The sequence below is a fragment of the Rhizobium sp. OAE497 genome, from assembly GCF_040546565.1.
Taxonomy (GTDB): domain Bacteria; phylum Pseudomonadota; class Alphaproteobacteria; order Rhizobiales; family Rhizobiaceae; genus Rhizobium.
Genome location: NZ_JBEPOA010000001.1, coordinates 1,667,349 through 1,722,839, shown reverse-complemented (window position 1 = coordinate 1,722,839; position 55,491 = coordinate 1,667,349). Strand labels below are relative to the sequence as shown.

Annotated in this window: 54 protein-coding genes, 6 tRNA genes and 2 pseudogenes (1 of these 62 cut by a window edge); 28 read left to right on the top strand and 34 right to left on the bottom strand. The window is 60.5% G+C overall.

Features of this window, described 5'->3' with window-relative positions:
• From bamA to ABIE40_RS08895, 10 genes and pseudogenes are all read right to left on the bottom strand, one after another.
• A complete protein-coding gene (gene bamA / locus ABIE40_RS08940; RefSeq protein WP_199629337.1) occupies positions 1-2,340 on the bottom strand; it encodes an outer membrane protein assembly factor BamA in 2,340 nt (779 codons plus the stop codon).
• Positions 2,341-2,537: 197 nt separating this feature from the next.
• Positions 2,538-3,671: an RIP metalloprotease RseP gene (gene rseP, locus ABIE40_RS08935; protein WP_112711735.1), complete on the bottom strand. Its 1,134-nt coding sequence runs from the start codon at positions 3,669-3,671 to the stop codon at positions 2,538-2,540.
• 28 nt (positions 3,672-3,699) lie between these two features.
• A complete protein-coding gene (locus ABIE40_RS08930; protein WP_199629338.1) occupies positions 3,700-4,536 on the bottom strand; it encodes a phosphatidate cytidylyltransferase in 837 nt (278 codons plus the stop codon).
• Positions 4,536-5,279 carry an isoprenyl transferase gene (locus tag ABIE40_RS08925; RefSeq protein ID WP_112711731.1) on the bottom strand — a complete coding sequence of 248 codons (744 nt, stop codon included), beginning with the start codon at positions 5,277-5,279 and terminating at the stop codon, positions 4,536-4,538. The genes ABIE40_RS08930 and ABIE40_RS08925 overlap by 1 nt, the downstream gene beginning before the upstream one ends.
• Before the next feature lie 36 nt (positions 5,280-5,315).
• Entirely contained in the window at positions 5,316-5,876 is a 561-nt protein-coding gene (frr, locus tag ABIE40_RS08920; protein ID WP_112711729.1) for a ribosome recycling factor, read from the bottom strand.
• A gap of 55 nt (positions 5,877-5,931) precedes the next feature.
• Complete coding sequence (pyrH, locus tag ABIE40_RS08915) at positions 5,932-6,654, bottom strand: UMP kinase (protein WP_112711727.1); 723 nt, start codon at positions 6,652-6,654, stop codon at positions 5,932-5,934.
• A gap of 95 nt (positions 6,655-6,749) precedes the next feature.
• A pseudogene (gene tsf, locus ABIE40_RS08910) lies at positions 6,750-7,677 on the bottom strand (translation elongation factor Ts).
• Positions 7,678-7,920: 243 nt separating this feature from the next.
• On the bottom strand, positions 7,921-8,685 hold the full coding sequence (rpsB, locus tag ABIE40_RS08905) for a 30S ribosomal protein S2 (RefSeq protein ID WP_112711723.1): 765 nt from the start codon (positions 8,683-8,685) through the stop codon (positions 7,921-7,923).
• A 206-nt stretch (positions 8,686-8,891) separates the two neighbouring features.
• A complete protein-coding gene (locus tag ABIE40_RS08900; RefSeq protein ID WP_502944780.1) occupies positions 8,892-9,602 on the bottom strand; it encodes a pentapeptide repeat-containing protein in 711 nt (236 codons plus the stop codon).
• A 48-nt stretch (positions 9,603-9,650) separates the two neighbouring features.
• Positions 9,651-10,490, bottom strand: coding sequence for a cell envelope integrity EipB family protein (locus tag ABIE40_RS08895; protein ID WP_199629339.1), 840 nt, complete (start codon positions 10,488-10,490; stop codon positions 9,651-9,653).
• 136 nt (positions 10,491-10,626) lie between these two features.
• Here ABIE40_RS08895 and ABIE40_RS08890 point away from each other — a divergent pair, with 136 nt between their 5' ends.
• From ABIE40_RS08890 to ABIE40_RS08870, 5 genes are all read left to right on the top strand, one after another.
• Positions 10,627-11,094 (top strand): RidA family protein, encoded by a 468-nt coding sequence (locus tag ABIE40_RS08890; protein ID WP_199629340.1) that lies wholly within the window; start codon positions 10,627-10,629, stop codon positions 11,092-11,094.
• 1 nt (position 11,095) lies between these two features.
• The gene (locus tag ABIE40_RS08885; RefSeq protein ID WP_199629341.1) at positions 11,096-11,815 is read left to right on the top strand and encodes a glycerophosphodiester phosphodiesterase; all 720 of its coding nucleotides are present in this window, start codon (positions 11,096-11,098) and stop codon (positions 11,813-11,815) included.
• Between the two features lie 78 nt (positions 11,816-11,893).
• A complete protein-coding gene (locus tag ABIE40_RS08880; protein WP_199629342.1) occupies positions 11,894-13,084 on the top strand; it encodes a GNAT family N-acetyltransferase in 1,191 nt (396 codons plus the stop codon).
• A gap of 51 nt (positions 13,085-13,135) precedes the next feature.
• Positions 13,136-13,564, top strand: a complete 429-nt coding sequence (locus ABIE40_RS08875; protein WP_199629343.1) for an HIT family protein — start codon at positions 13,136-13,138, stop codon at positions 13,562-13,564.
• Positions 13,565-13,590: 26 nt separating this feature from the next.
• A complete protein-coding gene (locus ABIE40_RS08870; protein ID WP_130278399.1) occupies positions 13,591-13,881 on the top strand; it encodes a Dabb family protein in 291 nt (96 codons plus the stop codon).
• Between the two features lie 72 nt (positions 13,882-13,953).
• Here ABIE40_RS08870 and clpA read toward each other — a convergent pair whose 3' ends face one another.
• The 7 genes from clpA to ABIE40_RS08835 form a co-directional block, all read right to left on the bottom strand.
• On the bottom strand, positions 13,954-16,446 hold the full coding sequence (gene clpA, locus ABIE40_RS08865) for an ATP-dependent Clp protease ATP-binding subunit ClpA (protein ID WP_112711709.1): 2,493 nt from the start codon (positions 16,444-16,446) through the stop codon (positions 13,954-13,956).
• Between the two features lie 10 nt (positions 16,447-16,456).
• Positions 16,457-16,810 (bottom strand): ATP-dependent Clp protease adapter ClpS, encoded by a 354-nt coding sequence (clpS, locus tag ABIE40_RS08860; RefSeq protein ID WP_112388172.1) that lies wholly within the window; start codon positions 16,808-16,810, stop codon positions 16,457-16,459.
• A gap of 259 nt (positions 16,811-17,069) precedes the next feature.
• A complete protein-coding gene (locus ABIE40_RS08855; RefSeq protein ID WP_112711707.1) occupies positions 17,070-17,441 on the bottom strand; it encodes a phasin family protein in 372 nt (123 codons plus the stop codon).
• 231 nt (positions 17,442-17,672) lie between these two features.
• Complete coding sequence (locus ABIE40_RS08850; protein ID WP_199629344.1) at positions 17,673-18,116, bottom strand: DUF3597 domain-containing protein; 444 nt, start codon at positions 18,114-18,116, stop codon at positions 17,673-17,675.
• A gap of 148 nt (positions 18,117-18,264) precedes the next feature.
• Positions 18,265-18,468 (bottom strand): DUF3126 family protein, encoded by a 204-nt coding sequence (locus ABIE40_RS08845; RefSeq protein WP_112388095.1) that lies wholly within the window; start codon positions 18,466-18,468, stop codon positions 18,265-18,267.
• 138 nt (positions 18,469-18,606) lie between these two features.
• Positions 18,607-19,440 carry a serine O-acetyltransferase gene (gene cysE, locus ABIE40_RS08840; RefSeq protein WP_112711703.1) on the bottom strand — a complete coding sequence of 278 codons (834 nt, stop codon included), beginning with the start codon at positions 19,438-19,440 and terminating at the stop codon, positions 18,607-18,609.
• A 132-nt stretch (positions 19,441-19,572) separates the two neighbouring features.
• Positions 19,573-20,352, bottom strand: coding sequence for an alpha/beta fold hydrolase (locus tag ABIE40_RS08835; RefSeq protein ID WP_199629345.1), 780 nt, complete (start codon positions 20,350-20,352; stop codon positions 19,573-19,575).
• Positions 20,353-20,510: 158 nt separating this feature from the next.
• Here ABIE40_RS08835 and ABIE40_RS08830 point away from each other — a divergent pair, with 158 nt between their 5' ends.
• Both ABIE40_RS08830 and ABIE40_RS08825 read left to right on the top strand, forming a co-directional pair.
• Complete coding sequence (locus ABIE40_RS08830) at positions 20,511-20,756, top strand: zinc-finger domain-containing protein (protein ID WP_112711699.1); 246 nt, start codon at positions 20,511-20,513, stop codon at positions 20,754-20,756.
• Between the two features lie 26 nt (positions 20,757-20,782).
• Positions 20,783-21,916, top strand: coding sequence for an FAD-dependent monooxygenase (locus ABIE40_RS08825; RefSeq protein ID WP_199629346.1), 1,134 nt, complete (start codon positions 20,783-20,785; stop codon positions 21,914-21,916).
• Here the strand turns inward: ABIE40_RS08825 and ABIE40_RS08820 are convergent, their stop codons facing one another.
• Positions 21,917-23,107 (bottom strand): cystathionine beta-lyase, encoded by a 1,191-nt coding sequence (locus ABIE40_RS08820; RefSeq protein WP_199629347.1) that lies wholly within the window; start codon positions 23,105-23,107, stop codon positions 21,917-21,919. It abuts the gene before it with no gap.
• 369 nt (positions 23,108-23,476) lie between these two features.
• Between ABIE40_RS08820 and ABIE40_RS08815 the strand changes: the two genes are divergently transcribed.
• The 4 genes from ABIE40_RS08815 to ABIE40_RS08800 all read left to right on the top strand — a co-directional run bounded on the left by ABIE40_RS08815 (position 23,477) and on the right by ABIE40_RS08800 (position 27,740).
• Positions 23,477-24,502 (top strand): amino acid ABC transporter substrate-binding protein, encoded by a 1,026-nt coding sequence (locus ABIE40_RS08815; RefSeq protein ID WP_112711693.1) that lies wholly within the window; start codon positions 23,477-23,479, stop codon positions 24,500-24,502.
• A 93-nt stretch (positions 24,503-24,595) separates the two neighbouring features.
• Positions 24,596-25,798 (top strand): amino acid ABC transporter permease, encoded by a 1,203-nt coding sequence (locus ABIE40_RS08810; RefSeq protein WP_112711691.1) that lies wholly within the window; start codon positions 24,596-24,598, stop codon positions 25,796-25,798.
• 1 nt (position 25,799) lies between these two features.
• Positions 25,800-26,954, top strand: coding sequence for an amino acid ABC transporter permease (locus tag ABIE40_RS08805; RefSeq protein WP_199629348.1), 1,155 nt, complete (start codon positions 25,800-25,802; stop codon positions 26,952-26,954).
• 18 nt (positions 26,955-26,972) lie between these two features.
• Positions 26,973-27,740: an amino acid ABC transporter ATP-binding protein gene (locus tag ABIE40_RS08800; RefSeq protein ID WP_112711687.1), complete on the top strand. Its 768-nt coding sequence runs from the start codon at positions 26,973-26,975 to the stop codon at positions 27,738-27,740.
• Positions 27,741-27,809: 69 nt separating this feature from the next.
• On the opposite strand, the gene ABIE40_RS08795 is transcribed toward ABIE40_RS08800, so the two are convergent.
• Complete coding sequence (locus ABIE40_RS08795; RefSeq protein ID WP_199629349.1) at positions 27,810-28,529, bottom strand: hypothetical protein; 720 nt, start codon at positions 28,527-28,529, stop codon at positions 27,810-27,812.
• A 312-nt stretch (positions 28,530-28,841) separates the two neighbouring features.
• Here ABIE40_RS08795 and ABIE40_RS08790 point away from each other — a divergent pair, with 312 nt between their 5' ends.
• The 4 genes from ABIE40_RS08790 to ABIE40_RS08775 all read left to right on the top strand — a co-directional run bounded on the left by ABIE40_RS08790 (position 28,842) and on the right by ABIE40_RS08775 (position 30,342).
• Positions 28,842-29,129, top strand: a complete 288-nt coding sequence (locus ABIE40_RS08790; RefSeq protein ID WP_130278404.1) for a hypothetical protein — start codon at positions 28,842-28,844, stop codon at positions 29,127-29,129.
• A gap of 9 nt (positions 29,130-29,138) precedes the next feature.
• Complete coding sequence (locus ABIE40_RS08785) at positions 29,139-29,738, top strand: Pr6Pr family membrane protein (RefSeq protein WP_199629350.1); 600 nt, start codon at positions 29,139-29,141, stop codon at positions 29,736-29,738.
• 65 nt (positions 29,739-29,803) lie between these two features.
• On the top strand, positions 29,804-30,133 hold the full coding sequence (locus ABIE40_RS08780) for a hypothetical protein (RefSeq protein WP_112711679.1): 330 nt from the start codon (positions 29,804-29,806) through the stop codon (positions 30,131-30,133).
• Positions 30,134-30,265: 132 nt separating this feature from the next.
• Positions 30,266-30,342, top strand: a tRNA-Thr gene (locus ABIE40_RS08775).
• 147 nt (positions 30,343-30,489) lie between these two features.
• Here ABIE40_RS08775 and ABIE40_RS08770 read toward each other — a convergent pair.
• From ABIE40_RS08770 to ABIE40_RS08760, 3 genes are all read right to left on the bottom strand, one after another.
• Positions 30,490-30,566: transfer RNA gene (locus ABIE40_RS08770), tRNA-Arg, on the bottom strand.
• Between the two features lie 44 nt (positions 30,567-30,610).
• Entirely contained in the window at positions 30,611-30,916 is a 306-nt protein-coding gene (locus tag ABIE40_RS08765; protein WP_112711677.1) for an ETC complex I subunit, read from the bottom strand.
• Between the two features lie 169 nt (positions 30,917-31,085).
• Positions 31,086-32,735: a phosphoethanolamine transferase gene (locus ABIE40_RS08760; RefSeq protein ID WP_199629351.1), complete on the bottom strand. Its 1,650-nt coding sequence runs from the start codon at positions 32,733-32,735 to the stop codon at positions 31,086-31,088.
• A 184-nt stretch (positions 32,736-32,919) separates the two neighbouring features.
• Here ABIE40_RS08760 and ABIE40_RS08755 point away from each other — a divergent pair.
• Together ABIE40_RS08755 and ABIE40_RS08750 are read left to right on the top strand one after the other, a co-directional pair.
• Positions 32,920-32,996, top strand: a tRNA-Pro gene (locus ABIE40_RS08755).
• Positions 32,997-33,052: 56 nt separating this feature from the next.
• Positions 33,053-33,262 carry a hypothetical protein gene (locus ABIE40_RS08750; protein WP_130278408.1) on the top strand — a complete coding sequence of 70 codons (210 nt, stop codon included), beginning with the start codon at positions 33,053-33,055 and terminating at the stop codon, positions 33,260-33,262.
• A gap of 15 nt (positions 33,263-33,277) precedes the next feature.
• Here ABIE40_RS08750 and ABIE40_RS08745 read toward each other — a convergent pair whose 3' ends face one another.
• On the bottom strand, positions 33,278-33,778 hold the full coding sequence (locus tag ABIE40_RS08745; protein ID WP_502944779.1) for a DUF192 domain-containing protein: 501 nt from the start codon (positions 33,776-33,778) through the stop codon (positions 33,278-33,280).
• Positions 33,778-34,356, bottom strand: coding sequence for a cold-shock protein (locus ABIE40_RS08740; RefSeq protein WP_112711631.1), 579 nt, complete (start codon positions 34,354-34,356; stop codon positions 33,778-33,780). The genes ABIE40_RS08745 and ABIE40_RS08740 overlap by 1 nt, the downstream gene beginning before the upstream one ends.
• Positions 34,357-34,551: 195 nt before the next feature.
• Here ABIE40_RS08740 and gloA point away from each other — a divergent pair, with 195 nt between their 5' ends.
• The 4 genes from gloA to ABIE40_RS08720 all read left to right on the top strand — a co-directional run bounded on the left by gloA (position 34,552) and on the right by ABIE40_RS08720 (position 36,654).
• Positions 34,552-34,992 carry a lactoylglutathione lyase gene (gene gloA, locus ABIE40_RS08735; RefSeq protein WP_130278410.1) on the top strand — a complete coding sequence of 147 codons (441 nt, stop codon included), beginning with the start codon at positions 34,552-34,554 and terminating at the stop codon, positions 34,990-34,992.
• A gap of 154 nt (positions 34,993-35,146) precedes the next feature.
• Positions 35,147-36,238, top strand: coding sequence for a YcbK family protein (locus tag ABIE40_RS08730; RefSeq protein WP_199629352.1), 1,092 nt, complete (start codon positions 35,147-35,149; stop codon positions 36,236-36,238).
• 196 nt (positions 36,239-36,434) lie between these two features.
• A tRNA-Glu gene (locus ABIE40_RS08725) sits at positions 36,435-36,509 on the top strand.
• Between the two features lie 82 nt (positions 36,510-36,591).
• Positions 36,592-36,654, top strand: a tRNA-Glu gene (locus ABIE40_RS08720).
• Between the two features lie 974 nt (positions 36,655-37,628).
• Here the strand turns inward: ABIE40_RS08720 and istB are convergent.
• The 5 genes and pseudogenes from istB to ABIE40_RS08695 all read right to left on the bottom strand — a co-directional run bounded on the left by istB (position 37,629) and on the right by ABIE40_RS08695 (position 42,483).
• Positions 37,629-38,441: an IS21-like element helper ATPase IstB gene (istB, locus tag ABIE40_RS08715; protein ID WP_199629353.1), complete on the bottom strand. Its 813-nt coding sequence runs from the start codon at positions 38,439-38,441 to the stop codon at positions 37,629-37,631.
• Positions 38,431-39,958, bottom strand: a pseudogene (gene istA / locus ABIE40_RS08710) (IS21 family transposase). Before istA ends, istB begins: the two are co-directional and overlap by 11 nt.
• 106 nt (positions 39,959-40,064) lie before the next feature.
• Positions 40,065-41,279 carry an ATP-binding protein gene (locus tag ABIE40_RS08705; RefSeq protein WP_199629354.1) on the bottom strand — a complete coding sequence of 405 codons (1,215 nt, stop codon included), beginning with the start codon at positions 41,277-41,279 and terminating at the stop codon, positions 40,065-40,067.
• A complete protein-coding gene (locus ABIE40_RS08700; RefSeq protein WP_199629355.1) occupies positions 41,266-41,580 on the bottom strand; it encodes a DUF6634 family protein in 315 nt (104 codons plus the stop codon). The genes ABIE40_RS08705 and ABIE40_RS08700 overlap by 14 nt, the downstream gene beginning before the upstream one ends.
• A 735-nt stretch (positions 41,581-42,315) precedes the next feature.
• On the bottom strand, positions 42,316-42,483 hold the full coding sequence (locus tag ABIE40_RS08695; protein WP_165402600.1) for a hypothetical protein: 168 nt from the start codon (positions 42,481-42,483) through the stop codon (positions 42,316-42,318).
• A 253-nt stretch (positions 42,484-42,736) separates the two neighbouring features.
• Between ABIE40_RS08695 and ABIE40_RS08690 the strand changes: the two genes are divergently transcribed.
• Positions 42,737-42,811 (top strand) — tRNA-Glu (locus tag ABIE40_RS08690).
• Between the two features lie 127 nt (positions 42,812-42,938).
• Here the strand turns inward: ABIE40_RS08690 and ABIE40_RS08685 are convergent.
• The gene (locus ABIE40_RS08685; RefSeq protein WP_165402601.1) at positions 42,939-43,820 is read right to left on the bottom strand and encodes a capsular polysaccharide synthesis protein; all 882 of its coding nucleotides are present in this window, start codon (positions 43,818-43,820) and stop codon (positions 42,939-42,941) included.
• Positions 43,821-44,095: 275 nt separating this feature from the next.
• On the opposite strand from ABIE40_RS08685, the gene ABIE40_RS08680 reads away from it, so the two are divergent.
• From ABIE40_RS08680 to rfbA, 5 genes are read left to right on the top strand one after another with little or no spacing between them, the layout of a single operon-like run.
• Positions 44,096-46,072 (top strand): glycosyltransferase family protein, encoded by a 1,977-nt coding sequence (locus ABIE40_RS08680; protein WP_199629356.1) that lies wholly within the window; start codon positions 44,096-44,098, stop codon positions 46,070-46,072.
• 9 nt (positions 46,073-46,081) lie between these two features.
• Positions 46,082-46,648: a dTDP-4-dehydrorhamnose 3,5-epimerase gene (rfbC, locus tag ABIE40_RS08675; RefSeq protein WP_199629357.1), complete on the top strand. Its 567-nt coding sequence runs from the start codon at positions 46,082-46,084 to the stop codon at positions 46,646-46,648.
• Between the two features lie 20 nt (positions 46,649-46,668).
• Positions 46,669-47,724 (top strand): dTDP-glucose 4,6-dehydratase, encoded by a 1,056-nt coding sequence (rfbB, locus tag ABIE40_RS08670; RefSeq protein WP_199629358.1) that lies wholly within the window; start codon positions 46,669-46,671, stop codon positions 47,722-47,724.
• Between the two features lie 2 nt (positions 47,725-47,726).
• Positions 47,727-48,614 carry a dTDP-4-dehydrorhamnose reductase gene (gene rfbD, locus ABIE40_RS08665; RefSeq protein ID WP_199629359.1) on the top strand — a complete coding sequence of 296 codons (888 nt, stop codon included), beginning with the start codon at positions 47,727-47,729 and terminating at the stop codon, positions 48,612-48,614.
• A 10-nt stretch (positions 48,615-48,624) separates the two neighbouring features.
• Complete coding sequence (rfbA, locus tag ABIE40_RS08660; protein WP_130278417.1) at positions 48,625-49,494, top strand: glucose-1-phosphate thymidylyltransferase RfbA; 870 nt, start codon at positions 48,625-48,627, stop codon at positions 49,492-49,494.
• 1 nt (position 49,495) lies between these two features.
• On the opposite strand, the gene recJ is transcribed toward rfbA, so the two are convergent.
• The 4 genes from recJ to ABIE40_RS08640 all read right to left on the bottom strand — a co-directional run bounded on the left by recJ (position 49,496) and on the right by ABIE40_RS08640 (position 54,654).
• Entirely contained in the window at positions 49,496-51,301 is a 1,806-nt protein-coding gene (recJ, locus tag ABIE40_RS08655; protein ID WP_199629360.1) for a single-stranded-DNA-specific exonuclease RecJ, read from the bottom strand.
• 108 nt (positions 51,302-51,409) lie between these two features.
• On the bottom strand, positions 51,410-52,732 hold the full coding sequence (locus ABIE40_RS08650; RefSeq protein ID WP_199629361.1) for a homoserine dehydrogenase: 1,323 nt from the start codon (positions 52,730-52,732) through the stop codon (positions 51,410-51,412).
• Between the two features lie 64 nt (positions 52,733-52,796).
• Complete coding sequence (locus ABIE40_RS08645; RefSeq protein ID WP_112388164.1) at positions 52,797-54,014, bottom strand: LL-diaminopimelate aminotransferase; 1,218 nt, start codon at positions 54,012-54,014, stop codon at positions 52,797-52,799.
• Between the two features lie 223 nt (positions 54,015-54,237).
• The gene (locus tag ABIE40_RS08640; protein ID WP_199629362.1) at positions 54,238-54,654 is read right to left on the bottom strand and encodes a hypothetical protein; all 417 of its coding nucleotides are present in this window, start codon (positions 54,652-54,654) and stop codon (positions 54,238-54,240) included.
• A gap of 107 nt (positions 54,655-54,761) precedes the next feature.
• Between ABIE40_RS08640 and phaC the strand changes: the two genes are divergently transcribed.
• Positions 54,762-55,491, top strand: partial view of a class I poly(R)-hydroxyalkanoic acid synthase gene (gene phaC / locus ABIE40_RS08635; protein WP_354541070.1) — the beginning only. 1,148 nt of this gene lie beyond the right edge of the window; the window shows 730 of its 1,878 coding nt (coding positions 1-730); it begins with the start codon at positions 54,762-54,764; its stop codon lies off the right edge, out of view.

The window sequence follows — 55,491 nt, the reverse complement described above, 5'->3', positions numbered from 1 at the left end:
TCAGAATTGGTTGTTGATGCCAAACTTGAAGTACTGCGTCTTGTCGTAGTCCTTCTTGACGACCGGGATCGCGTAATCGACGCGGAGAGCGCCGAAGGGCGACTGCCAGATCAGGCCAAGACCAACCGACGCACGCAGGGCTGCATCGTCACCGTTGACATACTCGCCGCCGGTCGGCTGCACGTCGTTGCCGAACAGCGTACCAGCGTCGGCGAAGACAGCGCCACGCAGACCGAAGTCACGCGGGAAGCCCGGCATCGGGAAGGATGCTTCCGCCGAAACGGTGAAGTAGGTCGTGCCGCCGAGCGGATCATCCGGACCGCCGCCAACGCGAGGACCGATACCCTTGTTCTCGAAGCCGCGGATATCGTTGTTACCCAGCGTGAACTGATCGAAGATGTTCAGATCCTTGCCGAGGCCGACAACATAACCAGCACCAGCGGACAGCGAACCGATGATGTCGGCGTCGTCAGCGAGCAGGTGATAGTAGCGGGCCTTACCGTAGACCTTGTAGAACTGCGAATCGCCACCGAGGCCGGCGATTTCATTGGTCAGCGTGGCGTAGATACCTTCACGCGGCAACGTCATGTCGTCGAGCGTGTTGTAAGTGAAGGTCTGCGAGACCGACGACTTGATCCACGGGCCGTTGTTGACGAGATCCTGGTAAGGCGTCGACAGGCTGCTCAGCGAACCGCTCGGATCGTAGTCCATACGCTTGAAGTTATAACGGAAGGTCGAAGCCAGATCTTCGGTGATCGGCGCGGTCGCGCGGAGCACGACGCTGTCTTCCGTATAGTCGTAGTTATCGTTGCTCGAGGTTTCGCTGTGGTTCAGGTCAAAACCGGTCGCCAGACGATAGCCGAGGAAGTAGGGCTCGGTGAAGCTCAGACCGTAGCTCTGCGATCCTTCGAGACCACCACCGGCCGTAACCTTGATGTACTGGCCGCGGCCGAGGAAGTTCTTCTCTTCGATCGAAGCTTCGAGGATGAGGCCGTCGCCACCAGCAGCGTAGCCGGCGCCAATACCGAACGAACCGGTCGACTGATCCTGGACGTCGACGACAACGACGACGCGGTCCGGAGCGCTGCCCGGCTGCGTGCTGATGTTGACCGACGAGAAGAAGCCGAGAGCTTCCAGGCGCCGCTTCGCCTTGGTGATCATCTGCTGATTGAATGCGTCGCCTTCAGAGACGTCGAATTCGCGGCGGATGACGTAGTCACGCGTGCGGCTGTTGCCGCGGATTTCGATGCGCTCGATGTAAGCGCGCTCGCCCTGGTCGACGAGGTATTCGACGCCGATCGTGTTGTTGCCGAGGTCGCGGTTGCCGCGCGGCGTGACACGGGCGAACGGATAACCTGCCGAAGCAACCTGATCGGAGATCGCTTCCATGGACTGCTGAACGCTCTTGGCGCTGTAGACTTCGCCTTCATGCGTCTTGACGAGACCCTGAAGCTGCTCGCCGCTGACGCCATCGACGGTCGACTGAACGGTGACCGCGCCGAAGTTGTAGCGCGGGCCTTCTTCGATATTGAAGGTCAACGTGTACTTGTTCGTGGTTTCGTCGAACTGGGCGTCGGACGAGACGATCTTGAAGTCGGCATAGCCGCGGTTGAAGTAGAACTGGCGCAGCGCTTCTTCGTCGGCGCGCAGCTTGTCTTCGTTGTAAACGTCCTTGCGCGTCAAGAACGACAGGAAGTTCGAGCGCTTCGTCTGAATGACGGCAGCGAGGCGGCCGGCACTGTAGGCATTGTTGCCTACGAAATTGATGGCGGCGATCTTGGTGCGATCACCTTCGTCGATCACGAAGGCAAGGTTCACGCGGCCTTCGCCGAGCGGAACGACCTGCGTCGTGACGTTGACTTCGCTACGGCCGGTGGCGGCGTAGGCTTCCTTGATGGCGGCGATGTCGGCCTGGATCTGCGCATCGTTGTACGGGCCAGAGGCGTGCGTACCAACGACGGACGCCAGCTTGTCGTCCTTGACCTTGCGGTTGCCGTTGAAGACGACCTGGTTGACCAGCTGCGCTTCCTGGACCTGCACGACGAGCGTACCGCCGGAGACGGAGATCTTCACGTCGGAGAAGTAACCGGTGCCGTAGAGCTGCTTCACCGAGTCATCGATATCGGTGTTCGAGAAGCTCTTGCCCGGCTGAATGGTGAGGTTGGAACGCACGGCCTCCGCACCGACGCGGCTTGCCCCGCGTACATCGATGCGCTGAATGACTGCGGCTTCAGCCGCACTCGCAGAGACGATTGTAATGACACCTGCGCCCGAAGCCACAACACTTGCAGACAGCGCAACCGCCGATACTGCGTTCAAAAATCTTGAACCAGCCTTCATTTCACCCATTACCTTTTTTCTCGTCCCCGTCGCCGGGATAACCCCGATTCCGGCCACGTGTGTCGTTTTACCCGCTTTTGACATACAAGCAAGGTAGCAAGTTAATTTCTGTTTACTTCATTTCGAAGCGTGACCCATTCGCCACTACAGCTTTGAAACATCGTAAATAAACGGTAATTTTCCCTCGCCAGACGCCCTTATCCAATGAGCGCGCTTATGTCATTCCAAGTAGCAAAAACCATTAGCGAGAGCACCATAGCCAGACCAATGCGAAATGCAATTTCCTGAGCCGATGACCCCAAAGGTTTTCCCCTCACGGCTTCAATCGCATAGAACATCAGATGCCCGCCATCAAGTACCGGGACGGGCATGAGGTTAAGCAATCCAATAGAGACCGACAATACCGCTGCCAGTTGCAGCACCGCGGCAACACCAAGCGTCGCCATCTGACCGGATGCCTGCGCAACGCGGATCGGTCCGCCGAGCTGGTCCGGCTTCATATATCCGGCAAAGAGATTGCCGATATATTTGAAGGTGCCAGTGACGATATGCCAGGTCTGGACCGTGCCTTCCTGGAGCGCCTGGACCGGCGTGTAGGTCTGGATCCGGAAATGGCCGACTTCCTGGTTGGTGACGATGCCGATCAGACCGATCTCGATCTTGTTGCCGAACTGGTCGGTCATGTCGGTGCGCTTCGGCACCATCGGCAGATCCATCTTCTCGCCGTTGCGTTCGATGCTGACGACGATCTTCTGCTCGGGACGGATGCTGACATAGCGGCGGACATCGTCGAACGTCTCGACCTTTCCGCCGTCGATCGCGATCAGCAGGTCGCCCGGAAGAATGCCGGCCTCCGCCGCAGCGCTCTCGGGCTTAACCTCAGCGACGACAGGATCAGCGACAGAGCGGCCGTAGATCGAAAACAAAACAGTGAAGATGGCGATTGCCAGAATGAAATTGGCAATCGGACCGGCCGCTACCGTCGCCGCCCGCTTCCAGAGCTTGGCGCCGGCAAACGAGCGCGCCCGATCCTCGTCGGACATTGCGTCGAGAACACTGGTATCCGGCTTGCTCGATGCATCCTCGTCGCCGAAGAATCGCACATAGCCGCCGAGCGGGATGGCGGAAATTTTCCAGCGCGTGCCGTGGCGGTCGCTGAATCCGATGATTTCGGGACCGAAGCCGACGGAAAAGGCCAGAATGCGGATGCCGCTCCAGCGGCCAACGAGATAGTGGCCCATCTCATGCACGAAAACGAGCAGTGAGAGCACCAATACAAAGGGGATAATATATCCCGTCAGGAAGCCGAATATACCGGTCAAGCCTTCCATAAGTTTCTTCCGCCGCCTTTCGCCGCTTTCAAAGTCCGAACAGTGCCGCACCGAGCGGCGCTGCTGCTCCGCCCTTTATTAAGGAAAAACCTGTCGCAAGCAAGAAAGCCGCAAAGCAGGCAAAAATCAGACCGTCGACGCGGTCCATGACCCCGCCATGTCCGGGAATCAGATGGCTCGAATCCTTCACGCCGAAACGGCGCTTGATGAAGGATTCGAAGAGATCGCCCGCCTGGCTGCAGACCGACAGGATGAAGGCGACCGCCGCGGCGACGACCCAATCGGCGCCCGGCACGAAGATGTAGGCGATCAGGCTGCCTGCAATCACCGCCGAGACGGCACCGCCCATGGCGCCCGATTGTGTCTTTCCGGGAGAGATCTTCGGCGCCAGCTTCGGGCCGCCGATGGCGCGGCCGACGAAATAGGCGAGAATATCGGTCGCCCAGACGACGGCGAAGACGAAGAGCATGGCATGAAGGCCGGAAAGGTCGGCGCCGCGGATTTCGGCGAGCGCGATCCCCGTCAGCCCGGCATAGACAACGCCTGCCGGAAACCAGCGGCTGACGCCACGCAAGACGACGAAACCGATCGCGACCAGAAAGAGTGCCAGGAGAGCCCCGAGCGCCCAGTCGAAGCGCTCCAGCAGGATTGCGAGGGCTATGGCGCCCTGCCAGGCCCAACCGACGACATTGGCCGCCGGCTGCTCGCGCTGCAGGCCTGTGATCGCCGACCACTCGTAATAGATCAGCAGCCCGATCAGCGACGACAGCGCGCGAAACGCCAGACCTCCGTACCAAGTCGCCGCGAGAACGATCGCGGCCAGAATGATTCCTGAGATGATACGGAGCTTCAGTTCCTGCTGCATCAAGTACCCACTGCTGCGGCCTGCGACGACAAACCACCGAAACGGCGGTCGCGGGCGGCGAATTTTTCGAGGGCGGAATAGAAGAGTTCGCGCCCGAAGTCCGGCCAGTATTCCGGCACGAAGATGAATTCGGAATAGGCGGCCTGCCAGAGCAGGAAGTTCGACAGTCGCTCCTCGCCGCTGGTGCGGATGATGAGGTCGGGGTCGGGAATGCCAGCCGTATCCAGCCGGGCATTGATCAGCGCCGGTGTCACGTCCTGCGCCCGCAGCACGCCGGCCTCGACGTCCTTGGCCAGGCTCACCATGGCCCGGGCGATCTCGTCGCGCGAGCCATAGTTGAAGGCGATCACGAGCGTCAGCGCAGTGTTGTTGCGCGTCGTCTCCTCAGCTTCCAGCAGCAGATCGAGAATATCGCTGCGCAGCGTGTAGCGATCACCGATGATCCGGATGCGGACATTTTCGGAATGCAGTTCGGCAAGATCGCGGCGGATGAACGCCTTGAGCAGGCCCATCAGATCCGACACTTCGGCTTCGGGCCGGCGCCAGTTCTCCGAAGAGAATGCGAACAGCGTCAGATACTTGACGCCAGCGTCGCCGGCAGCGCGCACGGTTTCGCGTACGGCTTCGACACCCTTGCGGTGGCCCATGGCGCGCGGCAGGCCGCGCTGCTTGGCCCAACGGCCGTTGCCATCCATGATGATGGCAACGTGTTCTGGCATGCTTGCGAATGCTGGTTTCGACATTTCCCGTCCGGTTTCTTGGGGGCGCAGGCGAAAGCCTTAGACCTGCATGATTTCCTTTTCCTTATCCGCAAGCAAGCGATCGATTTCGGAAATCGTCTCATCCGTCATCTTCTGCACACGATCGGACTGGGCGCGGCTTTCATCCTGGCCAATGACACCGTCCTTTTCGGCTTTCTTAAGGCCGTCCATGCCGTCACGGCGAACATGGCGAATCGCCACCTTGCTCTTTTCGGCGTAGTCGTGGGCAACCTTGACCAGCGACTTGCGGCGCTCTTCGTTGAGTTCCGGCAGCGGAATGCGCAGATTCTGGCCATCGACGATCGGGTTCAGGCCGAGGCTCGATTCGCGGATGGCGCGCTCGGTGGCGGAAACCATCGACTTGTCCCAGACCGATACCGACAACATGCGCGGCTCCGGCACGGTGATGTTGGCGACTTGGTTGAGCGGCACGCGCGAACCGTAGGCTTCGACCGTCACCGGATCCAGAATGTTGGCCGAGGCACGGCCGGTGCGCAGCGATGCGATATCGCTCTTGAATGCGGAAACCGCGCCATCCATGCGGCGCTTGATTTCCTTGATGTCGATGCCTTCACTCATAGCAATGCTCCCGTCTCAGTCGCAATCGCGCCGTCTCACGCGGCGCAGTCTATCGTCAGTTGTCGGATACGATGGTCTTGAGGCCACCGCCCGTCAAGATTTCAGCAAAACCACCCTTCTCGTGGATCGAGAAGACGATGATCGGAATGGAGTTTTCGCGGGCAAGCGCAACGGCTGCGACGTCCATGACGGCGAGGCCCTTGTCGAGCACTTCCTTGTGCGTCAGCCGGTCGAAGCGCGTCGCGTCCGGAACCTTCTTCGGATCGGCCGAATAGATGCCGTCGACCTGAGTGCCCTTGAAGATCGCCTCGGCGCCCATTTCGGCGGCGCGCAGCGCAGCAGCGGAGTCGGTCGTGAAGAAGGGATTGCCGGTACCGCCGGCGAAGATCACCACGCGGCCAAGCGACAGGTGGTAGAGCGTCGCGCGCTGGGAGAAGCTCTCACAGATCTCCGGCATGGCGATGGCCGACAGGACGACCGTATCGATATTCAGCTTGCGCAGCGAGGTTGCGAGCGCCAGCGCGTTGATGACGGTTGCGAGCATCCCCATGTGGTCGCCGGTGACGCGGTCGCCGCCCTTGGAAGCGACTGCAACGCCGCGGAAAATGTTGCCGCCGCCGACGACGACGCCGACTTCGACGCCCATCTGGCGGGCTTCAGCGATATCGGACGCAATGCGGTCCGCCACCGCTACGTCGATACCGAAGCCCTGGCTGCCCATGAGGGCTTCGCCGGAAGCCTTGAGTAGAACACGTTTGTAGACAGGCTCTCGCGACATCTTGGCTCCTCGTTAATCACCGCTGACTGCCGGATACACGAAGGGCACCGCGTTGTCACGCGATGCCCTTGCGTTTTCACATGTATGAGGCGCTATCAGCCCTTGGCGACAGCAGCAACTTCAGCAGCGAAGTCGCTCTCTTCCTTCTCGACGCCTTCGCCGAGGAGGAGGCGTGCCATGCCGACGACTTCGATCTTCGCGCCGGCTTCCTTTTCAGCTTCCTTGACAGCAGCGCCGACCGTCAGGTCGGGGTTGATGACGAAAGCCTGCGAGAGCAGAGCGACTTCTTCGAAGAACTTGCGCATACGGCCTTCAACCATCTTTTCGATGATGGCTTCCGGCTTGCCGGATTCGCGGGCCTGCTCGATGAAGACGTTGCGTTCGCGCTCGGCAACGGCAGCGTCGACTTCTTCAGCGCGGATCGCGAGCGGGTTGGTCGCAGCGATGTGCATGGCAACCTGGCGGCCGATCGAGGTCAGGACAGCCTTGTCGCCTTCCGACTTCAGAGCGACGAGAACGCCGAGCTTGCCGATGCCGTCGCCAGCAGCGTTGTGGATGTAGGTCGCAACAACGCCGTGCTCAACTTCGAGCTTGGCAGCGCGACGGAGCGTCATGTTTTCGCCGATGGTTGCGATCGCGTCCTTGATAGTGTCGGCGACCGGCTTGCCGGATGCCGGGGTAGGTCGCAGCGGCGATGGCTTCAACCGAACCGTCGGTGCCGAGAGCAACGTTGGCGATGCCGCGGACGAGGTCCTGGAAGGCGTCGTTACGGGCAACGAAGTCGGTTTCGGAGTTCAGCTCAACGACAACAGCCTTGTGGCCGGCGCCAGCGATGGCAACCAGACCTTCGGCAGCAGCGCGGCCGGCCTTCTTGTCGGCCTTCGAGATGCCCTTGGCACGGAGCCAGTCGATCGCTGCTTCGATGTCGCCGTTGGTTTCCAGCAGCGCCTTCTTGCAGTCCATCATGCCTGCGCCGGACTTCTCGCGCAGTTCCTTTACCAGTGCAGCCGTAATCTCGGTCATAAGCTTCCTCTTTGTCGGTTCAAACGGTGGCCCGCGAAACGCGGTGCTGCACCGGATTGAGGCACGAAATGTACCTGTATGTATGACAGCGTGATGAATGACGCGTCATATCGAAACTGTGGCGGCAAGGGGCAGATCGCCCTCGCCTGAAATGGTCAAGGCCGCCGAACTTCTGAGAGTCGCGAGCGGCCTTCCCCAATCTCTGGAAAGCATGACGGGCGATACTGCCCGCCTGCTTCTTTATCAGGCGCCGGTTTCGTCGAGCGCCGGCTCAACCGGTGCGTCGATCGCTGCACCGAGATCGCGGCCCGATGCGCCCTGCTGACGAGCGATGCCGTCGATGGCAGCGCGTGCGATCAGGTCGCAGTAGAGAGCGATGGCGCGCGAAGCGTCGTCGTTACCCGGGATCGGATAGTCGATCAGGTCCGGATCGCAGTTCGAGTCGATGATGGCAACGACCGGAATGCCGAGGCGCTTGGCTTCGTCGATCGCGATCTTTTCCTTGTTGGTGTCGATGATGAACATCAGGTCCGGCGTGCCGCCCATGTCCTTGATACCACCGAGGGCCTTGTCGAGCTTTTCGCGCTCGCGCTCAAGGTTCAGGCGTTCCTTCTTGGAGTAGCCGGAGCCTTCCGAGCTCAGGATCTCGTCGAGCTTGCGCAGGCGCTGGATCGAGTTGGAGATCGTCTTCCAGTTGGTCATCATGCCGCCGAGCCAACGCGAGTTGACGTAGTACTGAGCGGAACGCTTGGCCGAGTCAGCGATGAGCTCGGAAGCCTGACGCTTGGTGCCGACGAACAGAACGCGGCCGCCACGGGCAACGGTGTCGGACACGACCTGGAGGGCGCGCGACAGCATCGGAACCGTCTGAGCGAGGTCGATGATGTGAATGTTGTTACGATCGCCGAAAATGTACGGCTTCATCTTCGGGTTCCAGCGGTGCGTCTGGTGGCCGAAGTGGACGCCTGCTTCAAGAAGCTGGCGCATAGAAAAATCGGGCAATGCCATGCCTAGTCATCCTTTTCCGGTTGAACCCCCGCAAGACGAACAGCATCCTTTCGAGATGCCACCGGGCGGAACAATCCGGATTTCTCCCGGACCATCCCATGCCTTGCGTGTGGAATGCGGGTGCCCTTACAGTCGATTCACTGCAAATGCAAGGCTTGCGCGGAAAAAAACTGCCTGATTGCAGGGATCCGCGGGCGCCGCCAGCGTCAATTGTCGGTTTCAGCCGGGCACGGCCAACCGGCCGGCGCCTTGAGGCCCGACGGCAGCTTCGTCGAGGCGTCGCCGCAGGCCAACTCGATCTGGGTCTGCTCCAGTCCCTGCGCCGAAGACAGATCGACGCCTTCGATGCGCGTCAGATACATGAAGGCACGGTCGAAGCTGACCTGACCGCCAAAGGTCGCGCCGACCATGTTGGCGCGCGACAAGTTCGCGAGCGAAAACTTGGATTCGCTGAGCGTCGCCTTGCTGAAATTGGTACGGCCGAGCTCGGCCTTCTCGAAGCTGGAGCCCGAAAGCTGTGCGCCGGTGAAGTCGGCGCGCTGCAGCTCAGCAGCAACGAAGGAGGCCTTCTGCGCCGAGGCATTCTGGAAAACCGAGCGGTAGGCTTCGATCTTGTCGAACTTGGCGCCGTCAGCCTTGGCACCCTCGAGCCAGGCGCGCACCAGCGTCGCCTTCTCGAAATTCGCCGAAGTGAGATTGGCGCCTTTCAGGCTGGTCTGCGACAGGTCGGCATCCGAGAGATTGGCGCCCTCGAAGTCGCTCGACTCCAGCATCAGGTTCTTCTTGTTGCAATTGCTCCAATCGACGCCGGAATAAGGCGTATCGCTGCAATCGGCCGCCAGCGCGGGCAGCGCGGCGCAGACGGCACCGAGCGCGATCAAGGATGTCGCAAGCAATTTTACCGGCATGTGTGCCATGCCAACCTCCCGGAAGAAGACCTGCCGATTCGATGCGGCTTCAAGAGGTTACTTGCAGGTCTCGGGCTTCTTGTCGAGCATTTCAAGCTTGGCGAGCTTCCCCGTCAGAACGAAGTCGCCATAGTCCATCGTCAGATCACGGGTGATGCCGTTCTCATAGAGCTTGAACGACATGCGGTAGACTGGCAAGGCGTCGGTCTTGCTGTTCTCGTTGAAGTAGGAAATCGTCACCGGCCAGAAAGCGGTCTTGGCGAAGGCCCCGGCATTGCCGGCATCAGCCTCATCGCCGGCCTTGGGGCTGACGAGCTTGCCGACAACGGTCGTGGTCGCCAGGGCCTTGTCGCCATCGTCGGAACCGTCGAAGACGCGGGCTTCGAAGAAGCGCTTGCCCGACTTGGCGTTCTCGATCACGTCGAGCATGTGCTCGGTGGGGAAACGGCTCTCGGCGAGCTGCAGCTCTTTCGCCTGCGGGCTCGTCAAATCGACGGTGACGCCATCGGCCTTGTCGCTCGCTTCGCCGTTCACTTCCTTGTCGAGCTGATCGTCCGTGAAGGACTTCGTCTCGAAGGTGAACTTGCGGTCCTTGATATTCTCGAAGGTCTTGGTCTGCTGGTCGCTGACGCGGGTGTTGTCGCCGGTATCGATCTGCGTCACGAAACGGAAATTGGTTGTGAAGCCTTCACAGTAATTGCCGTTGAATTCGTAGACCATGCGGCCCGACATGCCGGCGATGCCCGAGCGTTCCGAGGCGTCCTTGAGCTCCAGATCGTAAATTGCCCGATGCGCGACAAGGCCAGAAGCGATCGCCGCTCCGGCAGCGGGCGCCGCAGCCCATGCATTTACGGAAACGCTTGCAAGCAGCAGAGCGGCAAGACTCGATCGGAACATCCATTATCTCCTGTTGGACTCGGCCGCGATGTTATAAGAACGCTTTCGGCCAAATCGAGGCTGGAAGCTGTCATACGCAATATTCTAGTCTTGATGCATAATTTTTGAAGCATTGACAATGAAAGTGGAGGCGAAAATGTCCGACCAGATTGCCGCAAAACTCAAGGAAATGGGGATAACTCTGCCGGAAGCGGCTGCTCCTGCGGCGAACTATGTTCCCTATGTGATCAGCGGCGGACTTCTCTACATCTCGGGCCAGCTGCCGCTCGAAGGCGGCAAGGTCGCCGTCAGCGGCCATCTCGGCAAGAATGTCGACGTTGCTGCCGGCCAGCGTGCTGCCGAACTCTGCGCCATCAACATCCTGGCGCAGGCCAATGCCGCGCTCGGCGGCAATCTCGGCCGCATCACGCGCGTCATCAAGCTGAACGGCTTCGTCGCTTCCGCGCCTGAATTCGTCGAGCAGCACCTCGTCATCAACGGCGCGTCCAACCTGATCGCCAACGTTCTCGGCGAAGCCGGCAAGCATGCGCGCGCCGCCGTCGGCATGGCCGCCCTGCCGTTCAACGCCGCCGTCGAAATCGATGCCATCATGGAAATCGCATAACATGACCTCCGCAGCCTGGATCAAGGAACTCCCGGTCGCCCATCGCGGCTACCACGACACCAACAAGCTCGTGTGGGAAAACACGCTTACGGCGTTTTCGCGCGCTGTCGAAGCCGGTTTTGCGATCGAATGCGACCTGCACTACGCCTCCGATGGCGTGCCGATCATCTTCCACGACGAGAACCTCGAGCGCCTCTGCAACATGCCGGGCGATATCCGCGCCCGGACCTCGCAGGAACTGGGCCTGCTCTCGGTCGGTGGCACTGCCGACAAGATCCCTACGCTGAAGCAGCTGCTCGATCTCGTCCAGGGCAAGGTGCCGCTGGTGCTCGAACTCAAGGGCCGTGAGGCCGATGACGAAGGCTTTGCCGAAACAGTGCTTGAAGTGCTCGAAGGATACCAGGGCAAGGTGGCGCTGATGAGCTTCGATCACTGGCTGCTGCGCGACCTGAAGGCGCTGAACGCACCCTACCCGGTCGGCCTGACTGCGGGTGGCAACAAGCCGGAGGAATTCGAGGTACACGAGAAGGCGATGGCACTCGGCCTCGACTTCATCTCCTATTTCTTCGCCGACCTGCCGAACCCGTTCATCTCGGGCCAGCGCGCCAAGGGCATTCCGGTGATCACCTGGACGGTCCGCGACGAGAAGGCCCGCAAGCATACCTTCGAAAACGCCGATCAGATGACCTTCGAGGGATTTGATCCGCGCGTTTCGGTTTGATGCTCGCTTTTTGGACAAGATCGTGCGCAGACTGAAAGGGAGCCACACTCCTCCCCCGAAGGCTTCGTCTTTTGCTCCATGACTGATGAAATCTCGATCCGCGTCGAACGGTCTTTTACCGCCATTTCCCCGGAGAGCTGGTCACGGCTCTCCGGAACATCGAAAGCGGCGGACACCGTTCCCTACAATCCATTCCTCTCCCACGCGTTCCTGTCTTCTCTTGAAGAATCAGGCTCGGCGACGGCCGATACCGGCTGGCTCGGGCATCATCTTCTGCTGGAGACTGACAAGGGAGAGCTGATCGGCGCCCTGCCCGGCTATCTGAAGAACCACAGCCAGGGCGAGTATGTCTTCGATCACGGCTGGGCCGACGCCTTCGAGCGCGCCGGCGGGCACTATTATCCGAAGCTGCAATGCTCGATCCCCTTCACGCCCGCGACCGGGCCGCGCCTCCTCGTCGCCGAAGGTTTCGAGCGGCGGCCGATCCAGAGTGCGATTGCCGAAAGCCTCAAGGAAGTGGTGCGCCGCCTCGGCGTCTCCTCGGCGCATGTGACCTTCGTTCCCGAAGACGAGATCTCGGTTTTCGAGACGGACGGCTATCTGCATCGCACCGACCAGCAGTTCCATTTCATCAATGACGGCTATGCCGATCACGACGCTTTCCTTGAGACGCTGGCATCGCGCAAGCGCAAGGCGCTGAAGAAGGAGCGGCGCGCGGCGCTTGGGAACGGCATCAGAATCGACTGGCTGACCGGCGCCGATCTGACGGAGCGAATCTGGGACCAGTTCTTTTCTTTCTACATGGATACCGGCAGCCGCAAATGGGGCCGCCCTTATCTCACCCGGAAATTCTACTCGCTGATCGGCGAACGCATGCCCGACGATATCCTGCTGGTGATGGCGAAGCGTGACGGGCGCTATGTGGCGGGCGCCATCAATTTCATCGGCGGCGATACGCTTTACGGCCGCCACTGGGGCTGTATCGAGGATCACCCCTACCTGCATTTCGAGGTCTGCTATCACCAGGCGATCGACTTTGCGCTTGCCAAGGGCCTGAAGCGCGTCGAGGCCGGGGCACAGGGCGAGCACAAACTTGCCCGCGGCTACCTGCCGGTCACGACGCATTCGGCGCATTATGTCGCTCATGCGGGGCTTCGCCGGGCAATTTCGGATTATCTCGAGCGTGAGCGGGAGGATGTCGAGCATATGAACGAGATCCTCACCGACCACAGCCCCTTCCGCAAAGGTGAACGGCAGCAGGAGGATTGACGCCCTCGCCTCCGCCGCGCTACCCGATCAGCACACATGAGGAGATTTTCGATGACCAGCGCCGCCTATGACGACAACAACATTTTCGCCAAGATCCTGCGCGGCGAAATCCCCTCGCATCGCGTCTACGAAGACGAGCAGACCGTTGCCTTCATGGACGTGATGCCGCAGGCGCCGGGCCATGTGCTCGTCGTTCCCAAGGCGCCTTCGCGCAACCTCCTCGATGCCGATCCGGCAGCGCTTTCGTATTCGATCACCGTTGTCCAGAAGATCGCCAATGCCGTGCAGGATGCCTTCGACGCCGACGGCGTCTTCGTCTGCCAGTTCAACGAGCCGGCGGCCGGCCAGACGGTGTTCCACCTGCACTTTCACGTCATCCCGCGCCACGAGGGCGTGGCGCTGAAGCCGCATTCCGGCAAGATGGAAGACGGCGCCGTGCTTGCCGCCAATGCCGAGAAGATCAAGGCCGAGCTCGGCTGAGCCAGCAATCGTCGGGAGGACTATCGATGATCCGTCATACCGTGGCGTTCCGCCTCAAGCATTCCGCCGGTTCGCCTGAAGAGAAGGCGTTTCTCAGCGCCGCACTCGATCTGGCGCAGATCCCGAGCGTACGCAACTTCGAGCAACTCCGTCAGACCAGCCCGAAGAACGCCTTCGCGTTCGGCTTTTCCATGGAGTTCGAAAACCAGGCCGGCTACGACGCCTATAATGTGCATCCCGCCCATGTCGCCTTCGTGCGGGACCGGTGGGTGCCCGAGGTCGAGGATTTCCTCGAAATCGACTACCAGCCTCTCTGAGGCCGGCGACCACTTGAAAGCAAAAAAGGCCGCATTGCTGCGGCCTTTTCGTTATTCACCTGCCGGTGACATTCAGTTCTTGCGCGGCACTTTCGGTACGGCGCTGCCCTTCTTGGGCGCGGACTTGACTTCGGGCTCGGCCGAGGCTTTGGCCTTCTTCGCCGTGACCTTCTTGGCCTTGGTCTTCAGCTCGCCATCGTCGTCATGATCGGCTTCCGGATGGATGGCCTCTGCTTCGGGCTTCGGCTTGATCGGCGCCAGTTCCGAAACGGAATTGAGCACGATGCCGGGTTTGCCGTCTTCCTTCGGACCGACGCTGACGGTGACGACGCCACCCTTCTTCAGCTTGCCGAACAGGATTTCGTTGGCCAGCGGCTTCTTGATAACATCCTGGATGACGCGAGCGAGCGGGCGGGCACCCATCTTCTCGTCGTAACCCTTTTCGGCCAGCCAGGCGATCGCATCCTCGTGCAGGTCGAAGGTCACGTTGCGTTCGGAAAGCTGTGCTTCCAGCTGCATGATGAACTTCTGGACGACCTTGTGGATGACGGCGGTCGGCAGCGAGGCGAACGGAATGATCGCATCGAGACGGTTGCGGAACTCCGGCGTGAACAGGCGGTTCAACGCCTCTTCATCCTCACCGCTGCGCTTCGACGAACCGAAGCCGAAGGCGGCCTTGGCCATTTCGGACGCGCCCGCATTGGTCGTCATGATCAGGATGACGTTGCGGAAGTCGATCTTCTTGCCGTTATGGTCGGTCAGCGTGCCGTGGTCCATCACCTGCAACAGGATGTTGTAGATATCAGGATGCGCCTTCTCGATTTCGTCGAGCAGAACGACGCAATGCGGATGCTGATCGACGCCATCGGTCAGGAGACCGCCCTGGTCGAAGCCGACATAGCCGGGAGGTGCACCGAGCAGACGCGAAACCGTGTGACGCTCCATATACTCAGACATGTCGAAGCGCAGCATCTCGACGCCAAGCGAGGAAGCAAGCTGCTTGGCGACTTCCGTCTTGCCGACGCCCGTCGGGCCGGAAAAAACGTAGGAGCCGATCGGCTTGTTCGGTTCGCGCAGACCGGCACGGGCCAGCTTGATCGCCGTCGACAGGGCTTCGATCGCCGTATCCTGGCCGTAGACCACCGAGCGTAGTTCCTGCTCGAGATTGGCAAGAACGGCTTCGTCATCCTTCGACACGGTCTTCGGCGGAATGCGGGCCATGGTCGCGATGGTCGCTTCGATCTCCTTTTCGGTGATCAGCTTGCGGCGCCGCGACGGCGGCAACAGCATCTGGGCCGCACCGGTTTCGTCGATGACATCGATCGCCTTGTCCGGCAGCTTGCGGTCGGAGATATAGCGGGCCGACAGCTCGACAGCCGACTTGATGGCGTCATTCGAATAACGCAGGTGGTGATACTCTTCGAAGTAAGGCTTCAGGCCCTTCATGATTTCGATCGCATCGTCGATCGACGGCTCGTTGACGTCGATCTTCTGGAAGCGGCGAACCAGAGCCCGGTCCTTTTCGAAGAACTGGCGGTATTCCTTGTAGGTGGTCGAACCGATGCAGCGGATCGCACCCGAAGACAGAGCAGGCTTCAGGAGGTTCGATGCATCCATCGCGCCGCCCGAGGTGGCGCCGGCGCCGATCACCGTATGGATCTCGTCGATGAACAGAACGGCGCCCGGATACTCTTCAAGCTCCTTGACGACCTGCTTCAGGCGCTCTTCGAAGTCACCGCGGTAGCGGGTGCCAGCGAGCAGCGTGCCCATGTCGAGCGAGAAAATGGTGGCGTCAGCGAGCGCTTCCGGAACCTTGCCTTCGACGATGCGCTTGGCGAGGCCTTCGGCAATCGCCGTCTTGCCCACGCCGGGATCACCGACATAGAGCGGATTGTTCTTCGAACGGCGGCACAGGACCTGGATCGTCCGGCTGACTTCGGCGTGGCGGCCGATCAGCGGGTCGATCTTGCCGGTCTTGGCCTTCTCGTTGAGATTGACGCAGTAAGCCTTCAGCGCATCCTGCTGCTTCTTGCCGGCCGCATCGTCCTCGCCGCCGCGCGATGCGCTCGGCTTGCTTTCGGATTCGTCCTCGGCACCGCGCGGGGTGCGGCTTTCCGACGAGCCCGGCCGCTTGCCGATCCCGTGCGAGATGTAGTTGACCGCGTCGTAGCGGGTCATTTCCTGTTCCTGCAGGAAGTATGCGGCATGGCTTTCGCGCTCGGCGAAGATGGCGACGAGCACGTTGGCGCCGGTCACTTCCTCGCGGCCGGAGGATTGGACATGGATGACGGCACGCTGGATGACGCGCTGGAAGCCGGAGGTCGGCTTGGAGTCCTCGTCATATCCGGTGACCAGGTTGGAGAGTTCGTTGTCGATGTACTCGATCAGTGTCTTGCGGAGCGCGTCGAGATCGACGTTGCAGGCACCCATGACCGCGGCCGCATCGGAGTCGTCTACAAGGGCGAGCAGCAGATGCTCGAGCGTGGCATATTCGTGATGCCGCTCGTTGGCAAAGGTCAGTGCCTGATGGAGCGCCTTTTCTAAGCTAGGCGAAAATGTTGGCACGTTGTGATCCTCACTTCTTTTCCATGACGCATTGCAGCGGATGCTGATGCTGCCGGGCAAAGTCCATCACCTGGCTCACCTTGGTCTCCGCTACCTCGTATGTAAATATCCCGCACTCGCCGACGCCGTGGTTATGGACATGCAGCATGATGCGGGTAGCACTTTCGCGATCTTTCTGGAAAAACCGCTCCAGGATGTGGATGACGAATTCCATGGGAGTGTAGTCGTCATTCAGGATGAGCACGCGGTAGAGATTGGGCTTCTTGGTCTTTGGCTTGGTACGTGTAATGACCGAGGTTCCGCGATTTCCGTTGTCCCCGTTCCTTTCGCCATCGTTTTGCATCCGGATCGGCTTTGCGATCATTTTCATTCATTCCTCGATCAGTCCGATGGTGCATGGGAGGATGCTTTACCCACCGAATATCTGAAACACTAACTTAGTTCATAATGCTGCGATTTTAAGCCCCTTGTTCCCGACTGCAATCACAATTCCGCAGGACTTGACGCAAACGCGAAAAAAGTCCCGGACTATTTCTTGAATGCGGCAGAAAACAAAAAAGACCGGCCGCAAGTGCGTAGCCGGTCTTCGTTTTTCAAGGGGTGCGCCCATCAGGCGCATGAAATCAGGCCGCGGCGGGTGTCGCCTGCGCTGCGGCCTTGGCGGCCTTCACGATCGGTGCTGGAACCTGCGCTTCGTAGGGCTTGTAGGCGCCCTTGGCGAGGTCGGAATACATGTCGCCCATCTTGGTGGCTTCGGCAACGAAGCTTTCGTAGGACGATTTCACATAGCTGCTCTGAAGGTCGAAGGCAGCTTCGATGCTGCGAACGCCCGTCAGCGCCTCGAAATGCTTGACTGCGTCTTCAAAGGATTTCTTGGAATATTCCACCGCTTCGGTGGCGATCGCCTGGAAGCCCTTGGCGCTATCCGAATAGCTCTTGAGCATCGTGTCCATGGCTTCCTTGCTCTTGCGGTTCGTCTCGTCAAAGTTGAACATGCACATCCTCCTCTTCGGCTCTGCAGCAAAAAAGGTAGCTGCAAAGCTTCAGGAGTCAAGCGATTTTGTGCAATGCAAAACGACTCATGCGTGCATTCGCGTTCAGAAATACTCCAGCAAAAAAGAGGGACGTACATCCATCATTGATTTTGCAGACATATATCAGCAAGTCGCAACCTGAGGCTTCGCCATTAGCCAGCGAAGCCTCGAAAACACATTTGCGTTTGCCTCCTAGTCGAGCAGATCGGCCGGTACCTTGCCGCCATTCTCGGACAGCCGCTTCATCAGCGCCTTGTGCAGGAACATGTTCATCTTGGCGGAGTCGCCGGTATCACCGGAATAACCAAGCTCGGCTGCCAGCTCCTTGCGCTCGGCAAGGCTGGCATCCATGCCGACCGCCTTCATCAAATCGACGATCGAGCGGCGCCAGTCGAGCTTCTGGCCGCTCTTCTTCACGGCAGCATCGAGGATGGGTACGATATCGACAGGAGCTGCCGCGCTTGGCGCGGGTGCGGAAGGCGCCGGAGATGCTGCGGGCGCTGCAGCCGCAGGGGCGGCCGAAGGCGAAGCGGGAGCCGCCGCAGCGGGCTCGGCCTTCGGCGGCGCAGCGGCCGTTACCGGTGCCGCCTTGGCCTCACCGAAGATCGCATGCTTGATCTTGTCGAAAATACCCATGTCCTCAGCCTCCATTTTGGTTGATCGCATTCGCAATCCCTAAAATGGAGCAGAGGGCCGGTTCATCCAGCGATACCGCCCGGATTGTTTCGGCAAAAACAAACGGGCCGCAGAGCGGCCCGTGATATTCAGCGAATGGCGGCGCTGATCAGAGATCGACGTCGAGGATCGCCATCGAGAAGTTATAGGAGCGGTCGCCGTCTTCGTCATCGATATAGACGACACCCAGGAACTCCTCGCCGAGGTAAACTTCAGCCGAGTCGTTCTTGCGCGGACGCGCCTTCACGACGATTTCCGGATTGAGCGTTTTCTTGAAATAGGCGTCGAGCTTCTTGAGTTCTTCAGGCTTCACACTTGATCTCCTAGCGGTCTCAGTTGGCCGCTTCTTGCACAGGAAAAGCGGCGCTGTAAAGGCTGCCGGCACGCAAGTGCACCGGCTTTCCCCTTGCGTTTGCGGCCCGCTTTTTCAGCCGTTTCTGATATGAGCGGCTCAGATATCGGCGCCGATCACCTGGTCCATTATCCGCGACGGCTCCGAACACCCGGCTTCTCCGACCACCTTCGCCGGCACGCCGGCAACGGTCGTCTTCGGGGGAACGGCCTTCAGCACCACCGAGCCTGCGGCGACGCGCGAGCAATAGCCGATCTCGATATTGCCGAGGATCTTGGCACCCGCACCGATCAGCACGCCGCTACCGATCTTCGGATGGCGGTCTGCGCCTTCCTTGCCGGTACCGCCGAGCGTCACGCCATGCAGGATCGAGACGTTGTCACCGATCACAGCCGTTTCGCCGACCACCAGACCGGTTGCGTGATCGAGGAAGATGCCCTTCCCGATCCGCGCCGCCGGATTGATATCCGTCTGAAATACGCTGGACGAACGGCTCTGCAGATAGAGCGCCAGATCGCGGCGTCCACGGTTGAGGAGCCAATGAGCCAGACGATGGGTCTGCAGCGCGTGAAAACCCTTGAAATAGAGCACGGCTTCCATGAAGCGCAGGCATGCGGGATCGCGGTCGTAGATCGCCTGGATGTCGACACGCAGGATGTCGCTCCATTCCGGCCAGTCGGACAACATCTCGTCAAAAGCCTGACGCAGCAGCGTCGCCTGCATATCGGGATGGTCGAGGCGTTCGCAGATACGGTGGATGACGCATTCTTCCAGCGAGCGGTGATTGATCACCGTCGAATAAAGGAAAGCCGCCAGGACCGGATCCTTCTCGGCAGCAACGCGCGCTTCTTCGCGCAGGCTGTCCCAGATCGGATCCATCACCTTGAGCGAGCTTGCAGCTTCAAGAGGACGAATGTCTGTCTTCGCGACCATTACCGGTCTCCTCATTTCCCTTGGGAAGGTCATTGTATAAAGCAAAACGGCTGTAACATAAATGGGTGCAGCCGCCAGACCTTTTTAGGATGATTTTTCCGTGAAGATCCGCTCAAAAGCGGCATGTCACCGTCAGGCGACTTTCTCGTAAAATTCCAGAACGGCCTTCTTGAACACCCTGTCGCCAACCGCCAGCATGTGGTCGCGGCCCGGGATATCAAGCGCTTCGGCATTCGGCATCAGGGCGGCAAGCTCCTGAGGCGAACCCGCGATGTCGTCCTTTGTTCCGACGCCGATGAGCGTCGCTGCCTCGATCTTGCCCATGTCGGCCCGTGCGACGAGATCGCGCGATCCGCGGATGCACATGGCAAGCGCCTGGCGATCGCTCTTGGTCTGCTCGGCAAACATGCGGAACATGCGGCCGCGATCATGCGTGACGGTATCGACCGAGGGCGCCAGCAGTGCATCGGCGATCGGGTCCCAGTCGCCGACGCCATCGGTCATGCCGATGCCGAGACCGCCGAGCACCAGCGAGCGGACGCGGTGCGGATTGGCAAGTGCTGCGAAGACGGAGATGCGGGCACCCATCGAGTAGCCCATGACATTGGCTTCGGGAATGCCGAGATGATCGAGAAGGGCCATCGAGTCAGCCGCCATGATCCAGGGGCGGTAGGCCTCGGCATCATGCGGCTTGTCGCTTGCGCCGTGACCGCGGTTGTCCATGGCAATGACGCGATAACCGGCATCGCCCAGCGTCTTCAGCCAGCCCGGATGCACCCAGTTGACGCTCGCCGTCGAGGCAAAGCCATGGATCAGCAGGACCGGCGCACCATTCGGATCGCCTTCGTCGAAATAGGCGAGGTTGAGGCCATCATGCGTGAAGCTGGAGAATGCGGGCGTATTCAAGTTCATAAAGGCAGGTTCCTGTTTGCGGCGGACCATATTTTATCGCTGCCGCGAGGTGAACCCCGGCGGGCAAAAAACCATGCCGCTTGCGGCGCTTTGGCTCTACACATTTGCGGCGAAGAAAGATAATGTCCGGCCAAATTTCAAAGCATTCGGAGACAGACATGGCCGGCCACAGCATTCCCCACTTCCAGAACGACGGCGGACACCGCGTGATCGAAGTCGGCGTGAAGGAATTCATGTGCACCGGCGCATCCGTGCCGTTCGACCATCCGCATATCTTCATCGACATGGGCGACGACAACGAGAAGGTCTGCTCCTACTGCTCGACGCTCTACCGCTTCAACGGCGCGCTGAAGTCCAACCAGACGAACCCGGCCGGCTGCGTTTTCCACGTCAAGGCCGCCTGATCATTTCTTCCGGGATCGGATAACAGATGCCGGTCGAACATGCCGCCATTGCGGGCGCTGGAATTGCGGGGCTGACGGCCGCGCTGGCGCTTGCCAGGCACGGTATCGGCTCCGACATTTTCGAGCAGGCAAGCGAGCTTGCCGAAGTCGGCGCCGGACTGCAGCTCTCCCCCAATGCATCGCGAATCCTGCGTGAACTCGGCGTTCTCTCCGAGATCGAGAAGCACTGGCTTGAGCCCGAGATGATCCGGCTCGTCGCCGGCGATACGCTGCGGCCTCTCGCCGCCGTTCCGGCCGGACGTTTTGCGCGCGACCGGTGGGACGCGCCGTATGGCGTGCTGCATCGTGCGACCTTGCAACGGGTTCTGCTCGAAGCCGTGCGCAGCAACCCGCTCTGCCGCCTGCATCTTGGAACACCGTTCGAATCCGCTAGCCTGCCTGCCGGGTTGGTGATCGGCGCCGATGGCGTCTGGTCGAAGATGCGCCAGCATATTCCCGGTGCGCCCTCGCCGCGGTTCTCCGGCAATATCGCCTATCGCTTCACGATTTCTCAGGCGTCGGCGCCTGATTTTCTCGATCGCGACAATGTCGCGGCCTATCTCGGCCCGGCCGCACATCTCGTCTGCTATCCGCTGAAAGAGACCGCGAGCTTCAATCTAGTGGCGATCACCGGCGGCACGGATGACCGGCACCTCTGGGACGGCGGAGCGGAACGTCACCAGCTGGAGATATTGCGATCGCGCTTCAAGGGCTGGCACCCGGGCATCACGTCACTCTTCGGAGACATCGCGCCGACCTTCTGGCCGCTCTACGAGGCGACCGAGGGGCGCTGGCAGAACGGCCGTGACCGCGTGCTGGTCGGCGATGCCGCGCATGCGATGATGCCCTTTGCGGCGCAGGGCGCGGCGATGGCGATCGAGGATGCCTTCGAGCTTGGGGCGATGCTGTCTCGGGAAAGTGCCGAACAGGCCCTGCCCCGCTTCGAAGCGCTGAGGACGGCGCGGATCGCCAGGATACGCAAGCGCGGTGCGTTCAACCGCTTTGCCTATCACGCCCGCGGTCCCATCAGGATCGGGCGTGATATCGTCCTGTCGATGAAGCCGACGCAAAGCCTCGCGGCGGATCTCGACTGGATCTACGGCTACCGGCCGCAGGCCTGATCAGACGGCGTTCGATGCGGCAAAGCCGCGCTCGATGTCGGCCTTGATGTCGGCAACATCTTCGAGACCGATCTGCAGACGGATCAGCGGGCCGCCTTCCGGCGCCTTGGCGATACGGCGGTCGTTCAGGTTGACGTGAACCGCAAGGCACTCGAAACCACCCCAGGACCAGCCGAGGCCGAAGATGCTGAGCGCATCGAGGAAGGCATGCGCCTTCGGCTTGAACTGCTCGGCCGCGCCTGCCTTCAGCACGAAGGAGAAGATACCGCTGGCGCCCTTGAAGTCACGCTTCCAGATGTCGTGCCCCTTGAAGCTCGGCAGGGCCGGATGGAGAACCTTGGCAACCTCCTCGCGGCTTTCCAGCCACTTGGCGATTTCAAGCGCGCTTTCATAATGGCGCTCCAGGCGGATCCCCATGGTGCGCAGTCCGCGCAACACCTGGTAAGCGTCGTCGGGCGCGCCGCAGATACCGAGCGTGATGTTGGCTTCCTTCAGCTGCTCCCAATGCTTGGCATTGGCCGAAACAGTGCCCATCAGGATATCGGAATGACCGGCCGGATACTTGGTCGCGGCGTGGATCGAGATATCGACGCCGAAATCGAGCGGGCGGAAATAGACCGGGGTCGCCCAGGTGTTGTCCATGGCAACGACGGCGCCGTGCTTGTGGGCGATTGCGGCGATGGCCGGGATGTCCTGCATCTCGAAGGTGTTCGAGCCCGGCGCCTCGGTGTGCACCAGCTTGGTATTCGGCTTGAACAGCTGCTCGATTCCCGCGCCGATCGCCGGGTCGTAGTACTCCACCTCAACGCCGAGGCGCGTCAGCATCGTATCGCAGAAATGGCGGGTCGGCGTGTAGACGGAATCAACGATCAGCGCATGATCGCCTGCGGAGAGGAAGGCAAGGAAAGGCACAGTGACGGCGGCAAGGCCCGACGGCACCAGGATCGTTCCGGCAGACCCCTCCAGTGCGTCGATCGCCTCGCAAAGCGCATCCGTCGTCGGCGTGCCGCGGGTTCCATAGGTGTATTTCTGCGCCCGCGTTTCCATCGCCTTGGCATTCGGGAACAGCACGGTCGATGCATGCACGACAGGCGGATTGACGAAGCCGTGATATTCCGAGGGATCGTTGCCGAGATGCGAGAGGCGGGTGTTGATGCCTGCATTCTGCAGGAGACCGTCTTTGTCTTTCATAGTCTGAAATAGCCTTTGGCGAGGGATGCAATGGGCGAGTTTTGGACCTCGGGCAAAGGCGGGTCAACCCCGTAGCCGGAACTGCCCGAAAATTACCCGCATCGTTACTTTCGCAGATATATCAGTGAATTGCGCGGTATTTTTCCGCAAAACACTGCCCAAATACTATCCAACTGCCTATGAGAACGGCGCATTTTGCCAAAATGCCGAATTTTGCCGCATTTATTGTCTGCGACACTTGACCGTCTTGGCATTTGCGACTGTGATAGAACCACTCGCGCCGGGAGGGTGTCGAGAATTGGGGGGAAGGTTTTCTTCGGCCGTCTCCTCCACAAAGAACATAAGACAACAGATAAAAGGTTGGGAAAAATGAAGATTAAGCTCCTGTCCGCCGCCGTCGGCGCAGCAGTTTTCGCTCTTGGCGCCCATGCGGCCTCGGCAACCACTCTTGAAGACGTAAAGGCAAAGGGTTTCGTTCAGTGCGGCGTCAACTCGGGCCTGCTCGGCTTCGCGCAGCCTGACGCTTCCGGCAACTGGGCCGGCTTCGACGTTGATTTCTGCAAGGCCGTCGCTTCCGCCGTCTTCGGCGACCCGACCAAGGTCAAGTACACGCCCCTCTCCGCGAAGGACCGCTTCCCGGCCCTGCAGTCGGGCGAAGTCGACGTTCTCTCGCGTAACACCACCTGGACGATCAACCGCGACACCGCTCTCGGCTTCAACTTCCGTCCGGTCACCTACTACGACGGTCAGGGCTTCATGGTTCGCAAGAGCCTGAACGTGAAGTCGGCTCTCGAACTCTCCGGCGCTGCTGTCTGCGTACAGTCCGGCACGACCACCGAGCTGAACCTCGCCGACTACTTCAAGGCCAACAACCTTCAGTACAACCCGGTCGTTTTCGAAAAGCTCGAAGAAGTCAACGCTGCTTACGACTCCGGCCGTTGCGACGTCTACACGACCGACCAGTCGGGCCTCTACTCGCTGCGTCTGACGCTGAAGAACCCCGACGAGCACATGATCCTTCCGGAGATCATCTCCAAGGAGCCGCTCGGCCCGGCAGTTCGCCAGGGTGACGACCAGTGGTTCGACATCGTTTCCTGGACTGCTTACGCGCTCGTGAATGCTGAAGAGTTCGGCATCACCCAGGCCAACGTCGACGAGATGAAGAACTCGCCGAACCCGGATATCAAGCGCTTCCTCGGCACCGAAGCCGATACCAAGATCGGTACCGACCTCGGCCTGACCAACGAGTGGGCCTACAACGTCATCAAGGGCGTCGGCAACTACAGCGAAGTCTTCGAGCGCAACGTCGGTCAGGGCAGCCCGCTGAAGATCGCGCGTGGCCTCAACGCTCTGTGGAACAAGGGCGGCATCCAGTACGCACCGCCGGTTCGCTAAGCTTTTGACATGAATGCCGGAAAGGCGGGAAACCGCCTTTCCATCTTCCAAGAAAAAAGCCCAAAAACGGGCACATAGGGGATTAGGCTCGGCATGACGCAAGAGGCTGTGCACACGACACCTTTGCCGGAGAGCCGCTGGACGCTCCAGTCGGCACTTTACGACCCCAAGTTAAGGGGCATCTTTTTCCAGGTTCTGACCGTAGTTCTGCTCGTTGGTTTCATAGCGTGGGTCGCTCACAATACGGCGATCAACCTGCAACGCAGCAACACGGCATCTGGCTTCGCATTTCTCAATGGGCGCGCAGGCTTCGAAATCGGCCAGTCGCTGATCTCCTATTCGAGCGATTCGACCTACGGCCGGGCGCTCGTCGTCGGCATCCTGAACACCATTCTCGTTGCCATCACCGGCATCATCACTGCGACGATCATCGGCTTCATCGTCGGCATCGGGCGCCTGTCTCATAACTGGCTGATCGCCAAGCTTTGCACCGTCTATGTCGAGGTGTTCCGCAACATCCCGCCGCTGCTCGTCATCTTCTTCTGGTATTCCGGCGTTCTCGCCGTGCTGCCGCAGCCGCGCGAATCTCTGCACCTGCCCTTCAGCATGTTCCTGAACAACCGCGGCCTCGCCTTCCCGAAGCCGATGTTCGAGGCGGGCATGTGGGTGGTGCTCGCCGCCCTCGTCATCGGCATCATCGCGACCGTGATCACGGCACGCTGGGCGCACAAGCGTCAGGCCGCGACCGGCAAGCAGTTTCACACGATCTGGGTATCGATCGCGCTGATCGCCGGCCTACCGATCCTCGCATTCCTGGTGACCGGCCTGCCGATCTCCTTCGACGTGCCAGTGGCCGGCAAGTTCAACCTGACCGGCGGCTCCGTCGTCGGCCCGGAATTCATGTCGCTGTTTTTGGCATTGTCCTTCTACACCGCCGCCTTCATCGCCGAGATCGTGCGTGCCGGTATCCGCGGCGTGCCGAAGGGCCAGTCGGAGGCAGCCGGTGCACTCGGCCTGCATCCGTCCTCGGTCACCCGCCTCGTCGTCGTGCCGCAGGCCTTCCGCATCATCATTCCGCCGCTCACCAGCCAGTATCTGAACCTGACCAAGAATTCGTCGCTGGCAATCGCCGTCGGCTTCTCGGATCTCGTTGCCGTCGGAGGGACGACGCTCAACCAGACCGGCCAGTCGATCGAGGTCGTCGTCGTCTGGATCGTCGTCTATCTCGGGCTCAGCGTGCTCACCTCGCTGTTCATGAACTGGTTCAACGCCAAGATGGCACTGGTGGAGAGATAAGATGTCCGGCTCGAACATTTCTTTCGTCCGCAATGCCATGCTGGAGCCAGAACCGGCTCCGGCAAGCCAGCGCGGCGCAATCGCCTGGATCAGGCGCAACCTGCTCGCAACACCGAAAGACATCGTGCTGACGGTAATTGCGATCGCAGCACTCGCCTGGGTGCTGCCACACATGATCAACTGGCTGTTCATCCAGGCCGTCTGGACCGGCACCGACCGCACCTTCTGCGCCACGACAGTCCAGGGCGGCACGCAGCCGGATGGATGGAGCGGCGCCTGCTGGGCCTTCGTCAACGCCAAGCTCGATCAGTTCGTCTATGGCCGCTATACGCTCGACGAGCGCTGGCGCCCGACGCTGGTGTTCATCATGTTCGCAGCGCTGCTGACGCCGATGCTGATCCCGTCGATGCCGCGCAAGGGCCTGAACGCGCTGCTGCTGTTCGTTGCCTTGCCGCTCGTGTCGATCTGGCTGCTTTACGGCGGCTTCGGTCTCGAGATCGTCGAGACGCCGCTCTGGGGCGGCCTCTTGGTGACGCTCGTCGTCTCCTTCGTCGGTATCGCCGTGTCGCTGCCCTTCGGCATCATCCTGGCGCTCGGACGGCGTTCGCAGATGCCGGTCGTCAAGATGGTCTGCGTCATCTTCATCGAGGTCATCCGCGGCATTCCGCTGATCACCGTTCTGTTCATGGCGAGCGTCATGCTGCCGCTGTTCCTGCCGCAGGGCTGGAATGTCGACAAGCTGATCCGCGCCGTCATCGGCGTATCGATCTTCGCGTCCGCCTATATGGCCGAAGTCATCCGCGGCGGCCTGCAGGCCATTGCGAAGGGTCAATATGAGGGCGCCGATTCACTCGGCCTCGGCTATTGGCAGAAGATGCGGCTGATCATTTTGCCGCAGGCGATCAAGCTCGTCATCCCTGGCATCGTCAACACGTTCATTGGTATGTTCAAGGACACGTCGCTGGTGTCGATCATCAGCATGTTCGACCTGCTCGGCATCGTTCGCCTGAACTTCTCCGACGGCAACTGGGCCTCGGCGGTCACACCGTTGACAGGATTGATCTTTGCTGGCTTCGTCTTCTGGATTTTCTGCTTCGGCATGTCGCGCTATTCGGTGTTCATGGAACGCCATCTCGACACCGGCCACAAACGATAAGAATTGAGGGTAACAACTATGGCTGAAGCTAAAAAGCTCACCGTCTCCGCGACCGAGGTCGCCGTCGAAATCACCAACATGAACAAGTGGTATGGCGACTTCCACGTTCTGCGCGACATCAATCTGAAGGTCATGAAGGGCGAGCGCATCGTCATCGCCGGCCCGTCGGGCTCCGGCAAGTCGACGATGATCCGCTGCATCAACCGTCTGGAAGAGCATCAGAAGGGCCAGATCGTCGTCGACGGTACCGAGCTCACCAACGACCTGAAAAAGATCGACGAAGTGCGCCGCGAAGTCGGCATGGTGTTCCAGCACTTCAACCTCTTCCCGCACCTGACCATCCTGGAAAACTGCACGCTGGCGCCGATCTGGGTGCGCAAGATGCCGAAGAAGCAGGCCGAGGAAGTCGCCATGCACTTCCTCAAGCGCGTCAAGATCCCGGAACAGGCCAACAAGTATCCGGGCCAGCTCTCCGGCGGTCAGCAGCAGCGCGTGGCAATTGCCCGCTCGCTGTGCATGAACCCCAAGATCATGCTGTTCGATGAGCCGACCTCGGCTCTCGACCCTGAAATGATCAAGGAAGTGCTCGACACCATGGTCGGTCTCGCCGAAGAAGGCATGACTATGCTCTGCGTCACCCACGAAATGGGCTTCGCCCGCCAGGTCGCCAACCGAGTCATCTTCATGGACCAGGGCCAGATCGTCGAACAGAATTCGCCCGCCGAATTCTTCGACAATCCCCAGCACGAGCGCACCAAGCTCTTCCTCAGCCAGATCCTGCACTGAGGCTCAGCCAATTCCAGGAAAAGCCGCCGGATCGCTCCGGCGGCTTTTTTTGTTTGAGCGGGATATCCGTCAGCGGGATGCCAGCGTGCGCAGCATCTTGCAGAGACCGGCGAGACCCGAGTCATAACCGCCCGCTGCCACGTCGCGGCAGCGCACCAGCATCTTCTTCTGGTCGCTCGGATCCATCCTGCTGAACTCGCGCGCCACGGCACCGGGCGTGATATTGGCACCATTGCCGTTGCTGCCGGTGGCGCTGCCGCCGATCCCGAGACCGAGGGTGGCTCCGACGCTGTTGCTGTTGCCGACGTCGGCGCCGACATTGGCGTTGATGCCGCTGCGGCCACCGACGGAAGCAGTGACATCGGCATCGAGCAGCTGGCTGCCGCCTGCCGTTGCACCCACCTTGGCATTGACGCCGTTGCTGCCACCGGCAGAGACATCTGCATTGATATCGGCGAGCTTGCTGCTGCTCAGCGCATTGGCGCCGACCTTGGCCTTGACGCCATCGCTGCCGCCGACCGTTGCGTCGACATCGGCATCGACGAGGCCTTTCGAGCCGCCGACCGTGGCATTCGTATTGGCGTTGATGCCCTTCGAACCGCCGACGGATGCTCCGACATTGGCGCCGAGGCCGCCGGAACTGCCTGATGACACGCCGACGCTGGCATTCACACCATTGCTGCCGCCGATCGAGATATCAAGCGCGTGAGCAGCGCCGAGCGGCATGACGAAAATCGAGCAGGCGGTTGCGAGAACGGCAAGCCGGGTCCTGGAATAAGCGTAAGTCATTGTACTCCTCCGTTTTCCAAATGCCGGATTTGGCCGGCAGCCGAAAATCGAGGGAACGCGCGAACCATCGATCGAGTGGACCCGGCCATTGCAGCCAAGCCCATGGACAGCGAACGTAAGAATATTAGAATTGTTTCACGCAACCAAACCTCTAGGTTAGCGCGAAGAAAAGATCGAAGCCGGCCGCTCCGAAACGGGACACTTTCTCGTCATCAGCGGGCCGTTTGCGAATCGGCGCGCTTCCGGGCCATAGAAAAAAGACTGCGAAATCCTAGTTCTAAGATGCAGCCTTGCCGTTGATGGAGCACTCCGATGAAACTTACCCTTGCCTCAGTTCTGATTGCTGCAGCACTGCTCTCCGGATGCAATACCGCGGGCGGCGATATCTCCGGCCCCGGCCTGGCGCCGATCCCGGGAAGCATCACCTACAACGGCCAGCCGCGCACGAAGCTGACGAAGTCGCCGATCGGCTCCTACTTCCCGCATACATTCGTGGATGCGCGCGGCCGCGAGGTCGAGGAAACCTATATCATCCGCCCGGATCGCAGCCTGATGATCGCCAACCGCGTCTACCGGCCGATCTTCCGCTGGAACGATTGATCCGCCCACATGGAGCGGCTTGCAGCTGCCATCATTGCTCTGACCGCCTGGACTGGCCTTGCCATCCAGCTCGATGCCAGTATCGCGGTTTCCGGTTCGGCAACTGAAGCCATATGGGTGATGGTGCGTTACTTCACGATCCTGACCAATCTCGCCGTCGCGCTTGTCATGACGGCCGCAGCCTTCGATCTCAAACGGATCGCCACGCCGCTCGCTCTCGGCGGCGTCACGACGAGCATCATCCTTGTCGGCGTGGTGTTTGCGCTGCTGCTGCGCGGCATGGTGGAGCTCAGCGGCGGGGCGGCCGTGGCCGATGCCCTCAATCACCGCGTCACGCCGCTGCTGATGACCGTCTATTGGCTGATTGCGGTGCGCAAGCGCGCCCTGCCCTCCGCCGCCCCGCTGCTCTGGACACTGCCGCCGCTCGTCTATTTTCCCTATGCGATGATCCGCGGGCGGATCGAGGGGATCTATGCCTACCCCTTCCTAGATATCCACAGCATCGGCTGGGGCGGCGTGCTCCTCCACGCGCTGGCGATGGGTGCCGGCCTGCTGCTGCTCGGCTACGCCATGCTCGCCGTCAACAGGCAGGCGCGTCGCGCGCTCTAGATGCCCTGCTGGAACAAATAAGCGTGAAAGCCATTCTCCTTTCCACGAGAAGAGGAGTAGAGACAATGACATACGATCCGAACAACCTGAATGATCCGAATCGCCCGCTCAATCCGACGAACGGTCCGGACTTCCGCACCACGCCCGTGGGCGCCCGCAAATCCAGCTCCTGGGTCGGCTGGGTCGCAGCCATCGCGGTGATCGCCGTTGCCGCCTTCGCCTATATGGAATGGAACGGCACGCCCGATACCGACCCGCAGACGACGGCTTCGACCAAGAGCGAACCGGCAGCTCCGGCTCCCGCACCGGCAACGCCGATGGCCCCGGCCGACAACAATGCCGCCCCTGCCCCGGCAACCCCGCCGGCACCGGGTGGTGGCGCCACGCAGCAGTAATCTGATCGAAGGCCCGGTGTTCGCACCGGGCCTTCTTCCTTAATACGGTGCAAGCCCGTTAAGCTTACCCGCTAACCCTGATGAAAAGAACGCATTGCCCGCCCGCCCGGCCGGGTCTATCGAATGCCTCACGCCCCTTGTAGCTCAACCGCCAGAGCAGCTGCGTTGTCAGCAGCCGATCCAGGTTCAACTCCTCGGCAGGGGCACCATTCTTCCGCAAGATGCTATCAACTACTGGCGAGCTGCCAGCTCTGCTACCCTGGTCTCATAGCTACAGACTGGCTAGGCACCGGCTTTGCGAAGAACTGATATGTTTGAAGCGCTGTATGGGGCCCGGAGTGGCACCTGAAATCAAATGGCGACCCCTGCAGGACTCGAACCTGCGACCTGCTGCTTAGAAGGCAGCTGCTCTATCCAGTTGAGCTAAGGGGCCGGCCGGCCGCCATTGCGATGGCGGCGAACGCGGTATGCCTGAAATCAGTGCGTCCAGGGCTGCGTGCGGGTATAGCGGAAATTATCCGGATAGGCGACAGTCTGGCGGATCGGGTCCTTCGGCTGCAGCACGCGGTATTCGATGCCGTTGCGCTTGGCATAGGCCTCGGCCAGTTCCTGCGTCTCGAAGGTCAGCTTGACCTGCTGGCGCATGTCGCCGGACGAGGTGTAGCCCATGACCGGATCGATCTTGCGCGGCTGCTCCTGATCGAATTCGAGCACCCAGAGATGCGTCTTGGCCTTGCCGGACTGCATGGCGGTCTTGGCTGGACGGTAGATCTTGGCAGACATCGCGGCATTCGCCTCCGGATAAGCGGTTTCACCCGCGGATATTTCAACCTTCCGCGCCTGATGCGGCACGGTTCTCTGCGCCAGTGATAGCGCAAAGAGATGAATTTTGCTTATCCGCGAATCCGCCGGGTTTCAAGAAAAAAGCCGAGGCAAAGCGAACTGCCGCAGTTCAATTGGAGGCAAGCTTGTCCGCTGGCTTGCGGCAGGGCGAAACGAGGTCGAGCGAAGCGTCGCGAACGCTGGTCTCGACTTCCATCAATCCGAGCACGCTGTGGAACATGTTGTCGTGCGAGGCCGGGTGCTTGGCGCGCTCGGCGATGCAGGCGGTGTCGAGCCGCGTCTCGCTGGCGAATTCATCCGACAGCCACAGCGCCATCGGCACATGCGTCTGCTCGGCGGGCGCGATGAAATAGGGAGCGCCATGCAGATAGATGCCGTTTTCACCCAGCGATTCGCCGTGATCCGAGAGATAGAGCATCGAGCCGGCAAGCTCGCCCTGATGGGCCTTCAGCTTGTCGATGACGGCAGCGATCACCTGGTCGGTCATGACGATCGTGTTGTCATAGGCGTTGGTGACTTCCTCGGGCCTGCAGGTGGCGAAATCGGCGGCGCGGCAATCCGGCGTGAAGCGGCGGGCCGAATCGGGATAGCGCAGGTAATAGGCCGGGCCGTGGCTGCCAAGCTGATGCAGTACCAGCACGCTGTCGCCCTTCACGTTGGCCAGCCAGTCGTCCAGCTTGTCGAGCAGGATCGTGTCCAGGCATTCGCCATCCTTGCAGAAGCGCGGATCGCGGGTGTCGGGCAGATACTTGTACTTGATGCGGTCGGCGACGCCGTAGGTGCCGGTATCGTTGTCCCACCACTCGACATCGACCTTGGCGTGGCCGAGCACGTCGGTCAGATTGTCGGTCGTCAGGCCCTTGCGGTAATTATAGACGCCGCGTGGATAGACCGAGAACATGCAGGGGATGGAGACGGCCGTCTCCGTGCCGCAGCTCGTCACGTCCGGGAAGAAGGTGACGCCACGGGCCTTCATCTCGGGATTGGTGTCGCGGCCGTAGCCGGCCAGCGAGAATTCCTTGCCGCGCGCCGTCTCGCCGGCAACGATCAACAGCACGCGCGGCTTGCCGGGTGCTGCAGGCGGCAGCTGATGCGCATCGGTGCCGATCGGCTGGCGCACGAGGTTCAGGTTATCGCCATAGGTGGCGGTGTAATAGATCGCGCTGCCGATCGGGAAATGCGGATTGATCGTCATCATCATGTCGCGGTGAATGCGCCCGACGGCAGCATAAGTCGGATAGAAGCCCATGCCGACGATCGCGATCAGCGCGATGCAGGGGATGATGACCGCCATGTTGTGCAGGAATTTGCTCGGGAACGGCCGGTGGATGATGCGCACGGCGGCAATCAGCAGCGACGGCACGACGCCCAACAGGAGCATGTAGAGCATGAATTTGCCGGTGATCAGGTGCCCGGCTTCCGACGAGGTGGTCACCGCGGCGTTACGGATCATCTCGCGGTCGATGATCGTGCCGAATCGATCGGTGAACCATGCGGCGGCGACGGCCGCGAGCAGCAGCACGATCAGCACCGGCTTCATCAGATATTTCACCGAAAACGTGACGGCGATCGCCACCGTCAGCGCGATCATTCCGGCAACGAAGCCGACGAAGGCCGGCCGGTGGCCGTCGAAATAGACATAGGCCCGGCTCCAGAAGGTGTAATTGGCGACGATGAGGATGTAGAGGGAAACGATGACGGCGAGCGTGATGCTGCCGATCGCCGGGCGCCACGACGCCGTCTTCTGTTCTGTTGCCATGCTATCAGGTTCGCTCCGGCGCAGCGGCACCTTACGACTCGCGCCAGTACCGCAATCTCAAAATCGGGGCGACCATGGCGGTGCTTCCTGACACTATCCTGAACGCAAAAGCCGCAACGAAGCACGGGACAAGCGCGTTTTTGATATTGCGGGGTCACGGTGAAGCGTGTATTGCCCCCTCATTCGGAGTGTAGCGCAGTCTGGTAGCGCATCTGGTTTGGGACCAGAGGGTCGGGAGTTCGAATCTCTCCACTCCGACCATTTCCCTTAAATCTCTATCTTCCGCAGGCGGTGACCCGCCCGAGCAGGAGCCGGTCATGCAAGTCGAAATCCCCTGCCCCAAATGCGGCAAGACACGAATGAACTTCCCGCGTCCGCAGCCGCTCGATGACGACATCATCACCTGCTACAGCTGCAATTTCGAGCTGGGGACCTATGGCTCGGTGAAGGCGAAGATGGCGCGGTTCATGGAACGCGTGCGCCAGGAAGCCGTCGCCCAGGCGCAGGCTGCCCGCAAGAAGCAGTAGGCTTCTTCTTCTCTTCTATTTCTTGGTGATCGTCGGGCTGGCGGCCTTGTCGCCGACCTTGATGCCGAGCTTCTTGACGATGCCGGCGTTGAGCTCGACGACATATTTCACCGATCCCATCGAATCGATGATGTCTTCCGAATAGGGAACGGCATTTTCCTTGATGTGGCGGATGACGCCGGTGCTGTCGATGAACAGCATGTCGAGCGGCAGGATGGTGTTTTCCATCCACATCGTCACTCGGCGCGATTGGCCGAAATCGAACAGCATGCCGGCATTTTCGGCCATTTCCTTGCGGTACATCAGGCCGTATTGCCGCTGCTCATTGGTCGAGGCGATCTCGACGGTGAAGTTCAGCAGCTTGCCGGATGCCGTCTGGACGACCAGCGGCTCCTTGGCGAAGACCATCTGCTGTTCCTGCTGCGCGAAGCCGGGCATGGGGGCTGCCGTCGCCACAATGAAAAAAAGCGCCAAGAAGGCGCCTTTGATTCTATGCATTGTCCTCATCCTGAACATCAGTGGGCGCGGCTTGCCGGGCTCGGCATATCCGGGTGGATCTCGGCAGCCATCAGACCCTTGTCACCGGGCCCGAAGCGCACCAGCACAACCTGGCCCGGGCGCAGCTCGGTAAGGCCGAAACGGCGCAGCGTTTCCATGTGAACGAAGATATCCTCTGTGCCCTCGCCGCGCGTCAGGAAGCCGAAGCCCTTGGTGCGGTTGAACCACTTGACCAGGGCACGCTCAAGGCCGCTCGTGGCGGTAACCTGGACGTGGGTGCGAACCGGCGGCAGCTGCGAGGGATGAACCGCTGTGGACTGGTCCATGGAGAGGATCTTGAAGGCCTGGTAGCCACGTTCGCGGCGCTGGATCAGCGCGACGATGCGGGTACCTTCGAGGATCGTCTGGTAGCCATCGCGGCGCAGGCACGTGACGTGAAGAAGTACGTCCTGCATGCCGTTGTCTGGAACGATGAAACCGAAACCCTTGGCAACATCAAACCATTTGACGACACCGGTGATTTCAATGAGATCGACGGCATCCCCCGATAGCTCGTCGAGATCACTGAACTCCTTCGATGAAATCCTATCAGCCATGTCGCCAGCCCCTCATTACGCGTCACACTGTTACGGTTAACTGATTCTTGAAATCAAGATTAACATCTTGGTAACGGATAAGCGCAAGTCCTGTTTTTGGTTATTCCCAGTTGCTGATTTTAGCGGCATGTCTTGCCCGAAGCTGACCATGCGTCACCTATCCGGGCTAGGCTCCAACATTCGAAAGGAAATAGAATGCGTTATCTTCATACCATGGTTCGCGTGAAGGACCTCGACGCCTCGTTGCATTTCTACTGCACATTGTTCGGACTGAAGGAAATCCGCCGTTCCGAGAATGAAAAAGGCCGTTTCACACTCGTTTTCCTTGCTGCCACGGATGATATCGCCGAAGCACAGCAGAAGGGCGCGCCCTGCCTCGAGCTCACCTACAATTGGGATAGCGAGGATTATACGGGCGGACGCAATTTCGGCCACCTCGCCTATGAGGTCGACGATATTTATCAGACCTGCCAGCAGCTGATGGACCAGGGAATCACCATCAACCGTCCGCCGCGCGACGGGCGCATGGCATTCGTGCGCTCGCCGGATGGAATCTCGATCGAGATTCTGCAGAAGAACGGCAGCCTGCCGGCGGCCGAACCGTGGCTTTCCATGGGCAATACCGGCGCCTGGTAAGCCGGGGCTTTAGCGAGGCTTGCGGCTTTGGCGATTTCGGGCTCCGGCCACGTCTTCGCTCTTGCCGCAGCCACGGCCCGCATGCACCCTCCGGCCAAATCAGGCAGCCCGGCCCATCCGCAGCTGCTCCCGTATTTGTCCGGAGAGCTTTCGCTTGCCCCATCTTCGAACGCGACCGTTCCTCTTTCTGACCGCCGTTTCGGCCCTGGCGCTGACCGGCTGCGTCTCCAGCCAGAAGGCGCTTGATTCTGCCGAGGCGACGCCCGCTCCGGCGGCAGCCGCCGCGCAGCAGCAGACCGCCATGGCGCCGGGCGCACCCGGCCAGCAGACCCAGAAGACACCTGGCTATCGTGACCCGATGGTCAGCAATGTCGGCCAGCAGCAGACAACGGCGGCCGATGCCAATGCCGCGGCAAACATGGCGCCGGGCTCGACTCAGATGCAGCCCGCCAATATCGGCGGCATGGCGATGCAGTCGACCCGCATCAACGCCAATTCGATGAGCATCTTCTCGTCGCAGCCGGTGATGCCGCAAAACAACCGGACATCGACGATCATCCAACCGGCCGATGCCAATGCCTATGCGCCGGTTCAGGGCGGGCTGACGGGCTCGCGCGCCGGCGTGTTCGGCACGCAGCCCGGCCAGCAGGTGCAGTCGAATGCGCAGGGCGAAATCCTGCCGCCGCAGCAATCGTCACAGAATACCAGCACGCAGATCGCGCCGTCCTACCAGACCGCATCGCTTGCAACCGGCAGCCTGCCCGGCGGCTCCAGCAATGCGCTCTATGCCGCGCCGAAGCAGAACCTGATGGGCAGCCTCTCCGGCCTCCTGCAGAAGGCCTCCCTGCCCGGCATGACCCGCGTCGCGCCGAACGGCGTGCATGTGCAGAATGCCAGCGTCGAAGTCAGCTGTTTCAAGCCGAATCTGCTGAACGTCATCAAGACCGTTGAGACGCATTTCGGCAAACCCGTCGTCGTCACCTCGGGCTACCGCGATCCCGAGCATAACCGCATGGTCGGCGGCGCCGAGGAATCGATGCACAAGAGCTGCGACGCCGCCGACATCAAGATCGACGGCGTTTCGAAATGGGATATCGCGAGCTACATCCGCTCGCTGCCGGGCCGCGGCGGCGTCGGCACCTATTGCCATACCGACTCCGTCCATCTCGACACCGGCAACAACCGCGACTGGAACTGGGGCTGCGGCGCCCGGCGCGGCAGCCCGCCAAGCGCTCGCGCGATCTGAACGAAGAGCGCGGTTGCCGTGCCTTAACGTCAACCGCGCGGCCCTCATCAAACACCCATTCACAGGGCATTGATTTAGCAGGGTAAATTTGAATCTCCCTGCACAAACATAGCCTTGTCATTTTTTTGATAGAATTGCGATTTTCCCGCTTGCGGGATTCCAAGACCCTGACTATAAGGGCGCCACCACGAAGGAAGCGCCCTTCGTCTATCGGTTAGGACACCAGATTTTCATTCTGGGAAGAGGGGTTCGACTCCCCTAGGGCGTGCCACTTCTCTCTTCAAAACATCGCTGTTTTGACGCTTGTACAGCAAGCACTCTCTCCCCATTTATTCGTTATCGCCGGCGCCCTTCGTCTATCGGTCAGGACGGCAGATTCTCATTCTGCAAAGAGGGGTTCGAATCCGTCCCCCCTATTCAAAACGTGTACGGATCCTCGTTGGGCCCAGCTTGCAAGCTGTTCGCAGGGATTGCGGGGCTAGTACACGATACTCGTGACTTTTCCGACGAGCTTCCAGAAGCAATCTTTTCAAAAAAGACGAGGCGGGAATTATGCTGCCATCTCAAGCTCTGGCTGGTCGCAACGACAAAGCGTGACTGATACAAGCCCATGGCCTTGGGGTCTCGAGGAATCCAAAGTACATTTCCCAATGGATAGGCTTGCTAAAAACAAAAAACGCCACTAGCATGCGCTCGCAGCCTTAATGTAACAGCAAAACTAATGCTGCAAACAAATATTATTTGATCGTGATGTCAACAATTGATGTTTTACACATGAATCCTTCCTGAGGCAATAGAAAACTTATTATTGAATCCTTCGATTGACTTCGCGAATTTATTTCTCGGGGACGATCTTGCTTGATTTCAACAGCAGGCGAGAACATTTTATGCCCAGAAGATTGCAAGGGGAAGAACTGGACGAAGTACGAGCTCTGCCTCCAGAATGCAAAGCCCTAATACGAGGCCATCGACGATCATACTCCTTCACTGAATTTGTTTTCGCCTACGGCTATAAATGCTGTGCTCGGCTCGCCGGGTATTGGGAAGACATTTATCGATATGCAAACCCTGAGACCACCCATAACGAATTCCGTGTGTTCAAGAGACTACTTCGAGACCTCACAACGTGCGCGGATCAACACGCTCGCGCCGTTTTCAAAGCGTTATCAACCTCGAAGCCAGTGTCGCCAGAATCGTTCGCCCACTACATTGAGCATTTGCGCGCGCGGATGATTAACCCGCATGATATCAGTTTTACCGACGCGCGCGGAAGTTCTGTCGTTGCGTACCTGGAAGCGTTGAGAAACTGCCTGAACAGGTTTGGAGAAGCTAAGGCTGTTGATTTCCACTGAGAGCTGACCCGGCATTTCCACCGAGAAGTGACCCGCCTTTAGGTATCGGTTGTGTTGGTCGTGGTGGTCAAGTTCCGTCGTTTCTCCTTTGTCATTTTGGATTCATGAGCAGAGCTGTTCTTGAAGCGGAAGCTGTCGTTTCCGGTCTCGAGGATGTGGCAATGATGAGTGAGCCGGTCGAGCAGCGCGGTTGTCATCTTGGCATCGCCAAAGACGCTGGCCCATTCGCTGAAGCTCAGGTTGGTGGTGATGATGACGCTGGTGCGCTCGTATAGTTTGCTCAACAGATGGAAGAGCAGCGCGCCACCTGAAGCGCTGAACGGCAGGTATCCCAGCTCGTCGAGGATCACGAGATCGGAGTGAACGAGGCGATTGGCGATCTGTCCCGAACGACCTTGGGCCTTCTCCTGCTCCAGCGCATTGACCAACTCGACGGTGGAGAAGAACCGGACCCGTTTGTGATGTTGCTGGATGGCCTGGACGCCGATTGCCGTGGCGATATGCGTCTTGCCCGTGCCGGGACCGCCGACCAGGACGATGTTGTTGGCATCGTCGAGGAAGTCGCAGCGATGAAGCTGCTGCACGAGGGCCTCGTTGATCTCGCTGCTGGCGAAGTCGAAGCCGTTCAGATCACGGTAGGCGGGGAAGCGTGCCGTCTTGAGCTGATATGCGGTCGATCGGACCTCTCGTTCGGCTGTTTCGGCCTTGAGAAGCTGGGACAGGATCGGAATGGCAGCCTCGAACGCCGGCGATCCCTGTTCGGTCAGATCACCGACGGCGTGGGCCATCCCATGCATCTTCAATTGCCGTAGCATGATGACGATCGCGCCGCTTGCCGGGTTATGACGCATGGCGAACCTCCGTCTTTCTCAAGGTATCGTATCGCTCGACATTGGCCTTCGGCTCATTGGTGAGCGTCAGCGCCTGAGGTGCGTCGAGGGTCGGCGGTGTGGAGGATTTGCCATCGACGAGGCGATGCAGCAGGTTCAGCACATGCGTTTTGGTCGGAACGCCGGACTTCAGCGCCATCTCGACGGCCGAGAGCACTGCTTGTTCGTCGTGCTGGAGAACAAGGGCCAGGATGTCGACCATCTCGCGATCGCCGCCCGGCTTTTTGAGCAGATATTGCTGCAAGCTCTTGAATGCCTCCGGCAGCTCGATGAAGGGGGCGCCGTTGCGTAGAGCGCCGGGCTTGCGCTGAACGACCGCCAGATAATGCCGCCAATCGTAAATGGTCTGTCCCGGCCGGTCATGGGAACGATCAATGACGCGATGATGCTCGCAGACGATCTGACCTTCCGCGGCGACTACGACCCGATCAGGGTAGACGCGCAAGCTCACTGGTCGGTTGGCGAAGGATGCCGGGACGCTGTAGCGATTGCGCTCCAGATGCACGAGGCAGGTTGGTGTGACCCGCTTCGTGTATTCGACAAATCCGTCGAACGGTCTCGAAACGGGCATGAGAGCTGGGGCTTCCTCAGCCCAGATGTCGGCGATGGTGCCGCGCATCTGTCCGTGCGGGGTCTTTGCCCAGAACTCCTTGCATTGAAGCTCAAGCCAATCATTCAGGGCCTCCAGCGACGGAAAGCGCGGGATGGGTTGAAAGAGCCGATGACGGGCATCCTGCACGTTCTTCTCGACCTGTCCCTTCTCCCATCCGGACGCTGGATTGCAGAACTCGGGCTCGAACACGTAATGGCTGGCCATCGCCATGAAGCGCACGTTGACGTCGCGCTCCTTGCGCGCGGCCGACCTTGTCGATCGCCGTGCGCATGTTGTCGTAGATGCCGCGGCCGGGGATGCCGCCGAAGACGCGGAACGCGTGATTGTGGGCATCGAACAGCATCTCATGTGTCTGCAGCAGATAGGCCCTGACGATAAAGGCGCGGCTGTAGCTCAGCTTCGTATGCGCCACCTGCAGCTTGGTGCGCTCATTGCCGATGATCGCCCAGTCTTCCGACCAGTCGAACTGGAAAGCCTCACCCGGCTCGAATGCCAGCGGCACAAATGTCCCACGGCCCGTCGTTTGCAATTCTCTCTGCCGATCATCACGCCATTCCCGAGCGAATGCCGCAACGCGGTTATAGGAGCCCTCATAGCCGAGGCTCACCAGATCGGCATGCAACTGCTTCATCGTCCGCTTCTGCTTGCGGCCCTTCTTGGATTCTGTCTTCAGCCAGGCCGATAACCGATCCGCAAACGGGTCAAGCTTGCTCGGCCGCTCCGGGACGTTGAACTTCGGCTCCACGCCGTTGGCGCGCAGGTATTTGCGGATGGTATTCCGGGATAGGCCGGTCCTGCGGCAAATCTCCCGGATCGATAGATGCTCTCGGAAATGCCAGCGCCGGATCACGCTCAGTAATGCCATGTCGATCACTCCAGAGCCCCCGCTGAAAACATGCGAGGGACGGTTCAAACATGGGTCAATTCTCAATGGAAATATAAGGCCGCGCCGGGTCAGTTCTCAGTGGAAATCAACAGTCTGCTCCCGACTTCTCTTCGAGTTCATCGGCAAGCTCTCGCAAGGATTCAAATGGCAGAACGCCTCCGCAATGGTGAGCAAGGATCTCCGCGCGGGTAGTTGAATCCGGAAGTGGCAGATCGAAGTGCTTTTCCAGACGTCCGGCCCGGAGAAGCGCTGGATCGATCCAATCTGGGAAGTTTGTAGCTCCCACGACGATTACCCCATCGCCCAGAGTAGAAAGAAGATAGAGCGCCTCGTTGACGACGGTTTGCCAATATTGGTCACCGTGATATCCCGTGGGCCGAGCATTCCTGGTTCCGATCGAGTCAACTTCATCGATAAACAATAGCGCACCCTTGCCGTCAGCCGCGTCGGCGAAAGTCGTCCGCATTGCCCTCAGCATATCGTCGAGCGCACCTTGCGCCTGCCATGCCCCAACTGTTGCGGTGACCAACCTCAATCCCAGAGCATTGGCAAGGGCTGAAGCGAAATGTGTCTTTCCGGTGCCCGGCACTCCGGAAACGATCGCTCCTTTGCCGATCAGCCTCCAAGCCAACTTCCGTTGGCGCCAACGTTCGACGTCCTTAGCGACATCCAAAGCCCACGGCTTGATCTCGTCATAGCCGGGGAGATCGAAGAGGCTGGGCCCAGTGGCTCTGACACGATCGACGTCGTTGACATCAGCTAGCTCGTCTTCATTCAAATTTGGCTTAAGGACGGCTGCCAATAGGAGGTTCTGGGGCATCCGGGCAACGGCAGCCGCTGCCTCGATAGACAGAGGTGGTCTTTTGCACAGCCGCCGAACTGCAGCGATATGGTAGGGCGTCGGCGGCTCGACAACCAGAACAGCTGTAGCGGCGTAGCGCACGTCAGCAGGGACTTCATCGACATTACGCGCGATCAGGATGTCGAGACCACCGACATCAAAAATCGATATTGGGATCTTATCTCCGCCCTTCTTAAAAAGCGGCTTCGCAAGCCGGACTCTAATGTTCTGCTCGACGCGACCCCAGCTTTCTTTCGTGCCATCCAAAAGGGTGAACGCAGCTTCCTCGAATTCTTCGGTGCGGAAACCTTCGGGGATCACGAAAATGATGAAGCCGCTGGCTCCATACCGGAGCAGACCCGCACCTCTCAAGGATCGAACCATGCCGAACCCCGCCAGCAGCTTGCCAGGATCATTCGCATGCCTGGTCAAGAGTTTGGTTCGATTAGTGAACTCCATCGCCGTGTCCTATCCTCATGACACCCGTGGAGAGCCGATACCAGCGGTTCATGGTCCGGGCGACACCGACCTCAGGATTGAGATAGAAGAGTTGGCTGGTCACTATCTCCTTCCCGTCCCTTAGGCGAGGATGACCGGTGACAGTCCCGCTCAACGCGAACACGTTTCCAAGAACTGGTTTGTAGTTTGCGAGCACCGGAGCGTTGGCGATGGGTAAGTGTTCAAAATCTCCTGCGTCCGCTCGTTGGAGATCCTCCAACAAGCGCCGTACTGTCGCGTCATCCAGCCATTCGTAGGTCAAGCGTGCCTCATCGATTCGCGTTCCAGGTGATCATGCGCAACTCACCATGCATCATTTTTTACTCATGGTGACTCCTTATTTGCTCACAGTGAGTAATTGTCAACTATTATTTGCGTGATGAGGAAATTGATGACACTCAATCCTTTATGAGACCGCCGCCTCGAATCCTTGCCGCCGCACGGCTGCTCCTTGGTCAATCACAGACCGAGGTGTCGAAGGCTTCTGGAATTAGCCGGAAAACCATACATACGGCGGAGACCACTGGGGCGGCAGGCATTGCAAGCGTAGAGAAACTGTTACGCTATTACACTGCTAATGGCGTCACCTTCATCGGTCGTGAAGGGGAAGAAGGCTGGGGACTGCGGGCTACATTCCTGGACTTTGACTACGGCGACAAAAACTCCCCAACGGAATAGTCAGCGGGGTTCCCGGCGCTTGGCTGTCAGCGCCCCGGCCTCTCGCCGGCATGACCAAGCTAAAGCCGAATGCCCACCTTGTGGGCAAAACTTGTCGGGCTGCGCCCGGAGTCTTTTGTTCATTCGAATGAAAGCAAGCCGGGCTCGCTTGCGTGATGAGGCGCTGCTTGCCCCGGCTTGCATTCGAATATCACCAAAGCGGAATCCGCCTAGTCGGCGGATAAGTTTCTCGTGGGGTCAGTACAGATTTCGGAATAGGGAAGAAGATTCCCCTAGGGCGTGCCAGAAAAAGGCCCCGCCGAAGCGAGGCCCCTCTCCACTATCCGTCGTTGGCTCTCGCCTTCGGTCCTTCCTTGGAGGTGACCGAGGCGGTCTTGCCATCGGGCTGCTGCCCGAAATAGGTCCCGCCGAGATGGCCGCCACCGCTGGTGTGCTCGACCTGGCGCTCGGCGCGCTTCTGGATTTCCTTGACGTCAGTCTTGCTCATAAGTGTCTCCATTGTTGAGGTGGTGACATCTGAACAACCGGTGACGGCCAGATTCGTTTCAAACTTTTCCGGGCGGCAACGCGTAGACGCGGCAGATCGAGGAAAGAGCGCATGGCGCGATCCCCTGCTCTCCAGGGGCTTCAGCGCTTTCTCGGGGGCATTTCCACAAGCTGTGAAAAAATCTACAGAATTTCGCATTTTACCGCTTGCGGGTCAGAAAGGTGCTGACTATAAGGGCGCCACCACGAAGGAAGCGCCCTTCGTCTATCGGTTAGGACACCAGATTTTCATTCTGGGAAGAGGGGTTCGACTCCCCTAGGGCGTGCCACTTCTGGATCTTCCAGAAATTGTTATTCCTGAACAATTCCGCTTCGCCTCGCGGCGTGCTGGGCTGGTTGCGTCAGTTGATGCGGTGCCGCCGCAAGACGTGATGTCCTGCGGCGGGGAGCGTCCCCCTATCGGAAGATCACCGGGTCTTCGCGAGCGATCATGTCGAAGAACGAGCCGGCCGCCGGTGGGCTCACCTTGTAAGTCAGCTTGTGCACCGGCATCAGGTTCTCGATCGCCTTGAAGGTCGATTCGTCGAACGGATACATCAGGCGGTGCTGCATCTCGTGGGCGTGGTACGAGCTATAGCGCGGCGCCTTCTGCCATTCTGCGTTCAGATCCGCGTTGATGGTCACCGCGCATTCGAACAGGTGATGGAAGATGAAGTAGTTGATCAGCTGGTCGTTTTCGAGCCAGTAGCTGATCAGCATTTCCCTTAGGGCGCTGACGAGCGGATGTTCGGGCCGCGCGGTCATGAACCAGTTGGACAGCAGATATGGATCGGCGTCGCGCGTGAAAGCGAAGAATTCCGAGTTCATCATATCGGGCCGCGGCGCGTCCGTCAGAAACACCGTCGCATCCATCCAGGTGCCGCCGTATTTGTGCAGCAGCTCGACGCGCAGCATATCCGAAAAATGCGTCTTCGATTTTGCCTTGACCCGCTCGGATGCAACGGGATGCGGCTTGATATAGCGGCCGATCGCATTGTCATCGAGAATGATGATCTCACGATCCGGAAGATGGCGTTCGACCGATCTCAGGCAGCTCTGGACGATCGGCGGAGCATTGTCGCGGCCCTGCGCCCAGTATAGCCAGACCGGGCCTTCGAACGAGGCCGGCACCGGGCGTGGCTGCGTCTGGTGATAGGTCAGCCTTTCAGGCACTGCATATTGCAGCAACACGGCGCGGGCCTCGATCTCCTTCCGGTTCCGGGAAACCATGGTTTCCAACCAGCGGCGGAGATCGTCCTCACGCGAGGCGAAAACGTTCTCGGTATTATTGTCGGTCATGAGGGACCTCTTTCGTCGGAACAGCCAGGGCCTGAAATATGTGCCCAGATAGCAAATAGGGTTGAATGAAGCCGCGGCGGCGGGCGGCAGCGACTCTTGTACAGGAGATTCGCATCGGTTTGCTATGGCGAGATGACAGCGGGAATCCCGGCCTTGGCAGGCCATTCTTCCAACAGGGTGGCGCAAGCTTCGATGCCGATAGTCCGACCGATAACGCCGGATTGGGCTTGCGGAACCTCCGTTTCCGCGGCGGACGGCATTCGAAGGACCGGACTTTGACGATCAACCAGCCAATTCCAACCACACTGCCCGTCGGCCTGCCGAGCCTGGAAAGCCTGAGCGGCAAGGCGGCGCAATCCGGATCGGTGATCGTCTACCAGCCGTACCTCGACGCCGGGCAGCTCGCCCAACTCGATCCGGCAGCACTGCCCTTCGACATTTCCTTCAATACGCAATCGACGACCCGCGAATACGAGCTGTTCCGGATCCTTCACGAGCATCATCTGCAGGCGGGCCTGCCGGACGACATGTTCTGGGGGCTGCTGTCCAGCAAGTTCGAGACGAAATCGGTCTCCAGCCTGCAGTCCTTCATTTCCGAAGCGACGAAGGCGCGCGCCGATGGCGCCGATGCCTATCTCTACAATCCCTTGATCGGCCACGCGGCGATCTACAGCAATGTCTGGGAACATGCCCTGATGGGCGGACATCCGGGCATGGAACCGATCTTCACCTTCCTGAGGGATAGCGGCTTTGCAATCGCGCTTCCGCAGGGGCAGACGACCTTCTTCTTCTGCAACTATTTCGCCGGTAACCGGAAATTCTGGTCCGGCTATTTCGCCTTCTGCGAACATGTGCTGAACGCACTCGAACAGGAAGCCTTGCGTGGCACCGCGGCCGGACGCGCCTATAGCGGCACCGCGAACTACAGCCGCGATGGCAACGCCGCCATGCGGCCCTTCGTCATCGAGCGGCTGCTTGGCCTCTACATTCCGCATGCGGTCGCGAGCGGCATGAAGGTTTCGGCTTTCTCGCCGTCGGCTGCGGATTTCGAATGGAAGTTCGGCGCCCGCACCGGCCGCCTGCTTCACGATCTCTTCGAGCGCAAGGAAGCCTTCCTGCAGACCCGTGAGCCGTCCAGGCTGGAAGCCTGGCAGGAGGGCCGCATGCCTGTCGCCAAGGAGCCGCATCTGATCTGGAATGCCGACGATCCGCCGGCCTGGGCGCCGCGCGGCGCCTTCCCGAAGAGCGAACTTGCGCCCCGCGCCTCCAGCGTCAACGACACGTCGCTGCCGCCGGTCAATCCGGCCGCACTCGCAGCCCTGACGCAGCCGCTTGCGCCGCTGTCGGCTGCGGCACCGGCCGCGAAGATGCTGCAGGCCTTCGAGGGCGGCTGGGAGGCCCATAAGGACAAGCACTGCATCTGGATCGTCACGCCGCGAGGCTACAATCACAGCCACGCATTCGACGAGGTGGCGCTCGCGCTGCAGGGCTCATTCCAGGAGCTTGGTGGTTCGGCTCCGATCGTTCGCGAGATGCACGAGTTCGCCGGGCGCTCGCCGATCATCTACGGGGGCAACCTGCTGTCTCTCGAGATTATCCAGAAACTGCCGAAAGACAGCGTCGTCATCAATCTCGAACAGGTCTCGGACGAGAGCACCTGGATGAACGAGCGCTACAGCGCCGTTCTCAAGGCTTTCCCGGTGCTGGATTACAGCCCGCGTAACCGGCGCAACCTTGCGGCCAAGGGCATCGAGCATGCCGGCGTGCTGGAGATTGGCTACAGCGAATGTCTGTCGCAGATCCGGCACACGCCGGTGAAGGATATCGACGTCCTGTTCTATGGCTCGATGAACGATCGCCGCCGCGAAATTCTCATTTCGTTGCATGAGGCCGGCCTGAAGGTCGTGCATCTCTTCAACGTCTATGGTGCCGAACGCGATGCGGCGATCGCGCGCGCCAAGATCGTCATCAATATCCATCACTATGCCAGCGGCGTTTTCGAGATCGTCCGCATCTCCTATCTGCTCGCCAATCGCGTCTGCGTGTTGACCGAGGGCGATATCGAGGATCCGGATCTCGATCCGTTCATCGGCGGGCTCGCCGTCGAGCCCTATGACGATCTCGTCGAGCGCTGCAAGGAATTGCTCGCCGACCAGGCGGAACGCGAACAGATCGCCGAGAACGGCTATAATGCCATGCGGGCACGCTCCCAGGCGGCTATGCTGATGAGCGTGATGCAGGGTACGGAATAGAGACTGACGATGCGCATCGAGACCACGAAAATTGACGGCGTGCTGAAGATCATCCCGGCGCGCCATGGCGATCACCGCGGCTATTTCTCCGAGGTGTTCAAGGACGGCTGGTTCCGTGAGAACGTCGCCGATGTGTCCTTCGTTCAGGATAACGAATCGCTTTCGGCGCAGGCCGGCACTTTGCGCGGGCTGCACTTCCAGACAGCGCCCTTCGCACAGGGGAAGCTGGTGCGCTGCCTGCGGGGCCGGATCTTCGACGTGGCCGTCGATATCCGCGCCGGATCTCCGACGTTCGGGCAATGGCTCGGCGAAGAACTGACGCCTGAGAACGGCGTTCAGCTGTGGGTCCCGGCAGGCTTTGGGCATGGCTTTGCGACCTTGGAGCCTGATACCGTCATCAGCTACAAGGTGACCGCACCTTATAGCCCGGCGAATGACAGCGGCATTTTGTGGAGCGATCCTCATATCGGCATTGCCTGGCCGGTTGCGGAGGCCGACGCTGTTCTCTCGGACAAGGACAGGAAGCTTCCGAAGCTCGCCGACATTCCAGGTTATTTCCAATATTCTGCGCAGTGATTGAAGGGGGCGTTCCGGCAATGCGGGTGATGGTAACGGGGGGAGCGGGTTTCATTGGTTCGGCGCTGGTGCGCCATCTGGTGGACGCGGTGGGAGCTGACGTTCTCAATATCGACAAGCTGACCTATGCCGGCAATCTGGCATCGCTTTCTTCGGTCGAGAACGCCGCCAACTACCGGTTCCTGCGCGCCGATATCTGCGACCGCGCAGCGATGCATGAGGCGTTTGCCTCCTTCCGGCCGGAGATCGTCATGCATCTCGCCGCCGAGAGCCATGTCGATCGCTCGATTTCGGGTGCCGGCGATTTCATCCAGACCAATATCGTCGGCACCTTCAGCCTGCTCGATGCGGCGCGCGGCTATTGGGATGGTCTTGAGGCCGAGACCAAGAGCGCTTTCCGCTTTCTGCATGTCTCGACCGATGAGGTCTATGGCTCGCTCGGCGATGACGGGCTCTTCGAGGAAGTGACCGCTTACGACCCGTCCTCGCCCTATTCGGCCTCGAAGGCGGCGAGCGACCATCTGGCGGTCGCCTGGCACCGGACCTATGGGCTGCCGGTCGTGGTGTCGAACTGCTCCAACAATTACGGCCCGTTCCATTTCCCGGAAAAGCTGATCCCACTGATGATCCTCAATGCGCTGGAGGGCAAACCGCTGCCGGTTTACGGCAACGGCGCCAATATCCGCGACTGGCTCTATGTCGAGGATCATGCGCGGGCGCTGTTCACCATTGCCTCGCGCGGGCGGCCGGGCGAGAAATACAATGTCGGCGGCCGCAACGAGCGGCGCAACATCGAGGTGGTCGAGCGCATCTGCGCGATTCTCGATGGCGTATTTCCGGGGAAGGAGGCGCATTCACGGCTGATCACCAATGTCACCGACCGGCCGGGGCACGACGCCCGCTATGCCATCGATGCCACCAAGCTCGAGACAGAGCTCGGCTGGAAGGCGGAAGAGAATTTCGACAGCGGCATCGAAAAGACCGTTCGCTGGTATCTCGACAATGAATGGTGGTGGCGGCCGCTGCGCGACAATGTCTATTCCGGCGAACGCCTCGGCACTTTCAAGGGGCGATGACGATGCGCATCGCCGTCACGGGCAAACAGGGACAGGTCGTCCAGTCGCTTCTGGCAATGGCTCCAGCCCACGGGGTTGAACTGATCGCCATCGGCCGTCCGGACCTCGACCTTACCGATCCCGCCAGCGTGCTGCCGGCTCTAACGGCAGCACAGCCTGACGTGATCGTCTCGGCGGCGGCCTATACGGCGGTGGACAAGGCCGAGAGCGAAGCGGAGCTTGCTCATGCGGTCAATGCCATTGGTGCGGGCGCCGTTGCCGAGGCCGCCTCGGCACTTGGCATTCCGGTGATCCATCTTTCGACCGACTATGTATTCAGCGGCGATAAGCCGTCGCCTTATGTCGAGACGAATCCGACGGGGCCGATTTCGGTCTACGGCAATACCAAGCTCGAGGGCGAGTTGCGCGTCGCGGCGGGCAATGCCAATCATGTCATTCTGCGCACAGCCTGGGTCTATTCGCCGTTCGGCGCGAATTTCGTCAAGACGATGCTCCGGCTTGCCGAAAGCCGTGACGAACTGCGCGTGGTCGCCGACCAGCGCGGCTGCCCGACGTCGGCACTCGATATTGCCGAGGCGCTGATTGCGATCGCTACGCGGCTCTCCGCGGATGCTGACCCTGCCCTGCGCGGCACCTTTCACCTGACCGGCAGCGGCGAAGCCACCTGGGCGGAATTCGCGCAGGAAATCTTTGCACGGTTGAAGGCGCTCGGCGGCAAATCTGCCAATGTTGTGCCGATCACCACGGCGGAATATCCGACGCCGGCGAGACGCCCGGCTAATTCCCGTCTGTCGGGTGACAAGCTCGCGGAGACCTATGGCATCCGGCTGCCGGACTGGAAGCGCTCGACCGACGTTGTGATGCAAGCCATTTTGAAGAATGCGATTTGAGGAGACTGGCATGAAGGGGATCATTCTTGCGGGCGGCACCGGCACCAGGCTTCATCCGATCACGCAGGCCGTGTCGAAGCAGCTGATGCCCGTCTACGACAAGCCGATGATCTATTACCCGCTGACGACGCTGATGCTCGCGGGGATCAACGACATCCTGATCATCACCACGCCGCACGACGTCGAGGCCTTCAAGCGGCTGCTCGGCGACGGCTCGCAATGGGGCATTTCGCTGACCTACGCTGTGCAGCCGAGCCCGGATGGTCTGGCACAGGCCTTCATCATCGGCGCCGATTTCATCAACGGCCAGAACTCGGCGCTGGTTCTCGGCGACAACATCTATTTCGGCCACGGCCTGCCCGAGATCATGAAGTCGGGAACGGCGCGCACCAAGGGCGCCACGGTCTTCGCCTATCACGTCACCGATCCCGAGCGTTACGGCGTCGTCGAGTTCGACGGCAAGATGAACGCGCTGTCGATCGAGGAAAAGCCGAAGCAGCCGAAGTCGCAGTGGGCGGTGACCGGCCTCTATTTCTACGACCAGCAGGTGGTCGATATCGCCGCCAATCTTAAGCCGTCACCGCGCGGTGAATTGGAAATCACTGATGTCAACCGCACCTATCTCGAACGCGGCGAACTCTTCGTCGAGCTGATGGGCCGCGGTTATGCGTGGCTCGATACGGGAACGCCGGACAGCCTGCTCGACGCGGCGGCCTTTGTCAGCACGCTGGAAAAGCGCCAGGGCTTCAAGATTGCCTGCCCCGAGGAAGTGGCATGGCGCATGGGCTATATCGATCAGGACCAGCTCGCCAAGCTTGCCGAGGCGCTCGGCAAAAGCGCTTACGGGCAATATCTGACCAAGCTTTCGGCCGACTGGTAATTCACTTCGCGGGAGCGGCGTCGGAGACGCGCAGCTGGATGCGGCGCGAGCCCTGATAGTGGTCGGCGCCGATCGAGCCCGCGACATGCAGGTTGGCGCCGCGCGAATTGAGCAGGAGATTGCCGAGCGCCGTATCGGCAGCGCGGAAGGCGATGCCGTCCAGTCGGGCGCCGTCCATGGCTTCCAGCGTCACCTTAACGTGTTTTTCGCCGACAGTCCTGACATCGCGCAGGCGATGGGCGGGGATTGCGAATACCGGCTGCGAATGGCCGGAACCGTAGGGTCCTGCCGTCTCCAGCCGGTCGATCAGGTCGAGCGTCGCGCCGCTCGCACCAATCGCGCCGTCGATCTTCAGGGTTTCGTTGGCCACCAGATTGGCGACCGTCTTCTCGGCCCGTTCGGTGAAGAAGCTGCGCAGCGCGCCAAGCTTCTCGCGTTCGACAGTCAGGCCAGCAGCCATCGCGTGTCCGCCGCCCTTGACGAGGAGGCCCTCATCGACAGCCGCGCGGACCATCCGGCCCATATCGAAACCGTTGATCGAGCGGCCGGAGCCGGTACCGCGTCCGGACGGGTCGAAGGCGATGGCGAAGGCCGGGCGCTTGAACTTTTCCTTCAGCCGCGCCGCCAGCAAGCCGACGATGCCGGGATGCCATTTGTCGCGCGCCGTGACGATGACCGACGCGCCCTGCCCGTCGCCGTATTCAGCAAAGGCCTCGGCTTCCGCCTCCTGCAGCATGGCCGCTTCCATCGCCTGACGGTCGCGGTTCAGCTCGTCGAGTTTCTGGGCGATCGTTTCGGCCTCACCGGCGTCGTCCAGCGTCAAGAGGCGGCTGCCGAGTGCCGCATCGCCGATACGGCCGCCGGCATTGATGCGGGGGCCGACGAGAAAGCCGAAATGATAGGGCGTGACCGGGCCGGAGAGACCGGCCTTGCGAAACAGCGCCGCAAGGCCCGCATTGCCCTGATGGCGCGCAGCGACAAGGCCCTTCACGACATAGGCGCGGTTCAGCCCCTTGAGCGGCACGACGTCACAGACGGTCGCGAGCGCCACGATATCCAGCCATTGCAGAAGGTCGATTGCCAGAATGCGCTTGTCGCCCGCCTCGCGCAGCAGCCGCAGCGTCGCGACCAGCACAAGGAAGACGACGCCGGCGGCGCAGAGGTGCCCCTGCCCCGACAGATCGTCCTCGCGGTTCGGATTGACCAGCGCATAACAGTGCGGCAGCGCGTGTGTCACCTGGTGGTGATCGATGACGACGACGTCGATATTGCGCGCCTTGGCCGCATCCAGTGCCTCATGGCTGGTCGATCCGCAGTCGACGGTGACGATCAGTTGCGCGCCATTGTCGATCAGCTGGTTGATGGCGCCCGCGTTGGGGCCGTAGCCTTCGAAGATGCGGTCGGGGATATAGATCTCGGCCTTCACGCCGAAATGCGCCAGAAAGCGGTACATCAGCGCCGAGGACGCGGCGCCGTCGACATCGTAGTCGCCGAAGATCGCAACGTTCTCACCGCGGCGGATCGCTTCGGCGAGGCGCCTGGCCGCCTTCTCGCAATCGGTCAGCGTGTAGGGATCCGGCATCAGGCTGCGGATCGTCGGATCGAGGAACTCGACGGCTTCATCGACGGAAACGCCGCGCCCAGCGAGCACCCGGGCAATCAGATCCGGCAGGCCGTGGACCTGCGACATGGCGAGCGCACGGTTCTGCCCGGCCTGATCGAGCCGTGAAATCCAGCGATTGTCGAGGATGGATTTCTCCACCCCGAGGAATGCGCGCTGTATCGGATCGGCGGGGATATCCACCATTCTGCCTGTGCCCCATCATGTCACCGCCCCGTGACGGGGCAGCAATAATTCTACGAGCACATTTATGCAGGCTGGAAGCGGCTGGCAACGCCCGGGTTGCCGTTACCCTCAGTCTTCCTTGGGGCGCTCGATGCGGATGACCTGCGGTTCGCCCACGAGGTAACCCTCGCCCTTGATGGCGGCGACGGCCTTGCGGACGGAATCCTCGGTCGTCGCATGGGTGACGAGGATGATCGTCTGGTGATGCGAGGGCGAAAGATGCTGCTGCGAGCGCTGCACGATCGATTCCAGCGAGATCTGGTTTTCGGCCATGCGGGTCGCGACGCTGGCGAAGACGCCGGTGCGGTCGAGAACCGTCAGACGGATGAAATAGCCACCTTCATGGCTCTGCATCTGCGCCTTGCGGTAAGGCTCGAGCGACTTGGCCGGGTGGCCGAGAACCGGCACGCGCTGGGCGCCTGGCTGGCTCTTGGCGATATCGGCGATGTCGCCGAGAACCGACGATGCCGTTGCGTTGCCGCCCGCACCCGGGCCAACCATCAGCAGTTCGCCGAGAATGTCGGATTCGATCGCCACGGCATTGGTGACGCCATCGACCTGGGCGATGACGGAATCGACGGGCACCATCGTCGGGTGAACACGCTGCTCGATGCCGGTATCGGTGCGCTGGGCGACACCGAGGAGCTTGATGCGGTAGCCGAGATCGGAGGCGGCGCGGATATCCTCGATGGAGATATTGGTGATGCCTTCGAGATAGATGTCGTCGGCCGCGATCTGGTTGCCGAAGGCGAGCGTCGTCAGGATCGACAGCTTGTGCGCGGTGTCGTTGCCCTCGATGTCGAAAGCCGGGTCGGCTTCGGCATAGCCGAGGCGCTGGGCTTCCGCCAGGCAATCGGCGAAGGAGAGGCCTTCCTTCTCCATCTTGGTGAGGATGTAATTGCAGGTGCCGTTCATGATCCCGTAGATTCGGGAGATCGAATTGCCGGTCAGCGATTCACGCAGCGCCTTGATAACTGGGATACCGCCGGCGACAGCCGCTTCGAAGTTGAGCAGCGAGCCCTTCTCCTCGGCGATCTTGGCGAATTCGACGCCGTGATAGGCAAGCAGCGCCTTGTTGGCGGTCACCACATGGAGACCACGGTCGAGTGCTGCCTTGACAGAAGCCTTGGCCGCGCCTTCGGAGCCGCCGACGAGCTCGACGAAAACGTCGATATCGGCCTTGGCAGCCAGCTCTTCCGGCGTATCGTACCAGGTGATGCCGCCGAGATTGATGCCGCGGTCCTTGTTCTTGTCACGGGCCGTGACTGCCGTGATGTGGATCGGACGCCCGCACGTTGCGGCAAGCTCGTTGCTCTTCTGCTGGATGATACGGACGAGCGAGGCACCAACGGTACCGAGACCCGCAATGCCGATTTTGAGGGCGTCTGCCATGAAGCGATCCTGAATGTTCATGAGTGGCAGCCGCGGACCGCGGCTGCCGATTGGGAGGTTTCTATCAGCGGTGTGCGTTGAGCGAGATGACGTTGTGCATCGTCTCGTCAGCCGTCGACAGGAATTTCTTGATGCTGCGCGCAGCCTGGCGGATGCGGTGTTCGTTCTCGACGAGGGCGAGGCGAACGTAGTCGTCGCCCATTTCGCCGAAGCCGATGCCCGGCGCAACGGCCACATCGGCCTTTTCGACGAGCAGCTTGGAGAATTCGAGCGAGCCGAGATGGCGGAATTTTTCCGGGATCTTCGCCCAGGCGAACATCGTCGCTGCCGGCGGCGGCACTTCGAAGCCGGCCTTGCCGAAGCTCTCGACCATGACGTCACGGCGGCGCTTGTAGACGTTGCGCACCTCAGCGATGTCGGAGCCGTCGCCGTTCAGCGCGTGGGTCGCCGCCACCTGGATCGGCGTGAAGGCGCCGTAATCGAGGTAGGACTTGACGCGCGTCAGCGCCGCGATCAGGCGCTCGTTGCCGACGGCAAAGCCCATGCGCCAGCCGGGCATGGAGAAGGTCTTCGACATCGATGTGAATTCGACGGTGACGTCGATGGCGCCCGGAACCTGCAGAACGGAGGGCGGCGGCTCGCCGTCGAAATAGATTTCCGAATAGGCCAGATCCGAGAGGACGATGATGTCGTGCTTCTTCGCGAAGGCGATGACGTCCTTGTAGAAGTCGAGCGTTGCGACGAAGGCCGTCGGGTTCGACGGGTAGTTCAGGATCAGCGCCAGCGGCTTCGGGATCGAGTGGCGCACGGCGCGCTCGAGCGGAGCGAAGAAGTTCTCGTCCGGCTCGACCGGGATCGAACGGATCACGCCGCCTGCCATCAGGAAGCCGAAGGCATGGATCGGATAGGTCGGGTTCGGGCAGAGGATGACATCGCCCGGCGCCGTGATCGCCTGCGCCATGTTGGCGAAGCCTTCCTTGGAGCCGAGGGTCGCAACGACCTGCGTATCCGGATTGAGCTTCACGCCGAAGCGGCGGGCGTAATAGGCGGCCTGCGCGCGGCGAAGGCCGGGAATGCCCTTGGAGGACGAATAGCGATGCGTGCGCGGGTCCTGGACCACTTCGCAGAGCTTGTCGACGATCGCTTTCGGGGTCGGCAGGTCAGGGTTTCCCATGCCGAGATCGATGATATCGGCGCCGCCCGCTCGCGCGCTTGCTTTCAAACGGTTGACCTGTTCGAAAACATAAGGCGGCAAACGCCGGACTTTGTGAAACTCTTCCATTTCATTCCCCATGGAAATGCGGCCACCGTGGCCGCGCTCGAAGTTCGTCCTGTTCCCGGCTGCTTGCGATACGAACTTCAGAATCGCATGCGCCGTATTCATCAGACTGTCTGCAGGCGGCGATTCTTTGACGGATGCCGCAGCTGCGAAGCATTATCGGGAAAATTCATGTCTCCCGCCAGCTGCGGAAGGCTTTGCGTGCAAATTGCCTGAAAGGCAAGGCCTACTTGGTGATTTCCGAGAGTGTGTCGGCACCATGATCGGCGGCAAGCTTGCGGTATTCCGCAACACGCCGCTGATACTCGGCCTCGGAAATCGTACCCGCCTTGCGCTGCGCGCCCAGCGAAGTCAGCTTGGCCTGCAGGCTCTTGGCTTCGTCATCGTTCATCTGAACGTTGGCGGCTGTCAGCGGCGCGCCGAAGGACGGATAGCCGTCGGGCGAATGCGAAAGCCCGCTTTCGGCCGGCGCTTCGCCCTTGGTGGCGGTCATCACGACCGCCGTGGGGGCCGCTCGCCTGGCGGCAAGGGCTGCCTTCTCTTCCGGCGTCGACGTGCAGCCGGCAAGCGTCATCGCCGCGGCCGCGGCAATAATTGCCATGCGGGTTGCGATTGCGATGCCAGAGTTGCCGTTCTTCGTCATGCCAGATCTTCCAAATCCTGAAGCCACTGCGACTGTTAAATTTGTCGCAGCAACAAAGCAATAGCATGAGCGGCGTTGTGTTGAACTTGTTTTCTCGTTCCGGCACGATGTACAAATTGATTTCAGATGATTGCTGCCGCCGGAGGACATGCGTGACCGACAGCAAGGAAGGCGAGACGGGCAAGCCGCAAGGCTTCGATACGACCAACCTCGATCCCTATATGATGAAGGATCCCGAGGCGATGGCGGTGAACTTCGCCCGCGCGCTCGAAAATCTCGGCAAGGCCGCTTCTGCATGGCTGGCACCGCGCGAACGCGGCGATGTCAACGACAAGATCGCCGAGCCGATGACCGACATGGTCAAGACGCTGTCCAAGATCACCGAATACTGGATGTCCGATCCGCGCCGCACTTTCGAGGCGCAGACGCAGCTGATGAGCAGCTATTTCGGCGTCTGGATGCGCTCGATGCAGCGCATGCAGGGCGAGGCCGCCGAGCCGGAGCCCGACCGCAAGGACAAGCGCTTTTCGGATCAGGACTGGGAGAAGAACCCGTTCTTCGACTTCCTGCGGCAGGTTTATTTCATCACCGCCGACTGGGCGGAGAAGATGGTGACGCAGACCGAGGGGCTGGACGAGCACACCAAGCACAAGGCCGGCTTCTATGTGAAGCAGATCACCGCCGCGCTCTCGCCGACCAATTTCGTCGCCACCAACCCGCAGCTCTACCGAGAGACCATCGCCAGCAGCGGCGAGAACCTGGTACGCGGCATGAAGATGCTGGCCGAGGATATCGTGGCGGGCCATGGCGACCTGAAGCTTCGCCATACCGACATGA

What these genes read in the sequence shown, in the direction of transcription:
- bamA (WP_199629337.1), bottom strand. Translation starts at nt 2,340, where the DNA reads ATGAAGGCTGGTTCAAGATTTTTGAACGCAGTATCGGCGGTTGCGCTG.
- rseP (WP_112711735.1), bottom strand. Translation starts at nt 3,671, where the DNA reads ATGGAAGGCTTGACCGGTATATTCGGCTTCCTGACGGGATATATTATC.
- ABIE40_RS08930 (WP_199629338.1), bottom strand. Translation starts at nt 4,536, where the DNA reads ATGCAGCAGGAACTGAAGCTCCGTATCATCTCAGGAATCATTCTGGCC.
- ABIE40_RS08925 (WP_112711731.1), bottom strand. Translation starts at nt 5,279, where the DNA reads ATGTCGAAACCAGCATTCGCAAGCATGCCAGAACACGTTGCCATCATC.
- frr (WP_112711729.1), bottom strand. Translation starts at nt 5,876, where the DNA reads ATGAGTGAAGGCATCGACATCAAGGAAATCAAGCGCCGCATGGATGGC.
- pyrH (WP_112711727.1), bottom strand. Translation starts at nt 6,654, where the DNA reads ATGTCGCGAGAGCCTGTCTACAAACGTGTTCTACTCAAGGCTTCCGGC.
- rpsB (WP_112711723.1), bottom strand. Translation starts at nt 8,685, where the DNA reads ATGGCATTGCCCGATTTTTCTATGCGCCAGCTTCTTGAAGCAGGCGTC.
- ABIE40_RS08900 (WP_502944780.1), bottom strand. Translation starts at nt 9,602, where the DNA reads ATGGCACACATGCCGGTAAAATTGCTTGCGACATCCTTGATCGCGCTC.
- ABIE40_RS08895 (WP_199629339.1), bottom strand. Translation starts at nt 10,490, where the DNA reads ATGTTCCGATCGAGTCTTGCCGCTCTGCTGCTTGCAAGCGTTTCCGTA.
- ABIE40_RS08890 (WP_199629340.1), top strand. Translation starts at nt 10,627, where the DNA reads ATGTCCGACCAGATTGCCGCAAAACTCAAGGAAATGGGGATAACTCTG.
- ABIE40_RS08885 (WP_199629341.1), top strand. Translation starts at nt 11,096, where the DNA reads ATGACCTCCGCAGCCTGGATCAAGGAACTCCCGGTCGCCCATCGCGGC.
- ABIE40_RS08880 (WP_199629342.1), top strand. Translation starts at nt 11,894, where the DNA reads ATGACTGATGAAATCTCGATCCGCGTCGAACGGTCTTTTACCGCCATT.
- ABIE40_RS08875 (WP_199629343.1), top strand. Translation starts at nt 13,136, where the DNA reads ATGACCAGCGCCGCCTATGACGACAACAACATTTTCGCCAAGATCCTG.
- ABIE40_RS08870 (WP_130278399.1), top strand. Translation starts at nt 13,591, where the DNA reads ATGATCCGTCATACCGTGGCGTTCCGCCTCAAGCATTCCGCCGGTTCG.
- clpS (WP_112388172.1), bottom strand. Translation starts at nt 16,810, where the DNA reads ATGATCGCAAAGCCGATCCGGATGCAAAACGATGGCGAAAGGAACGGG.
- ABIE40_RS08855 (WP_112711707.1), bottom strand. Translation starts at nt 17,441, where the DNA reads ATGTTCAACTTTGACGAGACGAACCGCAAGAGCAAGGAAGCCATGGAC.
- ABIE40_RS08850 (WP_199629344.1), bottom strand. Translation starts at nt 18,116, where the DNA reads ATGGGTATTTTCGACAAGATCAAGCATGCGATCTTCGGTGAGGCCAAG.
- cysE (WP_112711703.1), bottom strand. Translation starts at nt 19,440, where the DNA reads ATGGTCGCGAAGACAGACATTCGTCCTCTTGAAGCTGCAAGCTCGCTC.
- ABIE40_RS08835 (WP_199629345.1), bottom strand. Translation starts at nt 20,352, where the DNA reads ATGAACTTGAATACGCCCGCATTCTCCAGCTTCACGCATGATGGCCTC.
- ABIE40_RS08830 (WP_112711699.1), top strand. Translation starts at nt 20,511, where the DNA reads ATGGCCGGCCACAGCATTCCCCACTTCCAGAACGACGGCGGACACCGC.
- ABIE40_RS08825 (WP_199629346.1), top strand. Translation starts at nt 20,783, where the DNA reads ATGCCGGTCGAACATGCCGCCATTGCGGGCGCTGGAATTGCGGGGCTG.
- ABIE40_RS08820 (WP_199629347.1), bottom strand. Translation starts at nt 23,107, where the DNA reads ATGAAAGACAAAGACGGTCTCCTGCAGAATGCAGGCATCAACACCCGC.
- ABIE40_RS08815 (WP_112711693.1), top strand. Translation starts at nt 23,477, where the DNA reads ATGAAGATTAAGCTCCTGTCCGCCGCCGTCGGCGCAGCAGTTTTCGCT.
- ABIE40_RS08810 (WP_112711691.1), top strand. Translation starts at nt 24,596, where the DNA reads ATGACGCAAGAGGCTGTGCACACGACACCTTTGCCGGAGAGCCGCTGG.
- ABIE40_RS08805 (WP_199629348.1), top strand. Translation starts at nt 25,800, where the DNA reads ATGTCCGGCTCGAACATTTCTTTCGTCCGCAATGCCATGCTGGAGCCA.
- ABIE40_RS08800 (WP_112711687.1), top strand. Translation starts at nt 26,973, where the DNA reads ATGGCTGAAGCTAAAAAGCTCACCGTCTCCGCGACCGAGGTCGCCGTC.
- ABIE40_RS08795 (WP_199629349.1), bottom strand. Translation starts at nt 28,529, where the DNA reads ATGACTTACGCTTATTCCAGGACCCGGCTTGCCGTTCTCGCAACCGCC.
- ABIE40_RS08790 (WP_130278404.1), top strand. Translation starts at nt 28,842, where the DNA reads ATGAAACTTACCCTTGCCTCAGTTCTGATTGCTGCAGCACTGCTCTCC.
- ABIE40_RS08785 (WP_199629350.1), top strand. Translation starts at nt 29,139, where the DNA reads ATGGAGCGGCTTGCAGCTGCCATCATTGCTCTGACCGCCTGGACTGGC.
- ABIE40_RS08780 (WP_112711679.1), top strand. Translation starts at nt 29,804, where the DNA reads ATGACATACGATCCGAACAACCTGAATGATCCGAATCGCCCGCTCAAT.
- ABIE40_RS08765 (WP_112711677.1), bottom strand. Translation starts at nt 30,916, where the DNA reads ATGTCTGCCAAGATCTACCGTCCAGCCAAGACCGCCATGCAGTCCGGC.
- ABIE40_RS08760 (WP_199629351.1), bottom strand. Translation starts at nt 32,735, where the DNA reads ATGGCAACAGAACAGAAGACGGCGTCGTGGCGCCCGGCGATCGGCAGC.
- ABIE40_RS08750 (WP_130278408.1), top strand. Translation starts at nt 33,053, where the DNA reads ATGCAAGTCGAAATCCCCTGCCCCAAATGCGGCAAGACACGAATGAAC.
- ABIE40_RS08745 (WP_502944779.1), bottom strand. Translation starts at nt 33,778, where the DNA reads ATGTTCAGGATGAGGACAATGCATAGAATCAAAGGCGCCTTCTTGGCG.
- ABIE40_RS08740 (WP_112711631.1), bottom strand. Translation starts at nt 34,356, where the DNA reads ATGGCTGATAGGATTTCATCGAAGGAGTTCAGTGATCTCGACGAGCTA.
- gloA (WP_130278410.1), top strand. Translation starts at nt 34,552, where the DNA reads ATGCGTTATCTTCATACCATGGTTCGCGTGAAGGACCTCGACGCCTCG.
- istB (WP_199629353.1), bottom strand. Translation starts at nt 38,441, where the DNA reads ATGCGTCATAACCCGGCAAGCGGCGCGATCGTCATCATGCTACGGCAA.
- ABIE40_RS08705 (WP_199629354.1), bottom strand. Translation starts at nt 41,279, where the DNA reads ATGGAGTTCACTAATCGAACCAAACTCTTGACCAGGCATGCGAATGAT.
- ABIE40_RS08695 (WP_165402600.1), bottom strand. Translation starts at nt 42,483, where the DNA reads ATGAGCAAGACTGACGTCAAGGAAATCCAGAAGCGCGCCGAGCGCCAG.
- ABIE40_RS08685 (WP_165402601.1), bottom strand. Translation starts at nt 43,820, where the DNA reads ATGACCGACAATAATACCGAGAACGTTTTCGCCTCGCGTGAGGACGAT.
- rfbC (WP_199629357.1), top strand. Translation starts at nt 46,082, where the DNA reads ATGCGCATCGAGACCACGAAAATTGACGGCGTGCTGAAGATCATCCCG.
- rfbB (WP_199629358.1), top strand. Translation starts at nt 46,669, where the DNA reads ATGCGGGTGATGGTAACGGGGGGAGCGGGTTTCATTGGTTCGGCGCTG.
- rfbD (WP_199629359.1), top strand. Translation starts at nt 47,727, where the DNA reads ATGCGCATCGCCGTCACGGGCAAACAGGGACAGGTCGTCCAGTCGCTT.
- rfbA (WP_130278417.1), top strand. Translation starts at nt 48,625, where the DNA reads ATGAAGGGGATCATTCTTGCGGGCGGCACCGGCACCAGGCTTCATCCG.
- recJ (WP_199629360.1), bottom strand. Translation starts at nt 51,301, where the DNA reads ATGGTGGATATCCCCGCCGATCCGATACAGCGCGCATTCCTCGGGGTG.
- ABIE40_RS08650 (WP_199629361.1), bottom strand. Translation starts at nt 52,732, where the DNA reads ATGGCAGACGCCCTCAAAATCGGCATTGCGGGTCTCGGTACCGTTGGT.
- ABIE40_RS08645 (WP_112388164.1), bottom strand. Translation starts at nt 54,014, where the DNA reads ATGGAAGAGTTTCACAAAGTCCGGCGTTTGCCGCCTTATGTTTTCGAA.
- ABIE40_RS08640 (WP_199629362.1), bottom strand. Translation starts at nt 54,654, where the DNA reads ATGACGAAGAACGGCAACTCTGGCATCGCAATCGCAACCCGCATGGCA.